This is a genomic window from Tatumella sp. UCD-D_suzukii (genome assembly GCF_000611875.2).
Lineage (GTDB): Bacteria > Pseudomonadota > Gammaproteobacteria > Enterobacterales > Enterobacteriaceae > Tatumella > Tatumella ptyseos.
Map to the genome: position 1 here is coordinate 1 of NZ_JFJX01000056.1, position 55,116 is coordinate 55,116.

The following is a 55,116-nucleotide window of genomic DNA, read 5'->3' on the forward strand; positions in this document are numbered from 1 at the left end:
CATTTCGACCTCCTGGTAAGCTGTAACATCCGAAGCCGGTTAGCATCGTTATCCGGCAGTGAGTAGCGAATAAATCCGACGTTAAATTTCAGTCTCTTCACGCAAAAGCCTCCCCGCCCGGACGGGCCGCTTCATTAACAAATCGCTTGATACGGTCAAGCTGTGATTTAAACAGTGATTTAGCAGCGCCAATGACGCCGCCGATGACGTTGGTTGTCATTAGCGATACTCCGGTGTGATTAGTAGTTGACGTTCAGGTGCGGTATTTCACCGTCTTTAATGGCTTTGAATGCGCGGATAGCCTGTTCACGGCTAAGGCCAACGACACTTTCCAGTGCGCCGACCGATTCAGATCCAATGCGCTTGCGGTGGTTTTCATTTGCTGTGCGCCGGGCCAGTTCATCAGCCTTTCGCTTCTCTTCGGCAATCCGTGCCTGCTCTGCCAGGGCTGCTTTACGGCGTTCAGCTTCGATAGCTTCCTGCTTCTCACGCTCAGCCTTTTCCTGAGCTCTTTTTGCTTTAAGCTCGGCCATGTCACGGGCTTCTTTGGCTTCCCGCTCTGCACGTTCCTGTGCGGCAATGCGCTCCTGCTTTTCCCGTTCGGCTGCGGCCTGTAACTCACGCTCACGGCGCTCAGATTCTTCACGGTCACGCCTGGCCTTTTCCTCGACCTCACGCTTCGCGCGTTCTTCAGCTTCCCGGGCGATGCGCTGCTCATGCTCAATGCGCTGCTGCTCTGCCAGGCGGTCAGCTTCTGCACGGTCACGGTCGAAGTTGTCGTTCATAAGCAAGGCGATTTCATGATCGGACTCAAGCTTTTCAGCCGCGGCTTTATCGAATGCTTCGTTCATCTCCAGCGCTTCGGCGTGGGCGGCGGCCAGTGCTTCCTGCTCTTTAATTCGCTCCTGTTCAGCCTCCCAGTCCGTTAAGGGCTGTCGGGTTTCGTCACGGATGGCGTCGCACGTAGTGACGAACCGGCGCAATTCTGCTTCCACTTCCTTTGGCAGCTCTTTCAGTCGCTTCAGGTAGTCACGACCCGGCTTTTCAATTGCCGTCTTACTGCGGGATACCTGAGCAGCCAGTGATGCCACCCGGGCGCGACCTTTGGCTGTGCTAAGGTCAGGAACTTCATTCACTGACTGGCGAATTTGTTCCAGAAAGGCATCAAGTCCGTTTGGGGCATAAAGGGCAGGGGCCTGTTCAGGCTTAATTTCCAGCAATGCTAAATCTGTTGTTTCCGTCATAATCCTCTCCTGAATGTGGTCATATAACCGCCCACTCAGTGAATGGACGCTGATATGAGGGCGTAAAAAAGGCCTCGCCGTAGCGAAGCCAGATTGAATTAGTACCTGTTTTTACCGGGGCAGGCTCCCGCTTTCTGCTATTCCCCAACAGCAAGAAACTGGCTAATGTATTTACTCCCCAACTTCAGGAGTAAATTTCATTATGAGCGATACTAAGACCTTGAATGTCACCTGTCCGGATTGCGGATGTGATCAAATCCGTAGGCCCGATGACTTCGACTTTGAGAACAATTTTGTTAATGTTTTCTGTAACAATTGTGGTCGCGAAATCGTCAAGGATGATGTTGTTAGTCAAGCCACTGATGCAGCTAAAAAACAAGTCGAGGACATGTTCCGGAATGCTTTCAAAGGGGGAGGGTTCAAGCTTAATTAAAGACATCAAGCCATTTAGCTGATTTATTGCCGATGTCGCGTCCAGCTCGACTTTTAGTGGCGCGACAATTTCGCTTCGCATACTTCACCTCACACTAAAGGAATAGACCGGCCTCTGACCTTCTGACGGCCGGTGCATGTTACCCGGTCACTCTTGGTGCGGTGGCCGGCTGAATAAATCTCTTTCGTGGTATCTGGCACCCGAAAGAAATCTCTGGTTGTGTGCATCATTGCCGTTCTTCCTGAACCCGCCGAGCACCCGACACATGGTTTAGAGACGTGCCGTTCGTCTGTGGGGCTTATAATGTACTATTAGTTCATGCTAGTAAAGTACCAAAGGTACATTTCATAAGTATGGAAAGTTCAAAATAGGATAAATATATGAACTTTAAAGGGATTTATTTTTAAAACGACTGGATCGGCTATCAGGCAGGGTGGGGGGCTGGGGATTTTGGGCACAAAAAACCCGGCGCGGGGGCCGGGTTATTACTATGGATATTACTTGCGTAGTCGCTCGACATCATGATTGTCATGATGGATAGAAGGGTTATCACCCTCTAATTTACTGATCTTTTCCCAAGTAGTTCCAAAAGCATGTAGCGGACTCTTGCCATCGCTATACATCGCATCTACTACACCTTGGGCCAAGGTAGCAAAGTACTCTTCGCTTTTCATATTCATAACAGTACCTCTAAGTCGAGATAAAATCCCGCTGTATCACTGGGCATGCAAGCCCAGCAACCGTATTTTGTAAGTCACTTCTAATAGAAGGTTTAGTATAATCTCACAGTAAAAATTGTGAGACAAGCTCAAAATTCTTAACTGGCTAGGGGTAAAATCATTGCTGGCATACCCTTGTGATAATCCGTTTTGAACGAAAAACCTGATTTAGAATAGTAACTTATTCTGTTTTGTAGTGGATTTGTCAATGCAATGGATGTAGGAGTGATCCCCCTCAGTCTCAATGCAAGTGCATAACCAGTGAATGATTCTAATACTATTGGTAGAAATTGACGGTCCAAGTCTCTGTGAGCATCACGCCGCTTTTCAAGCCAAGAGATTTCAACGGTGTTCGTAGCTGTATTATAGCCCCCCATCGCATAACCTATTGGCTGCTTCCGATAATAAACAATCAGTTTTATTGGGTGACTTTCAGCAAGATCGCACCTTATGAAGAATTTTTCAGATGCATCCCACATCAAAAGCCCTTGTTGCTTTAAAGCTCTAAACTCTTCATTTATGAGAGGATTAGGCGGAGTTAAGCGCAAAGAGTTCTCAGGAAGCCTTAAGGTAATTTTTTTGGCTAATTCCAGAAAGACACCTTCCTGAAATTGTTCCACTTCTATATGACTAAGATCACAACTCATTAAGATCGCCGTTACAGTTCCAATTTAACTTTATGGGGTTCTTCTAACCAAATCGTTTGTAGTCGACCGACTGACGCAGTAGAACTTTAGCCAAAACGTGCAAGTTGGCTTCTTCTTCTGCATCGATATGCCAGTTTTCATAGCGATCATTGTCTGAGATTACAGCCAGCTTATCCTTTTGCATCTGTAAGCGCTTTACGTGCATAGTGCGGCCATAGGTGAAGACATAGACGCCATCACCGTCAAAGTTGTTCACGGATATATCCACAAAGATTTCATCGCCAGGGTTTATTGTCCCCTCCATGCTATCGCCGCGAACTGTGATAACCTTTACGACATCCTGAGAGCGACCGTTGAATAGGCTCCTAGCTTGTTCAGTCGTGTACTCAATTGCTCTGATTTTCTCTATGAAGTCATGTGTCATATAAGTGCCAGATCCTGCGCTGGCCTGAACATCCAGAACGTCAACCCTATAGGTATCTTCCGGGACGTTTAGGTGATCAGATGCAATGCCATCCTCTGCAATATAACCATTGAGATAAGCAGACGTGGTACCTAGGAACTTGGCCAGCCGCTCCATGGGTTCTCGCCGGGGTATAGACTCCCCGTTGAACCATTTGCTCACTGCCTTAGGGGTGAGCTTGAGCCTGCTGGCTATTTCAGCCTGCCTTCCATGAACTGCTAAACCCGCTTTATCACAGGCCAGCGCAAGCCTTTGCGAGAATCTTACACGCTCTTTTTCCTGAACCATGAGTTCAAATATATTATCTATTGACTGTACTTTCAGTTCCGTCATAAAATGTACCCAAGGTTCATCACAGGAGAAACGCATGAACGAACTTACGTTTGGAGACGTCATTAAGACCGTTCGTGTTTCAGTTGTGGCTGAAGTTTGTGGCCTGACTCCGAAAGCCATCTATAAATGGCTGGAGAAAGGGGGGTTACCGCGCACTGAGTTTACTGATGAAACTGATTACGCGAAACGAATCTCCCGAGCATCAGGTGGCAAGTTCTCACCATCACTGATTAAACGCATCGGTAAAGCAGCATAGTCACGCATTAAATGTGTACTTTAAGTACCGAACGGCCCGGGATATGGTCGGGTGCCCGGCGTGGTCAGTGGATGACTGTCAATGGTGCACAAAAAAACACTTTAACGTGACAGCACCTGCTGATCACTCAACTACACACACAAGGATTTAATCAAATGGAAGTAACAACCACACGCAACAACGCTCGCGCAATTGAGAGCAAGTTATTGAACAAAATCGCATTAGTCGGGCTGACCAACGTAGCGAAAGCTGTTGGCGTCGATAAGTCTCAGGTGTCGCGCTGGAAGGCTAATTTCATTCCGAAGATGTCACTGCTACTGGCGGTGCTGGAGTGGGGAGTGGATGACGAACAGATTAACGATCTGGCCCAGCGTCTACGGGTATTGCTCACAAATGAAAGGGCCCCAAAGAACGGCGAATTCTTTGAGGCCTGATAGCGAATTTTTGGACCAATTCACAGGAGGAATTATGCCAGGCATAACTGGATATGTAAACAGTAAGGAGGGCAGCTATGGCAACCGCAGCCCTTTATGATTTTAACTCCGCTCGCAATCTCAGGAGCAATCGGATGGAAAACCAGAAGTCAGGTTTTGTGCCGATGTACCGGAGTATTTTAAAGCAGTCATGGAGGAAGGACGTTTATCTCAGAACGCTGTGGCAGGACCTATTGTTTGCTGCACAGAAAGAGCCACGGAAGGTAAATTTCAGAGGTCATGACTGGCAGCTTAATACCGGACAACTGGTCACAACACTGGACGATTTAGGGGCTAATCTCTGCAACAGGGAGGGGGATCCAACAAGTCGTCATGCAGTGAAAAGAATGCTCACCGTATTCGAAAAAGAAGGGATGATTACTATCCATTCTGAGCACCGAAAAGGGACGGTGATCACCATCCTGAATTACTCAGAATATAACCAAAAAATGGCCGATTTACCCGCGCATAACATCGCGCACTACTCCGCTCCCAACAAACCCAGTAATACCAACGCTTCAGAGGGTGGTGCCGCGCATAGTGCCGCGCACTACCCCGCGCACCATGAACAACAATGTAATAACAATAATAAAAACCTTACGTCCGAGAATTCTGACGAATCCTCTGACAAGCCCGATAAAAATCTTCCTGCTCTCCGTCCAGGGGCTGCAATCCAGAGTGGCAGGAAGTGGGGATCGGACGAAGACCTTCGAGCTGCTGAATGGCTTTTTGGCAAGGTGCAGAAAATATCACCATCGGCAAAGAGGCCAAACTATGCCACCTGGGCTAACGACATTCGGCTGATGCGTGAGCAGGACAACCGAACCCACAAAGAAATCTGCCAGTTGTTCAAGTGGGCCTGTCAGGACAGCTTCTGGCAAGGCAACGTCCTTTGCCCTGGAAAGCTCAGGGAAAAGTGGGACCAACTGGCGATTAAGTGCAGCAAACAACAGGTTAGCGCTCAGGCTGCCATCCAGCAGGACGTACCCCACTGGAACAGCCCTGAATCATGGGAGGAATTTATATGAGTCGATTACTCCAGGCAGTCGCCAACCGTGACGCCGGTACGTTATCGCAGATCGCAGGTAACTATCCTGATAAGCCAACACAGAACGTGGTTAACAGCGAGGCTGAGCAACTGGTCGATGCGCTATTCCGGCAGTTCCGGCAGGTATTCCCGGCGGCCGCAGCGACAAACCTGCGTACTCAGGCAGACGAATCAGCCGCGAAAAAACAGTGGATTGCTGCATTCGCTGAAAACGGGATCACCACCCGTGAGCAACTGGCGGCCGGTATGCGGTGGGCCAGAGCGAAAGATACGCCGTTCATGCCATCCCCGGGCCAGTTCATCGAACAGTGCAAGGCCGGTGCCTGTCATGCCGCAGGGTTGCCGGACGCTGACGAGCTGTACCGCCGGGTGATGAAATACTGCGGGGAGCGGGGATTCTACGAGTGCCCGGAAAACTACCCCTGGGACAACAACGCTGACTACTGGATGATCACCGCCCTGTACAGCCAGATGCAGGCCGGGAACCTGACGGAATCAGAACTTCGTCAGCGGTGCGGTAAGCAGCTCAAATCCATGGCTGACCGGATCACTTCCGGAGAGGATATCCCCGAACCCCGGAAGCAAATCCCGCAGTTGCACATACCGTCAACCACAGAAACAGCAAAATCCCACATCGCCAACATCCGGCAGATGATGAAGCAGTCCCGCCACAACTAATCCGAAGGAAAACCCGATGAAATTTTTCAAGAATGCGGCAATTTACCGTATGACCCGTGACGTCATTAGCCTGGATGACATGGAGAAGATGCTGGCCGCCTGCCGGTTCACGCCGTGCGGCTCACAGGAAATGGCAAAGACCGGATGGGTTCCGCCGATGGGCGAAGCATTCAGCGACCAACTGGCCCATATCGCCGGTGACCACGTTCTGCTGACCGTTCAGCGTGAAGAAAAAATTCTCCCGGCACCGGTTATCAAACAGGCCCTGGAAGAGAAGATCGCCAAGCTGGAAAACGAACAGCAGCGCAAGCTGAAAAAGACCGAGAAAGACAGCCTGAAAGATGAAGTGCTTCACTCTCTGCTGCCCCGGGCATTCAGCCGCTACACGCAGGAACGTATCTGGATTGATACCAAAGCACAGCTGATAGTGGTCGATGCCGCCAGCGCGAAGCGGGCCGAAGATTGTCTGGCCCTCCTGCGTAAATCACTCGGCTCTCTGCCGGTAATCCCGCTGACGATGGACACACCTGTCGAACTGACGATGACCGAATGGGTACGTGACGGCCAGACCCCGGCGGGAATGTCACTGCTGGACGAAGTCGAGCTGAAAGCGGTGCTGGAAGATGGCGGAACAGTTCGCTGCAAAAAACAGGAGCTGGTCAGTGATGAAGTCTCTACTCATATCGAAGCCGGTAAGCGCGTTACCAGCGTAGGCATTGACTGGCAGGAGCGCATGCAGTTCACGCTCACTAATAGCCTGCAACTGAAACGCATCAAGCCAGCAGATATCCTGGTTGAACAGAACGACGATATTGACCGTGCAGATGTGTCCGCACGGTTTGATGCTGATTTCTGCCTGATGGCTGGTGAAATGTCGGCTTTGATTGAGAGCCTGATTGATTCCCTGGGCGATTAATCTATTAATTTCAATGAGATTGTGCATTTTTCAAAATAAATTAGTTATGGTAAAAACCATTTTCTTTTGGGCGCGGAGGGGGTAATGGTCTTTGACCAACTTGATTGCATATGTTGAATGGGTCTTAGCTTGCTTTCATGTGCAACAACTTCGCGACTCAAAAGATCCATGATTATCATCATGGCTTGCTGCATAAATTTTTCTTTTGCACTGAACTCATGGTAAATGGCCATATCTTCAGGAGAAAAATTACGACAAGGAATTTTTTGGATTTTCAAAAAAATTTCATTGTTATCAAAGGTTGCCTCAGTCCATGAATGTGCAAAATTATTCCTTATCTGATTGATTAATAAAATACATTCTTTCTCTTCCTTTGATATCAATCCAAAACCATATGCAAGATCTACACGAGCATACATTTTCCCACCTTTTATAGAGGTTATCTCAGCATCATTGACCATGCAGGCTCTTAGAACTTCTGTCAAAGCTGTCTCTATTAGTGAGGTGCTTATCAATACAATTCCCAGTTCACTTTCGTCTCGAAATGTCGCCCACACTTTCGACACCCTATGTAAATCTTGAATTTGTTTTTTCATTTTATCTTGTTTCTTTTTTTGGGGAGGAAGTACTTTTTTTACCAATTTCGCCATCCTTGGCAATTATTTAAATTCAAATAAATTTCGTAAATTGTTAGGAAGTATTGAAGGGGGAGGCATTGAAATTCGACCTGGTGAAACATCCGGGCGGCGTATTTTCTCCAGCTAACGACATTGACCTCGAACGACTCCAGCGCTTCAAAACCGGCGAAACCTACACAGCCGAAATCAAACTGACCCGTAACCCGTCCTTTCACCGCAAGGTAATGGCCTTTTTTGGCTTTTGCTTCCAGCACTGGTGCGCCAATCGTGCCGGCCTGGAGCATATGGACGAACACAGCCAGTTTGACCGTTTCCGTAAAGACCTGACGATACTGGCCGGCTTCTATGTCCAGACAGTCCGGTTAAACGGTGACGTCCGGACAGAAGCGGAAAGCCTGGCGTTCGCCAGCATGGAGCAGGAGCGTTTCGAGAGGGTGTATAGCGCACTGATTAACGCCGCCATTAAACACGTATTTGCGGGTACCAAAGACCCGAACATATTAAACAGGCTGTATGCCTTTTTCTGAGGAAACAGAATGACTGATAAATCCAACACGTCAGCAGAGCACAAGGATAGCTGGCAGACCCCTCCGGAGGTATTCCGCGCACTCAATGCAGAGTTTCAGTTCCAGCTTGATGCTGCAGCCAGCGCGCACAACGCGCTTTGCCGGAAGTACATCACCGCTGAGCAGGACACGCTCCAGACGGAGTGGGGTGATTATGTTGAGAATGGCTATGCCTGGCTAAACCCACCCTACAGCGCACCGCTTCCGTTTGTCGAAAAAGCGGGGAAGGAAAAAGAACTGAATCACGTCGGGTGCGTGATGCTTCTTCCGGCGGATATATCCGTGGGCTGGTTCAAGGAGGCGGTGAAAACAGCCAGCGAAGTCCGGCTGATAACCGGTGGCCGTCTGGCGTTTATCTCCTCGCAAACCGGAAAGCCGGTCGGTGGCAATAACAAGGGGTCGCTGCTGATTATCTGGCACCCGTGGCCGACGGGTTCATGCCAGTTCAAAACGGTGGATCGGGATCAGCTTATTAACTTCGGCAAGCGACTGATGGAGAGGGCGGCTTAATGAGAACTTGGAAGCATTACAATCAGGACGAACTCGACTACATCGTGCGAGTGGCCGGCAAGGTGCCGATACCGGTTATCTGCAAGTCACTCAAACGCACAGAGAACTCTGTTGTACGTAAAGCACAGGAGATGAAATTAAGCCTCACAGTGCCGAAAAGGGTATTACTCAAGCACTGGCCTGAATATGTGAGAGGTGGTGATGAAGCGTAGCCCGACACAACTAGCCATCGATAACCTGATATTCCGCCCCACAAAACTTTCCCGCAATAAACCCAAGCCGATACCGATAGCCTCAGAGGTCCAAACCTATGATGCCGTCCGGCTATTGCGTAAACGGAAATATGACTGCATGAGGATAAGGCGCATATGACAACAGAAACACCCTGCACAGCCTGCGGATTCCCTTCTACTGATGGGAAGCTCTGTGACTCCTGCGACGAACTGTACAGCGCAAAGAGCCCGAATTTTTATGACCTGGGAGGTGATGATGGTCAGGCAGAAGAAGCCGAAACCGAAAACTTGCCGCCACTGTAAATCGAAATACTTTCCCCGCACCACCACTCAAGTCGTCTGCTCAACCTCCTGCGCAATCCAATACAGCAAGCGCCAATCAGCGAAACAAGCTGAGCGGCAGGCTATTGCCGATCGGAAAGCGCACCGGGAACGAAAAGCAGACCTGAAGCCATTAAGCCACTGGGTGAACATGACTCAGCGGGCTTTTAACGACTTCATTCGGGCTCGGGACGGGGAGGTATGTATCAGTTGCGGCAGCCGGTCGGCGGTCAGCTATCACGCCGGGCACTTCCGGACTACAGCAAAGGCCAGTCAACTCAGATTCAACGAGGATAACTGCCATAGCCAATGTTCATCTTGTAATACCCATCACTCCGGAAATATCGGGCCGTACCGTCTCAACCTGATAGCCAAAATCGGGCCTGAGCGCGTCGAGGCGCTCGAAAACAACAACGAGCCACACCGATACACCAGAGAAGAACTGGAATCGCTCAGAGCGCGTTACAGGAAGCAAACCAGAGAGCTGATTAAACAGCGGGAGCAGCAATGAACCTCGAAAACGCCGTTAAATTTCACAGCCCCAAATCCCCGCAATTCACCGACTCCCCACGGGCAACCGCATCAGAGGCATTAACCGGTACTGATGTTATGGGAGCGTTCGGGATGGTACAGAGTCGCTCTGCACTCGGATTCACAGCTTTCAGCGGCAAAATGGATCTGAGTGAGAGCGACAAGCGGAAGGCAATTCAGTTACTGACACAACACGGATTAAAGCACTGCGATAAGGTGGCCGCCTTACGCAAACTTGAAACCAAGGTTAAGGGAAAAGTGGTGCAAACACTCGCAACTTTCGCCTTTGCTTCATGGTCACGTTCTGCGGCAACGCCCGGGGCCCGATGCAAAGACTGTCACGGAACCGGTCGCGCATGTGATCGGGAAAAGACAGAGGAGAGCGGGGTATTCACTGAAAAGGAATGTAATCGGTGTTCCGGGGAGGGTTACACCCGACTGCCTGCCGTATCAGCTTACAAGGCCATAAAATCCAATATTACTGATAAGCAGTGGCGCTATGAGGTGAAGCGTTATTATGAGTCACTGATATCGGAACTGGATAAATCGGAGAGTCATGCCAATAGCATGTTACGACTGGTAACGACCTCTTTTGACGAAGTTAGCAAACCCCAAACGATTGCAGTTGACTAAATGGCGGAAATTGGGTAAATTTGACACCAATGGTGGGATTTTATGCTTTCCATCCAGTCAAATTCGAAGGGCTCGCTGATTGCGGGCCCTTTTTCGTTTCTACGGCACAATAAATTCAATCCAGGCTCTGCTACGGCAGGGCCTTTTTTATGCCCGAATTTCACCCTCTGCCAATCGACGACCCGTTAAATATCCTCTCTGAACTGAAGCGTTAACGGCAGCGGGTGAATCCCCTACACACAACACCGTTCCGTAATCACGGAGGTGAACCTATGAAGATCACAAACATGCCCGACAAAGTTGCTTCGGCGGCCAGCTATTGCGTCTCGGGTGGGCTGATATGTGGAGGCGGTATTTTGCAATGGTTACAACACCTGAACTGGAACACCATTGCGGTTATCGGTGGCTTCATCATCGGTATCGTTACTTGCCTCACCAATATGTATTTCAAGCTCCGCCAGACCAGATCGTATGAGTCCGCACTACAAAGGGGAATTATTACCCCGCCACAGGAAGACTGACCATGGCCATATCACTTTCACTCAGGAAGAAGCTGATTGCGGCCGCCGGTGGAGGTGTTATTGCCATTGCCTCGGTTCTGGTTAGTAGCCAGGAGGGTATAGAGCACACCCCGTACCGGGACGGCGGCGGAGTCTGGACTGTCTGCAAAGGACACACCGGTCCCGACGTCATCCCCGGACGCACCTACACAGATTCTCAGTGCAATGCCTTCCTGTCTTCTGATATCGCCACAGCTAATCGGTCGGTCACCCGTCTGGTAAAAGTTCCGATGGACGAAATGCAGGAGGCGGCTCTGACCAGTTTCGTGTTTAACGTGGGAGTCGGTAACTTCTCCCGGTCATCATTACTGCGTGAGCTCAATGCTGGCCACTACACACAGGCATGTAATTCACTCACCCGTTGGGTATATATCGGCAAAGAAAAGTCCACGGGTCTGATGAACCGCCGGCAGGTTGAGCGTGAAGTCTGTATGTGGGGTGCTCAATGATTTGGTTATTCAAGAATTGGCGGTATGTGGTCATCACTATCCTTGCTGGCATATCTCTGAGTCTCACAAGTCTTGTAGATCACTACCGATACTCTGCCGAATCATGGAAAGAGAAGTCACAGCAGCAATCCGTGCTGGCAGACTCCCGACTAAAGACCATCACCGCGATGCAGGAACAGCAGAAATCTGTGTCTGACATCGACAACCAGTACCAGACAACTATCAAGGCGAAAGACGATGAAATCAGTTCTCTGCGCAACCGCGTTGACTCTGGTGCTGTCCGGCTGCGCATCAAAGCAGTATGTCCAGTCGGAGTGTCCAAAACCTCCGGCACCGCCAGCCGCTCTAATGCAACCAGCGCCGAACTCAGTCCGGACGCTCGACAAGATTATTACACCCTCCGAAGCCAGTTAAATCAGGCCGCCGCCCAGATTAATGGCCTGCAGGCTTACATCAGGGAAATCACGAAATGAATTTTATCCAGTGGCTGAAAAGCCTTTTTAACCGAGAGAAAGAGAAAATGTCAGATCAATCCGTAGTGCAACCAGAAGCAGCCGCCGCGGTGGCAACTGAAACCCCAGCAGCTACCGAAACGCCAGTATCAACTGATGCCGGTACCGCAGCGACAGAAACCGAAAGCACTGCAACCAGCTCACCACTGGAGCAGGCCAAAGCCAAGTTTGACGCTTTCGTGGAATTTGTTGAGCACGGCCTGGAAGTCCTCGGCGAAGAAGCCGAAGCCGATTTGGTCGCTCTGAAAGATAAGTTCCTGTAATCAGAACAGAGGCCATTACGGTGGCCTCGATTGTGATTACCCGACACCCAAAATCTGGGTATCGACCCCAAGCCCACTTTAACCGGTGGGCTTTTTTATTGGCGCAACGCACGCGCTAAAAACCCAGAACCTTTCAGGATGCACCTTGAGGAACCGGCTGGCTGTCGGAGCTCTCTGGGGGCCGTTTTCCTGTGCGACAAGGTTCATCACTAAAAGGTAATTCCGATATGCAAACACTTATCGTCAAAGAAGCCAACTTCTCAGAAATGGTGATGGCTATTCATGGCAAAGCGCTAACCACGAGCCTAAAAATTGCTGAATACTTTGGCATGAGACACGCCAACGTTCTGAGGAAAATACGGCAAGTTCGTGACGAGTGCCCAACAGAATTCGCCCAACTCAATTTTGAGTCGACTGATTTTATTGATAAAAATGGCGAATCTCAGCCAATGTTCAAGCTAACCAAGGATGGCTACATGCTGGTAGTGATGGGGTTCACTGGTGCGGCGGCTATGCAGATTAAGATTAAGTACATTCAGGCATTCAACTGGATGGCTGAACAAATTACCCGATGGAACGAAATGGGCGAAGAGGCTCAACACCGTCACGCACTGAAAGTTGCTAAGTCCGAAGTTAAAGCGCGGATCGGAAGCAAGCTGATGAACAGCCGGAAGCGCGAAAAGAAAATACTTGCGATGGAATTTGAGCAAATCCTGTCACTGACTCAGCCAAAACTACTCTTTAGCGAGTAACCAACCCGAGAGTCACTTTCACAACGGCTCTCATAACATGGGTATGCTCGATCTTGCCTGAGGAAAATTGATTATCGTTCCCAAAATAAGCCATGTGATATGGTGATATACTGCTCACTTCATAAGACATTAAAACTTGAGGTGAGCATGAAAGAAGGAATTTATAAACTTGTTTTCAGTAGCATAGCGAGTAGTAATGGGCCTTTGGATGGTATAGTTGTTGTCACTGCTAATAAAATAAATGGCGGTGATGACGCCTGCCTTTATAAGGGTGAGATAAAAGGAAATAAAGCCTTTATCAAATTTACACCTCATAACAAACATGACACCACGAACTTCATCGGACATGAACCTTTAGATATTGAAATTAGATTTGAAAATCATATAAGCAACTATCTATTTAAAGGTCATATCAAGGGTGACTCCACTCAAGTCATCCACGGCCAACTAAATTTTTTGAGCTCATTAGCGTAACTATCTCAAGCCGCCTCCGGGCGGTTTTTTTATGTCTGCATCTCAAATCATGTGTAGTCGGGGTTCTTGTGAGAAAAAACACACCTAAAAACCCTTAAATATTCTAAGCTTGAAGATTCTTGACTCATGAGTCAAATATATTTTTGTTTACAATGGCTTAGATAGGTGTTTTCATTGATTCTTACTTTAAAAGGAGATAATCATGACGCAAGATGAGTTAATTGAAATGCTATCAGATTTCGGCTTAGACCTTGAGGGGGATGTTCATGCGGATAATGGCTCTAGCGGTGAAATGACTTACTCTTACTATTTTAATGTTCCCAGCGATGCAGATAAAGAGGCATTGAAAAAGCATGAGATGACTTCAGGCCAGAGAGTTGAAATTCCATTGAATACTTTCGATGGAAATGAAGATATTGATTAGCAAGAAGAATAACTGAGAGCCATTTCAGAGAGGCTCTCAGTTAAGCATTTATCCTGCAGGTTCTTCACCTAAGCTCTGCTTATAGATGCACCCGGTAAGAACAACAGATAAAACTAGTAATAAAATCAACCTCCTAAATTATGATAAAGTATTGCGATTGAGTCATTTGAGAAAAACTATTCTGCCTGGATTTTTTCCCAGTGCGCTATGTATCCGACTTTTTCATTTATACATTTATCGCATAGCAGGCCGCCATAATAATTCTGATTTATGATGGCAGTTTCAAGATCGTCGCCATCAATCAAAGATTCACAACCATTATGATCGCCGCCGGGGTTTGTAACACCATCGCAAGGTTGTGACATAAATGGCTTGAGAACTCGCTGCTGCAATACACTCAAAGTGTCAAAGCCATGATCTACAGCCCTCATGGCAATTCCTGAAACTTTATCATCTTGCCCATGAAAAAAATCGTGGTCGAGCATGGTACTCAAAAGAGATTCATTGGACATATTGACACCATATTTTCAAGTTTAAAGGACCCTAAATATTGATCGTCCATAACCAAAACTAAAGAGAAATTTATGGCAAAACCAGATTGGGAGGCCATCGAATCGGCTTACCGGGCTGGTTCGTTGTCCATCCGGGCAATAGCGGAAAAGCATGGCGTAAGTGACACCGCCATCAGGAAGAAAGCATCACAGCAGAACTGGCAAAGAGACCTTACCAACAAGGTCAAAACAGCCACGCAGGATAAGTTAGTTCGCGCAGAGGTTCGCGCCTCTGGTTCGCAGTCGAAAGTGCGAACTGATGACGAAATCATCGAAGAAGCATCTGATGAAGCTGCAGCAGTTGTTATCGCTCACCGTGAAGGTCTGGCCGCCTGGCGCGGCATCACCAATAAGCTCCGCATATTCCTCGAAGATGCTGAAATCACTGAGGACAACCACGCTGCCATGTCCCGCTCAATCACTGCCGGCGTTGATGCTCAGATTAAAGTCATCAAGGCAGAGCGCGAAGCCTACAACATCGACAGCGGCGAGAAGAACAGCGAGACAGATACACTGTCCGATCTGATGGACTCATTATCTAAGGGGTGACCATGAGGCCGGAACACCTCGCATTACTGAGGGATAAGCTCTGGCGTCTGAATCACCTTTACTGGATTACCAACAAAGAAGGTAAGCCCGTCCGGTTCACGATGACGCCGGAGCAGCTTCAATACTTTGAAGGGATGCATACCCGCAACATCATTCTGAAAGCCCGCCAGTTAGGTTTCACGACTGAAGTCTGCATTATCCAGTTGGACGCCGCACTGTTTGAGGCTGCCAGGTGCGCCCTGATAGCTCACACCCTGAATGATGCAAAACGCCTGTTCAGGGAAAAGATTAAATACGCCTATGACCGTCTGCCTGATGGTATCAAAGCGGCAAACCCGGCCAGTAATGACGCTGCCGGTGAACTGGTGTTCAGTAAAGGCGGGTCGCTCTACATCAGCACGTCATTTCGTGGCGGCACACTGCGTTATCTGCACGTTTCCGAATTCGGGAAGATATGCGCCAAGTTTCCGGACAAAGCCCGGGAGATTGTGACTGGTGCATTTGAAGCAGTATCGACTGACTGTTTCACCACAATCGAAAGCACAGCAGAAGGTCGTGCCGGTTACTTCTTCGATTACTGCCAGACTGCTGAAAAAGCACAGATGCAGGGCAAGCCGCTATCGAATCTCGACTGGAAGTTCTTCTTTTTCTCATGGTGGAAGAATCCTCAGTATGCAATCGACCCCGTAGAGCCAATACCGCAGCGTCTGAGCGACTATTTCGCTGAGATTGAAGCTAAGCATGGTATTACGCTGAACGACCGGCAGAAAGCCTGGTATTACGCCAAAGAGAAAACGCTCGGTGATGATATGAAGCGGGAATACCCAACCATTCCCGCCGAAGCATTCCAGCAGTCTGTTGAGGGTGCGTATTACGCCAAGCAGTTCCGCTGGCTGTACGAGCAGAAGCGCATTGGAACACTGCCTGATAACTCACATCTGCCGGTCCATACCTACTGGGATATTGGTGTCGGTGACTCAACGTCTATCTGGTTCGTCCGGTTTGTCGGTGAGGAATATCACATCGTCGACTACTACGAAAACAGCGGCGAAGGTCTGCGGCATTACATGAAAGTGCTGAAAGACCGCGGTTATGAATACGGTGAACACTGGGGGCCGCACGACATCGACAACCGTGAGTTCGGTAGCGATGCCAAATCCCGTAAAGAGATTGCACGGGAAGGGTATGTAATCGACGGACAGAGATATTCTCTCCGCTTCCAGGTGGTACCGAAAGAATCCATTGACACCGGCATAGAGTCGGCCCGTGAAATCCTGAAGCATTGCGTATTCGACGATGTGAAATGCGCTGACGGCATCCTGGCACTGGAGTCCTACCGTAAAGAGTGGGACGACAAACGCGGATGCTGGAAAGACAAGCCCTATCACGATTGGACTTCACACGGCTCTGACGCCTTTCGCTATTTCGCAGTGACTAAACGTAACCGTAAGCAAATCGGTGCAATCTTCTTCTAAGGAGCCACTCAGTGAGTGAATTAACCAATGGCGAACAATTCCTCGTCAATGCCCTTGCTGAGTCGGTAGGGCGGCAACGAATGCTGTACGCCAGCCAGTTTAACGGCAACACGAAACGCACAAAGCTATGGGATGAATTCGGCTATCCCGATAGCGTCCCGTTTGACCTTCTGTATCGCGCTTACCGGCGCAACTCTGCGGCATACTCCGGTGTTCATAAAACGCTGGATTCGTGCTGGATAGATTTGCCAACCATCATCGAAGGTCCGGAGTCTGACGAGGCGGCACAAAACACTGAATGGGAAGTCATGATTACCCGGGTGATGAAGCGCTTCTGGTCGAAAATTAAGGACGCTGACCGGCGTAATCTCGTTGGCCGGTACTCAGCATTACTGCTGCAGATTAAAGATGGCAATACGTGGGACAAGCCGGTTGACGTGAATGCTGTCAGGCGTCTGGGTGATAAAGCGATTGTCCGGATGATCCCCGCGTGGGAATCGCAGATTAAACCGGTCAGCTACGATATCGACACGCTGTCTGACACCTACGGGCAGCCTACTGAATACCAGTTCAATGAGCAGCCGATTGATGATAACGGTTCATATGGTCCGACGCGCAGCGTTACGGTGCATCCGGATCGGGTAATCATCCTTGCTGAAGGTGCGGAAGACGAAAACATCCTGTCTGGCATTCCGTTGAACGAAGCTGGTTACAACGACCTACTGGATATCGAGAAGACTAAAGGTGGCAGTGCTGAGGTATTCCTGAAGAACGCCAGTCGTCAGCTTGGCATCAGCTTTGATTCCAGTACCGACATGCCAACTATCGCTCAGATGGCAAAAGACGCTGGGTATAAAGACCTCGGCGAGGCCATGAACGATAAGATGATGAAGCTGAATCGCGGCACTGATTCAGCGCTGGTTACTCAGTCCGGCACCACATCGGTCCTGTCAGTGGCTGCTGCCGATCCAACGCCGTCATGGACTGTGTCAGCAAACAGCTACACGTCAACGATTCAGTGCCCGTTCAATATCCTGTTCGGTAAGCAAACCGGTAATCTGGCGTCTACTGAAGACAAATCAGCGTGGGCTGGCCGGTGTAATTCCCGGCGTAATGGATTCCAGACTGACGTTGTGACAGCGGTAATCACCCGGTTGTGGACCATCGGGGCTATCGATGCGCCTGCGAACGATGAAATCACGATCACCTGGTCTGACTTGCTGGCTCCTGGTGATACGGAAAAGCTGGCGAACATGTCTACCATCGCTGATGTGGCTCAGAAATCACAGGCGGCATTAGGGCGTTCATCCATCACTGAAAATGAAATCCGTGCAGCTGGCGGCCTTGAGCCGGTGCCGGAAGTGCCACCGCCGGACCCGAACACTAAACAAACAGGTAAGGACCCGCTGAATGATGACGAAAATGGTTCTCAGGACGCCGGTAATACCACGCAACAAAGCTGACCCGACACAATCATCACGGCAGGTAAGCCGGATGTTTAGCGACATCGAAACGCGCTACCTCGGTATTAAAACGGACCTCAAAACACTATTTGACCTGCAACTAACAGGCTCAGAAGTGCAAGCCAACGCCCGGCAAGGATATCTGGCCTGTAACAATGAATCAGGCCCCGCCACGCTGTTCCAGGTGAATATCGGAAAGTACCTCTACGACATGACCGCCGCGAAGCTGGCCAGTCTGTTACAGAGCGCTCAGGCGATTCTGGATAAATGGCTGTTGCAGGGTGGTGAGCAAAATGTATGGGCGATGGGTTACGTGCAGGATGAATATGAACGTGGCACGCAAATGGCCGTCAGTAATCTTTCGGTACAGTCCGCGCTTTACGAGCAGCAAGTCACGCTGGCCGACCGGTTGTCATCACCTGGTGTGCTGAACCAGATAGCCAGTGCGCAGGTAGCCACATACAGCGACTGGAAAGGTATCAGCGATAAAGCCTGGGCTGATTTATCCAGTGTCATTACTGATGCGGTTGCGCGTGGTATCAATCCGCGTGAAACGGCGCAGATAGTCAGTAAGCGGCTTGATGTGTCAATGAGCAGCGCAAAGAACATCGCTCAGACTGAGCAGGTCGGGGCACTTCGCAATGCTCAGCGAACAGAAACAGTCTGGTCCCGCGATACTCTCGGGCTGAACACCAAAATGCTGCACCTGTCGGCACTCAAACCGACGTCCCGCGCATGGCATGTTGCCCGACATGGTCACACGTATACGCCGGAGGAAATCGAAGAGTGGTATTCGCAAAACGGCAACCGCTATAACTGCTACTGCAGCCAGATCCCGGTAATGCTCGACGATGACGGGGAAATAGTGAATCCCGGCATGGTTGAGCGTCTGGCCAAAGAGCGGGAACAGTGGCAATCGGTTTTACACAAACCCCAAAAGTAACCATCAGTGAGGACACAGTATGTCACGCAACTGCGTAAACGTGCTGTCGGTCATCAACTCCGTTTCAAACATCTCAAGTGAAACCATCAACGGACGCGATCACATCATCGTGCGCGGCATTACGCCTGTTGTTGATGACATTGTGATGAACCGGAAGTTGTACCCGGCAGCAGAAATCAGCAAGGGCTATAAAACGCTCGAACGAAACCCGATGCCGCTCGGCCACCCGAAAATCGATGGCAAGCATATCTCAGCCCGGGATGTGCAGGCCGTTAATCAGTTCCATGTCGGAGCCTGGCTGCAGAACGTTAAGCATTCAGGCGGAAAGGTTACCGGTGATATGTACGTTGACCGCCGCTATGCCGAAGGGTCTGAGCACGGCAAGCGCCTTATTAACCGCCTGGATGAAATGGCCGCGGGTAAAAACACCGACCCGGTTCATATCTCAACCGGCCTGATGTACTCCGGCATTGCCGCAAATGGAGAGTCCAGAGGTAAGAAGTACAACGAGATCGCAACAAACATGGATTTTGACCATGTGGCCGTGCTTCTCGATGAACCAGGTGCCGGCACTCCTGCTGAAGGTGTCGGGATTTTCGTTAACTCAGACGGCACTGAGCAGGAAATCGAGGTGGTGAACCTTGCTGAATCCCAGTTACCTGACGAGCCAACACCTGAAGCACACACATTTTTCCAACAGCTAAAGGCGTTCTTCAGCGCCAACAGCAAACAACCCAACGAGGAAGCAGACCCGATGAAAGAACTCATCACCAACGCGCTGAAAGCTAAAGGTATCGAAACTGAAGGTAAGTCCGATGCTGAGCTGATGGATGCGTACAACAAAGCCATGAAAGAAGAAGGGAAAAAGGACGAAACACCGGAAGAAAAAGCTGCCCGCCTGAAGAAAGAGGCAGACGACAAAGCGGCTGCTGATAAAGCCGCTGGCACTGCTACCAACGCCGAAGAAGTACCTGCCTGGGCTAAATCGCTGTCCGAAAAGGTTGAATCGCTGACTCTGCAGGTTAACGCCGGGCAGGAATCAGAAAAAGCCACAATGCGCACCGCAGTTAAGGCCAAATTCGGCATGACTGACATTGCGGTCAACGCGCTGGACGGTGAGCCTTTGAAAGAGCTGTATGCGCAGTGCGCCACCTCGCACGGCCTGAGTGGTGCTTTCAACCACTCGACCGAAACCAAATCAATCTCAGTAATGCCGGAGTAATGACAAATGGCTAAAGACGGTAAACACGTAATTCACGCTGGCGGCATCTTCGCCAATCCTCTGCTGAACCGTGAAGGTGCGGCAGCGGCGGCAACCCAGCCCGGCACTGTCGGCTATTTCAATGCCGGTAAATTCACTGCATCAGTGGCAGGTGATGAGTCGGCGATTTTGTACGTGGCCAACTTCGATTATCTGCGCTGCAAAACGGTAGATGACACCATTGCGGCGGGCGACCTGGTTGTCGCTATCCAGCCACAGTCTGGCATGTTCCTGAATATTCCTGCAGCGGCAGGCACGTACACTAAAGGGCAGCCAGTGGCTATTGCTAATGGTCAGATTAAGGTTGCTTCTGCAGGAACCCCTGCAAGCGGTGACACACCGGCAGTGGCTGCTGACACTGTGTTCGCTTATGTCGAAGAAGATACCGCACTGACTGCAGTGGCCGGTGATCTGGTTCGCGTAGTATTCAAATAAGGATAACTGAATGTTTGTATTCTCGAAGTCTATTGGCGAAAAGACCAATAACCTGGCTGTTAACAGCTATCAGTTCGCGCAACTGAATCAGGAGCGTCAGGCGGCAATGAACCATCAGGGCATGAACGTGATGGAAGAAATTGCCAGTCGCGTGAATATCGCCTCAAAACTCAATGGTATCAACGCAGTGCGCTCTCCGGCCGACCTGTACAAAACGTTCGATCAGACCGTGCTGGCACAGTTCACCAATCAGGATGAATTCACTCTGCTGAATGACCTGACGCCGCTGTCCCGCTCCGTACGTATCAATGCAACTGTGTACGAATACGCGAAGTCAGGCGGGAAAATGTGGGGTCACACCTCAATGTCCGGCCAGATTGGTGCTGCACTGGATGCCACTGCGTACGATTACGATGGCACCATGGTGCCGGTGCATGATACCGGCTTTAAGTTCAACTGGCGTGATGGTCGCTTGAATAACCCTGATGCATTCGACGTGATTTCTGACGCTCAGGCAGAATCCACCGCTCAGATTCGCCGGACCTTTGTGGATTACATCTTCAATGGCTTCCGCGATAGCGAAGGTGATTACGTTCAGTTCGACGGGAAGACATGGAAGGGGCTGAAAGCTGATGAGCGCGTTGCTCAGGTCACTCTGACTACCAACCTCGCAACGGCAACCGACCCGAAAGCCATTCGAAAGCAGGCTATTACACTGCGTGACGTGGTTCGCGTCACAAACATGCAGTACGGCGCTCAGACCTGGTACGTGTCTCAGGACATCATGTCAAACCTTGAGCAGTATTTCAGTGACAACTACGCGGCACCAACGCTGTACGAAGAACTGCTGAAGCTGTCTGGTATCTCGGCCATTAAGGTTGACGCTCAGCTTACCGGCAACCAGGTTCTGATTGTTCCGCTGCAGTCCGGTGTTATTGCTCCGATTGTCGGCCAGGCATTCGGTACTGTTGCCGATCCGCGTCCGTTTTATAACAGCGACTACGTATGGCGCACCTGGGGCGCTGCCGGCCTGATGGTGAAAACCGACATTCAGGGTCACTTCTCCGTCGTTTACGCAACAGGTAAATAGCCATGACAGCCCAAATCACGCTTGATGACGTAAAACCGATGATGGCTGAGTTGGGCTTCACGGTTCCTGACGCACTGCTCACGCTGCTTCTGGGTCAGGTCAGCGCATCCTCTGCTTGTATGGACGGGGCCGGATATTCAGACAGCACACAAAAGCTCCTGCTTATCTACGCAACACTGCGTCTTGCGGCCCTGTCTGGTGCCAGAAAGATATCATCACAATCAGCACCGTCCGGCGCTTCCCGGTCATTTGCTTATGATGCAGCCGGTACTGATAACCTTCTGAAGCAAATCCGGATATGGGACACTGATGGGTGCCTGTCTGATCTGCCGCTGAGCAGCAATCAGGTCGGCTTCTTTGATGTCGTGGGAGGTTGCTGATGGAGTGGATTGATATCGCTGGCCGGTTACCGAAAATACTCGAACGGGTATGGGTGGAAACTGACACTGGCAGGAAAACCACGGCGTATCTGAAATCGGATGGTGAGTGGTTCCTGTTCTGCCGGAAGATTGCTGAAACCGGCGCCAAGGTCGTGAGGTGGCGCGGATGAGTAATGCAGCAAACTGGTCATACACTGCGCCATGCACTATCTGGCGTAACCTCGGGATAGATGAATACGGTGATCCTAAAGGTTACTCCTCACCTGAAACCATCATGTGTGACTATCAGGGCGGCTTGTCTGCAAAGATTGGCGACATTGGCACAGAACAGGTGGTTAAAAACACGTTCTGGTCCGAATACGCAAGTGCTGAGAAGGGGGATTATATCCTTATTGGCGAATCTGCTGAATCCGACCCGGTTGCTGCTGGTGCAGATGAGGTAATGCAGGTTATCAGGTATGCAGATACTTTCGACCGTCTCGCTGATGACTACGCCATGCTGACGGGAGTCTGATATGGGGATTAAAGTCCGTGGTATACAGGCATCAAAGCAAGGTCTGGACGCGCTTGTGAGTGACATTGAGGGCAGGAGAGCGCCGAGGGCGGTACAGGCAGCCTCAATCGTTATAGGGTCTGAAGCTGCGACTCTTACCCCTATTGATACATCAACGCTCATCAACTCTCAGTTCAGGGAGTTAATGGTTAACGGAACGATGGTTACCGGCCGGGTCGGCTACTCTGCTGACTATGCCGTGTATGTTCACAATGCGCCTGGCAAACTTAAAGGCAAGCCGAGATCCAGCGTGAAGTCGTTTAAAACCAGCTCCGGCAAGGTGGGATTTGCTTCTGATAAAGGTAACTTTTGGGACCCTCACGCAGAGCCGCACTTTCTGACGAAAGGCGCTGAAAATGCGAAAGATGCCGTGATTTCCGTGGTGCATAAGGAGATGTCCAGATGAATCCACCAATGCATAAGCGGGTCCGCAATCTTCTTGTTGATGCAGGCCTGACGACTGGCTATACCATTCAGGCGCTTGTCTGGACTGATACCGGAAAATTAACTGACCGGTTCATTGTGATCCGGCCAAATGGCGGCAGCAACATCGACCGTGATTTAGGTGCTGAGTATTACGTAATGGTTGACGTGATCACTGGAAAGAACGCCGGTGATTATGCCAAATCAGAAACTGATGTTCAGGCCATCATCGACTATGTGCAGCAAAACCCTCTGTCTGACTCCTGTGTGGGGCAGATAACAAATATGGGTGGGATTCCCTCACCGGTTCAGACAGCAGAAGGTCGTCTGGTCTGGCGAATGCAGTTTGTTTGCACCTATGGGGAGTAACCCGAACCAAACCGAACAGGTCGCTATTTAGCGGCCTTTTTTACGCTCAAAAGAGGCTGAAAATGGCTAAATGTAACACCGATAATACAAAACTGTTTGGTCGCGCCGTCATTCTTGAAGTGGCTGACGGTTGCGCCGATACAGTTCCTTCCGAGTCGGAGTTTATGCTCCTGGCGGCCGGCACATCAAAAACCTTCGACATGAACCCAAACTCCAAAAGCTCTTCTGCCGACGACACTAAGGGGTGGGTTGAAAACATAGTCACCTCGAATGATTTGACTCTGAAGTTTGAAGGTGAAGTCCGGGTTAACGATAAATCTGACCAGTACGGCATATACAAATTTATCAAGTACTACGTCAATGAAGTAAACGCATCGCGTCAGCCTACGCTGTGGGTTCGTATGTACTTCGGCCAGATCATGATTCAGGCGTACATGGTAATCACCGCCCTGAGCAATGACGGCGGCACTGACGACATTGTGACGCTCTCTACAGAGTTCAAGGTCGCTGATGGCTCCACTGTCGCTATTGACGATATCAACGACACTGTTGCCGTCACCGGAGTTACTGTTGCGCCAACCGCTGCAAGTATCGCAGTCGCAGCAACTCGCCAGTTAACGGCATCCGTCTCGCCTACCGACGCCGCTAATCAGGCGGTGACCTGGTCAACATCTGATGCAACGGTCGCAACTGTTAGCTCCAGCGGCCTGGTGACCGGCGTGAAAGCCGGTACTGTAACCATTACCGCTACAACCGCTGATGGTAGCTTCACTGCCACCAGTGCAATCACGGTTACAGCAGCGTAACCAATCCAAAGGGTGGTTTCGGCTGCCCTTGATATTGATTATGAGGCTGAAAAATGACACCAATTAAGGAAATCGGGGAGTGCGTTATCTCTGCGGGTGATACGGATTACTTTTTCCGGCCATCATTCGCGAATATGACCAAGATTGGCACTCCGGAGGAAATAGTTTCGACGTTCTATGCACTGCACAATGACAACCTGAGCCAGTTGATAGTCAGGGCGTTGTCAGTGTTCGGCAGACTGCCTGAATGGTTTGTGCGTTACCTCAATAACTCCGCAGAAGGTAAAGCCGCATTTGTGGCCGCGGTGACTGTCATGGATGCCTGCTGTGAAACTGATGCCACACCACTGACCGGCGAGATTGTCCCTTCACGCACCGGTAAGCGCGCATTTATCTGGCGAAAAGGCCGGCTCGATGCCAACGATCTGATAGTGATTGCATCAGAGCTGATAATCCACGGCATTATCGGCAGGGCGAAGGTCCGGCAGTTGCAGCGGCATGAGTCGAAAACAACGGTTAAAGAGTTCCGGGCGGTTGAGTACATAAACGCTGCCAGAAATCACTTTGGCATGGCACGCACTGAAGCTGAAAACCTCACCATGACGGAGTTTATCCTGTTGTTAAACGCCAAATACCCCGAGCAGAAAGGCTTTACCCGTGAAGAGTACGACAAGGTAGTTGATGACTACTTTGTGATGAAAGAGAAGCGGCTGAAATGAGTAGTTGGTCACAGTTGAGGTAACATTGTTAAATGTCATCAATCAAAGATGAACATCACTGTTATAATCTATAGCTTGTTAATATTCTGGGATGTTTATTATGAAGTTATACAAATCACTATTGTTGACAGTATTAATAACAAGCTCCTACAATACTTTTGCATCAGAAACCCTTAACTACACTTGTGATGGTAAGGAAATGAAAGCCTCTTTTCCTGATGAAGAGCATGCTGTGATGTATTTCAATGGTAAATTGACGCTTCTCAAATCTGCAGTATCAGCCAGCGGAGCCAGGTATACTGGTAATGGATGGCAACTATGGTCATCTAAAGATGACATCACTCTCAATAAAATTAGTGCTGAGCAGATCGAAAAAAATGAAATTCCTTCGGGTAAAGGAATTGAGTGTCATGAAGTTGATGATTCAATCACTCCTTAGTTCTTAGTTAAGCCACCTCCGGGTGGCTTTTTGCTTTCTGGGATCAACTGTACCTTCTTGCTTCCCATTGCATAAGTTTCCCTTTAGGATTGGTCTTAACTTTACTAATGGGGATAGGGATGTGAAGAAGGTAATATTACTGTTGATGTTAGCAATGTGCAGCCACGCTGCTATTGCAGGCGAAGACCAGTATCAACTTGAGGCTCAGGGCGCTGTCAGGGAAAAGCTAGCCGCTGTGCAGTTGAAAAGCTCATGTTCATTGCTGGCTTCCATGGCTGAGAGTGATATATCGAAACGGCCATTCGCTATTGCTTCCTGTGACAATGATTTCTCAGTACCTGATGGCTTGTCTTTTTCTGATATGAAAACATATAAGCATGATGGGGACAATTATGTATGTGGTGTCGTCTCAGGTAAGACAGAACTAAGCAGGATAGGGGCAAGGTTTATTTATTCTGCTAGCGACAAGGCTATCACCTTCAAATATTCGAAGTATCCGTTGCTTTATTCTGGTCATGATAAGTTTTACAAAACAGCAGTGGTCATACAGACCAACCAATACCGAATAGAGCATGATCAATACTGCAAATAACTAACGCTAAATTCTAGACCTCGCTCCGGCGGGGTTTTTTTATACCCGGAGAACAGTAATGGCAGACAGTCAGAACGCAGGTTCAATCTATTTTGATGTTGATATCGATACAGCAAAGCTTCTGACCAGCGCTAAACAGGTCGATTCAACGCTGGACAACATGGCTTCAGCGGCGCAATCGACCGGCAAGAGCCTGGATAGCATGAGTAAGGACAGCAATTCTGCCGCTTCATCTCTGACGCAAATCGCTTCATCTACAAAATCAGTGGATGGTTCGATGCAAACGCTGAATACAACAGTCAGCGCAATGGCCCTGGCAATTCAGCAGGCTAATGCATCATCAGCTGCTGCCAGCATGACCCTGGCGCAAATGCAGGGTGCTATGAACTCCCTGATTGGTGCTGCCAACTCAATAGCTGAAGCCATGCGCGGTGCCGGGACAAGTACAGGCACAGCTAGCAGCGAATTCAGTCGAGCAGAATCAATAATCGAAGGGTTAGGTAACCAGTTAACTATTCTCGATGAAGCCCAGGAGAATGGTGCAAGGAGCGCTGCAATTCTAGCAGCTCAGTTGCGTGCCGGATCAGGTGCCACTGATGCCGAAAAGGATAAAATTGGGGAGCTGACCGGCCAGTTGTATGACATGAAAAATGGCACCGATGCAGGCGCTAAAAGTCATGTTAACTGGAAGCACAGTATGCAGCAGGCAGGCTATCAGGTTCAGGACTTTATTGTACAGGTCCAGGGTGGTCAGTCAGCTATATTGGCTTTCAGTGAGCAGGGCTCACAGTTGGCCGGGGCTTTCGGTCCCGGCGGCGCGGTTGTAGGCGCGATTATCGCTCTTGGATCTGTGATAGTTGGCACTCTCGTTAAAAGCATGGGTAACGCTGAAGACACCATGAAAGACCTGGCCACCGCAACCAATGCATTGGATCAGGTTATTACCGTATCTCAAGGCGGCGTGGCAGCCCTGTCAGATAAGTACGCATTGCTGGCGAAAACTAACTCCGAAGCAGCGACGATACTGAGAAATCAGGCCCTCATTGAGTATAACCAGGCGATATCAAAATTGCCGGATGCTATCACGGACGCATCGACCTCTCTTTTTGGTCTTGGGGATTCGGCTAAGGCAGCGTTTTCCGGGGGAATGGTTGGCATCAGTGCATTCAATGACATCCTGCAGGCAGCTAATATCCAGACCAGCAGTGTCAGCGAGGCATTTAGTGAACTTTCATCAAATGCCGGCGTAAGCAGGGGATCAATTGCCACCTTCTCGGCCACTATTGGGGCATTGTCTTCTAGCTTTGGAATCTCAGAGCAGCAGGCATTTGATCTCGCCAAACAACTTGAAAACGTCTCTCAGACAAAATCACCGGAAGCACTCCAGGCGCTTGTATTGCAGCTCCAGTCTATTAAGTCATCCACGACTGACGGTCAGGCGGCGCTAACGACATTTATTGGGAAGTTGGTTGATCTGGTTACCGCATCCGCCAATGCAAAAGCTAACGTTTCAGCGCTAAAAGGCGAAATGGATAACCTGACAGCCGGACAGAAAAACCTGATACAGCAATCTCAGCGTGATCTGGCCCTGTCAAAACTACAGGGTACCGCCCGGGCAAGGTTACAGGCGCTTTATAAATCTGAAGATGCAGGATTTTCTGCTGATAGCCCTCAGGCGCTCCAGATGCAGAATGAGGCAGAGCAGACCTACAAAAATACCCAGGCTGTTAAGGACAACCAGAAAGCAAAAAACAATGCCGCGTCAGAAGGTAAGCGTCTGGCCGCCAGCGAAGCAAGTATCGCTCAGAAGCTGGAGCAGATGCGCCAGCAGTCAGATCTCAATGCAGTATCGTCGCAAAACCTGACTTTGGAGCAGGCTAAACTCCGTGCCGAAATGTCGCTCGGTAAAAATGCCACAGCCGCACAACGGGAGGAGGCAGCCAAATATGCTGAAGCCATCTGGCAGCAATCGGCGGCCCTCAAAGCCAGAAACCTAATCCCTGAAGTGGCTGAAAACGATGATTACACGAATAAATCCGCTCAACTTGAGTTGCTGAAAGGGCAGAAAGACGCCCAGGGAAATCTGATTATCAGCCAGCAACAATATCAGCAGGCGGCTGAAAAGCTGGCCGCAGAACATATCTCCAACCTGGATAAAATTAACAGCCAGAGCGTAGTCACCCCTCAGCAGTCATTGGCCGGACAGGTTGATCCCGTTCAGCAACTCGCGAATGAAAATGCTCAGAAGTTAGCCCTTATTCAGCAGTTCACTCAGCAAAAAGTTCTCACAGAACAGCAGGGCCTCACGCTGATGAATGCGGCAAATACTCAATATGAGCAGCAGAGAACCAGTGCACAATGGGCCTTATTTACTCAGCAATCTCAGGGTTATGAAGCTCTTGGCGCTGCGGTAGATGGCTTTGGCCAGTCTGCTAGCGGCGCAATTGCGGGCGTCATTACTGGCTCTGAAAATATGCAGGATGCCATGCATAGCATAGCGAATACGGTGCTTAACGATGTCATACAGACATTCGTAGATATGGGGATGCAGTGGGTTAAGTCAGCGATTATGGGGGCAACGGCCCAGCAGTCAGCGATTGCAGCAACAACAACTGCTCAGGTGGCAGGGATCGCAACTCAGACAACCGCCAGTACAGCCGCAGCTGTGGCAACTACAACCGCATGGACACCGGCAGCAATTATGTCATCTGTTGCATCGTGGGGTGGCGCCGTAGCGATTGGCCTTGGCGCAATGGCTGGCATTATGGCGCTAAGCGGAAAGCGTAAAAATGGAGGCCCAGTATCAGCTGGAGGGATGTACCAGGTTGGTGAGTCCGGGATGCCTGAAATCTATAAGGCGAGCAACGGCAGCCAGTACATGATCCCCGGTGATAACGGCAGCGTTCTGAGCAACAAAGATATTACCGGAGGCTCATCATCCGCGCAGCCAATAATTAATATCAATAATTACACATCCGCAAAGGTTCAGGCTCAGTCAAGCCAGCAGGCTGGTAGTAACGTGATAGATATATTAATTAGCGATATGGAGAGAGGCGGACCGGTTTCGAATACGATGCAGTCCACATTCGGCCTGTCCCGCAAAGCAACAGGAGATTATTAATGGCAACCGTTCAATACCCTGACAGGCTGCCGTTACCACAACGTGCCAGCCAGAATATGACGCAGGACACCGGCTTTTTAGCAACCCAGCCTGCGGTCGGCCCTGCGATTTTCACCCCGATTACTACCGACCTGAAAGTCACCTGGTCACTGACTTGGTTATTCACACTTCAGCAGGCTCAGGTGTTTAAGTCATGGTTGAGGTCTCCGACATATTGCGACAGTGGCCGTAACTGGTTTGAGATGAGGATAGATCTCGGCGATAACCAGGGACCGCAGGTTCAGACGCTTCACTTTACCGGAATGCCGGTGCAAACCAGTAAGGACGGGATAACCGTTACCTGGACTGCCACGGTTATCTGCAATGGGATGAATGACTTAAACGAACCGATGGACGATTTGATAGTCATGTTTGGTGGGAGTGAAAATATCATCGACATAGCGATAAACAGAGACTGGCCGGGGGCGTAATGACAACACTGAAGGAGTGGAAGGAGCGGCGGCCGGCATCTGATCTCAAAGAAACAGTGACCTTTTACCATCCGTCATTCGGGTATTACAGAACGGTCAACAATCTGTTTTACGCAGCGATATTCGGAGGTGACAGCTATCAGGCCGCCAGATTCAGCGTGACAGAGCCCGCTCAGGATGGAACTGCGACCATATCAATGACGATCACCTTTGTTGCAGGTGCTGAAAACGTCAGGAATACACTTAAAACATGGCGTGGTGCACAGCGCATGAGCGCCATATCATGCACCTACAGCGTGTGGGATAACATCGGTGATTCTGCAGCGCTTAATGCTTATTCGCTTTATGTGAAAGATGTCTCGCTGGATGCAAACAACGTGACCGTTACCGCCAGCCTGACAAACCCTCTGTCATTGGCAAACCCAATCATCTACACCACAAAAGACTATCCCGGACTCCTGAATTTATGACAAATGATGAATTTATACGGCGTGTCGTCGGCAGGCCGTGGGCTAATCGCGCCTGTAATTTTAATCAAATGGATTGCTGGGGACTTGTGGTTCTCTACTACCGGCATGTTCTGGGAAAAGAGCTTCACCATATTCCAGGCTATGAGTCTGACGCAGATTTTATTACCTGTTACACCCAGCAGCGAATGAACTGGCAGGAGGCCAACAGTGCCGGAGTTGGTTGTCTGGCTGTATTTTATCGTGGGGGTAGCCCTTCACATGTCGGAGTAATCGTTTCCCCGGGGAAATGCCTGCACTCCCGCGGCGAGCAAGGATTCGTAAGGGTTGATAGCCCACTGGCGCTGATGAAAATTTATCAAAAGGTGGAGTATCTTAAATATGGCGAAATATGAAATACAACGCTTGCCGGGATCGCCTTTTGAGCGCGGTAAGATTAGCAGAGAGAGTCGGCTGATAGACTGGCTAAACCGGCAAGGCCTGCATAGTAATGTCGTCATCCGGCTAAACGGAAAGATACTCGAGGATAATTTTGATCTGAACTACATACCAAGGCCAGGCGATGTCGTGAGTGTTTTTGACCAGCCGGAAGGCGGGGTCGGAAAAGTTATCACCAGTGTCATAAGTCCTATCACCAAGATTCTTCCCGGAGTAATGAAGCTCTTTGGTATGTCAGGGAAGACGGGCATACCATCAGTATCTACCGGAGAGTCAGCTAACAATGATCTGACGCAGCAGACAAACCGTGCGAGGTTATACAAAGGGCGGCCAAACATTTACGGGCAGGTGAGAGCCTATCCCGATCTCATTCAGGAGTCCATTTTTGAGTACATCGCCAACAAAAAATATGTGACTGAGTGGATGGAGGTGGGTTTCGGGAATTACGAAATATCCTCTGTCAGGTACTCTGAGTCGTCGCTTACTGCTCTGGCGGGTGCCAGCTATCAGATTTATAAGCCGGGTGACGTAATTGGCAGCATGGCTCAGGGATATTCTTTCGATGACGTAGACGGCCAGGCGTTGCCTGGCCTGAATGAAGATGATTCGGAGATTAAGCAACAGGGTACTACCGGTACTCTGCTTGAAGGCACATTCAGCGGAGGTCAGTTCTACGCCAGAATTAACAAAGAAACAGGCTTTGACTCGCTCCACGACTCAGCTAAGCCGGTTTACGTCACAATTGTTGTCAACGTCACCTATAACACAGCAAGCGGCTCAGTTACTAAGGATATTAATGTTCAGGGGACATTATTCAAGTCAACCATTACCGATGACGGGGCGCAGGTTAATCCAGATAAATATTACAATTTCTGGTTCAGTAATTTGTCAGGTTCTGATTACCTTTCCCTGCCTTCCGATACAACAGTAAATCTGACGAAACTGGTAGTCACTGAGTATGTTGGGACCACTGTTGGCCCATTCTTTGCGGCGCTTGAATCACGGCAGCTGTGGATTCATCTCTATGCGAACCTGGCTTCCGGTTATGATGCGCCGGCTAAAATAACTTGGTGGCAGGTAGATGATGAAAATAATCAGATATCAGGCACGCAGGAAAGCTTGAATATAAAGCTCCACAACTCAGGAGGTGATCAGGATTATATTTATGTTACCGAGAAAATAACGCCTTCAGCAGGCGTGGGTAGGTATGCATTCAGCCTTTACCGTACCAATAACTCCCAATCTGACTCAGTGCTTTATATCTCAGCTGCCCACGCTGTCACTATACGGACCGATGTATCTTATCCTGATGATACGCTCGTAAAAGTCACCGTCCAGCAGACAGAAACACCAACCACAACAGAGGAGCGAAAATACAACTGCCTGGCAGAGCGAAAGGTTATCAGCTGGACCTCCGAAGGAGGCATTGATTACACGCTAAGACCATCTCGTTCATTTGCAGATGCGGTCCTTCATGAGTGGGTAATGACCGGAAAGCAGGATGCTGAACGACTGGACATAGCGACTCTGTACGGAATTTTCGGAGGCCTCTCAGATCCAAAACTTGGTTATTTCGATTACACATTCTCAGATGCCGCTCAGCCATTGGGGGAGCGATTGCAGACCATGTGTGATGTGGCCAGAGTGTCAATGAACTGGATTGGCGATACTCTGACTTTTTGGCGCGACGAGGCGGTGGCCTACCCTGAAACAGTGTTCTCCAGGTCAAACATGTTTTGGGATGATTATAAGGTCGCCTATGCAATGTCTCTGCCTGGCGGATATGACGGGGTGACTCTGGATTACACCGACCCGACCAGCAATAAAAAAGCATATGTCTATCTGCAAATTGATGAGAATGGCATTACTGAGGTCGGGGATGCGACAAGTAATGCCAATCAAATCAGCTTATCAGGCTGCAGCAATAGTACACAGGCCTATGACCGCGCCTACCTGGAAGCAAGGAAAATTCTGTATTCCCGCCTCACCATGACCGCTAAGGTACTTGAGCAGACGCAAGTGGTGAGAGGCTCGGTTGTTCAATGTCCGGATATGTACGACAACGCACAGCAAACCGGATACCTGAAGGGCAGGGACGGAGATATTTTCTATACATCAGAGCGGATCACATTCGGTGACGAGCAGTTATATGTAGTAATGACTGACAGTGAAGGTGGTTACCGTGGTCGCTGGGAATGCTCACCGGTTGACGGTAATCCCAGGTCATTCAGCGCAGCAGCAGACACATTTGACCTGAACATTTATGATGGCAATTACATTCAGTCTCCGTCACGTTACTTCATCGCAACAGACTCAGATCTGAATGCGACAATGTGGCGGGTTGATAGTGCTAAATCCAATGGTGATAACACTCAAACCCTTACCCTGACCGAGTACAGCTCTCAGCTATATTCCTGACCACTCGCATAATCACAACAACCAACCCGCTCCGGCGGGTTTTCTCATATATGAGGCTTTAAATGGCGCTTAATAATACTGGAAATTCCGTTCCGTCTACTGCTGTACTTGATTTTCAGGATAACGTCCAGGTACTGGATAGTCTTCTGAATGGTGATGCTATTGAAGTCACTGCCCGCACGGGGAAGGAGCTGAAAAGCATAGCTTATCTTCAGAATGTACTGACATCCCTCGATGTTGGCAGCTTTACCTTCTCGGATACAGCGACAGGAATTTCGGGAACTACTGACGGTCAGTATTTCAGAACCCCACACGATGATTCATTTTTTTATTATAGAAATGACAACGGAACAGCAGTGTATGTTGCCTCAATTGCCAGTTATGAAAGTATTCAATATTTACAAAATGCACTGGCCGGAACTTCAGGGCTTGTTTATAAAGGTGATGGTCCTGTTTACCCGATTGCTATCGACAGGGAAAGTAATGTTATCATCGGGTATAACTCACAAACAGATACAATCGTTGCGCCGGGAATAGATAATCATTTGCGCTTTCTTTCTGAGCATGGTGAAGTTTTATCGTCTCCTGAATTTATTTATCCGCTTCTTATCGATTCTCAGAATAATGTAATCCTGGGCTATGATGCGAAAGCTGACAGCATAATCGGCGCGGGAATAAGAGATTTTTTGAAACTCCTCAGCGCCAATCGGCAGGCTGAATCACTCAGTGATTCAGTTTATCCGCTTCTTATCGATTCTCAGAATAATGTTGTTTTAGGATATGATGCCGAACAGGACAGGGTGATAGGCTCAGGAATTGGTAAAACATCGGAATGGAAAGACGAGCCATTCCCATATTCAATTGCCATGAAAGCAATAAACCAGAACTTCTCTTACGGGCAGTCTCTTTCTATGGGTGCTTATGGTGCTCCGGCACTAAGCCTGACACAGCCTTTTAATAATGTGATGTTTAAAGGCGGCGTACTCGGTACAGACTACTCCGCCTTTGCTCCTTTGGTTGAAGCTACCCAAGAGACTGTTTGTAGCTGTGCGGCTAACTACTTTGACCTCGCATCACAAAAAGAGAACGGCATTGGCGCAGGTAATTTCGTCACACTCACATCAGCCCCTGGCGCACCCGGACAGAGAATAACGCAACTAAACAAAGGCACTGACCGTTACGATAAATATCTCTTGCCACAGATAAAGGGAGGGTACGCACTTAATAACGATCTGCACATTGATACTGTATTCTGGATGCAAGGCGAGGCAGACTCTGGTGACGGTGATTACCATGTAGAAACACTTGAGTCTTATAAGGCGCTTTTTACTGCATTGATCAACGATATTAACGCTGATGTTAAGGCGGCAACATCCCAGGAAAATCCTGTAATATTCCTGACATACCAGCATTCGTCATACACGCAGGAAGGGAACACTCAGGAGGCTTTTCTGCAGATGGAGCAGGAGGACGATCGTGTCTATGTTATATTTCCGACTTATTTCCTGCCGCACATATCAGACAGGCTACATTTAACCAGCGTTGGTTATAAATGGGCTGGGTCATATTTTGGCAGGGCCAGAAAGCAAATCCTGATTGATAAGATAAAACCCAAGAGAATAAGGGCGATCTCAGCGACTCACTACGGAAATAAAATTCATGTGAAGTTTATTGTTCCTAACCCCCCGCTGTCATTTGATACATTACTGATGCCGGAAACAGAGAATTATGGATTCTGTGTTAAATCAGGCGATGATATACTTAGCGTGCAGTCCCTGTCTGTTTCGGGGGGTGACACGGTAATTATCACCATGAGCGAAAATATTGTAGGTGACAATATTCAGGTCAGGTATGCATATGACTACAATGGGGCCAATCAACTGAAAGGCTCATCCGGTAATCTCACTGACTCATGCGAGGATTACGTTATTATTTCTGGAAATAAATACCCCATGCCTTATGTTTGCCCACATTTTAAAATCACATCACTAAGCGAGGCTATTTAATGTTAACTACACGTATTCCTGTCATTTCCCGCAGCGCATCTGTAAATATTCCTGCAACTGATTTAACTGCACTGTTGAATTTCGACCCGAACGCCCAGGCATTCTTTTCTTTAAATGAAAAACGGGTCTATTCCCGAACCGGAACTCATGAACTTATAGCGGGCAAGCCCTCAACCAACCCTATCGCATGGGGGACGAACGGACTTCTTTTTGATTCTGAAGTTCAGGCTGATTTCCATACTGACATTAAAGACACTGATAACGAAAAATTCACGGTTTTTGGCGTGATAAAACCAGCCATTCTCACCATGTCATCTGATTTTAACTATTTCCTGATGGGTAACTATGATGGCGTGACTAATAACGGTAGTGGGTTATGTTTCGTTAACTACAAAAACACTTTAGCCTTTAACGCAGCGGGTATGGTCAATTTTACCCAGACAGGATTAAAGCTAGATGCCTCGTATATGTTTGTTGCAGCATCAGTAGATACGGCAAATAACCTGATATCAGCATACGCAAAACAGATTTCTACTGGCACTGAATACTCACTATCTGACGTAACCGGAAAAGACACTAACGGAGCGGGATATCGCGCCCGCGGGCTGCCGTTCGGGCTCGGTAACCCGTCTTACGGAAGTGAAGTTTATTCTGACAAATCCGAGGCAACGGAATTTTCTCTGTATAACAGTTATATGAACCTGGAGGCCCTCGAGGGTCTTTATATGGACGCTAAAGTCCGGGCTAACGCGTATGGTGTGACCATCTGATCATTGCTGCTCACGAGGAACATGCGCTACCCCTCGTGAGCAATTGATAGTGATTTTATATCTGGTTGCAGTTTTTTTCTATTTTATGACTGAGTGGTGCTGATGTGTTTAAAGTCACTCCCTTGTAAAATCTCAACTCTATATTTTTATACGTTACTTTAGATAAGTAGGCTGATGAAATTATAAGCAAGAAATTGAAAAGCGTACAAAAAATGAAGCTTTCATAAAAATCTTGAGGTAGCTTTTCCGAGGCTTTCATCATGAGGTATAAAATTATTCCGTGAAGGAGGTAAATGCTATAACTAACCTCACCAATTGATACTATTGTTTTGTTTTCAAGTATTCCAAAAATGCTATTTCCTGATGAAATCACAACAAAAAAAACAGTGCATAAACCCAGCATTACTAAGTAGTACCCAGCATAAATACAGGCAAACAGCGATAAGACTACAGAAATTAGTGCAATGGTTGATGCAGCCTTACTTTTTTTCAGGCTTTTGACTGACGAGCTAACCCTGTACGCGAAAAGTCCGGACACAAATCCGAGGACTGGCCTTGGGTCAGTGTATATATGGCCGTGCATTCTTATCTCAGCGGCGGCGGCCATTATCAACAGGATGCTTAAAATGATAAATAAATCTTTCTTTCTGTCACTCATCCCCCTTGTTAGCAAGGATAAAGGTATTATTGAAAGATATAGCATCCACTCTATCTTTAATGACCAATCAACACCTGAGTTTATTATTGATGTATTTATTTCACCTATCGAATAAGTGCCTACAAATGTAGCCCATCTCACTACCCCAAATAACGTGTTTGTCGACATTTCAGGTCTGAATGATAAACACCCAACTGCAATTATTAGGATCATTGAAAACCAATATAAAGGGAGTATTCTTTTTATTCTTTTAATGAAAAGAGATTTTAAGTCAACTTCATCTTTATACACTACCCGATAAAAAAGAAATCCAGATATCATAAAAAATACAAGAACGCCAAGCTTTCCAGATGTGGCGTAAAAGTTATTCAATCCAAATGGAAGCTTAAACTTACCATCGAATATCCACTCATTATTTTTTTCGTACAGATAGTGAGTTGCGTGCGACATCATAACCAGGAGCGCAAGAAAGCACCTGGCTCCGGTTATGCTCACCACCCCTGATTTATTGTAAATGTCTTTTTGATAATTTAGCCGTGATAGCACAAAAATACTTAATGCTATTGAAAGTATTGCTGATAAAACGTACATGTTTTTAACCTTTAGAATATTTTTCAATATGATAAGGTTTCGTTAAGAAAATTTCATCTGTTACATTAGTTACAATAACCTTACAGTAATATGTGTGAATGCTGAGCTTTCGACGGCCTCCACTCCGAGAGGTGAAGAGTCAGCTCAACTTACTGAAGGAAAATGTACGCTACTGGCCGGTTTATTACTGATGGTGGAATTATCGAAGGTGACGCACTGGACGATGCCAGGGTGATCGGAGTGGTGACGTACTTCGTGAAGAGTTTGTGATTAAACCTTTCCGTCAATCCAGTCAGCCCACCACTGCATCATCTCTATACGGGTCCGCATATATTCAGCATGGTTGTACACTCCACGGATGGAGTTCTTATCAGAGTGCGCGAGCTGCTTCTCTATTGCGTCGTGTGGCCACCCGTTCTCGTTCAGTATTGTGCTGAACTGGTGCCGGAAGCCGTGGCCAGACGCCAACCCCTCATAGCCTATCTGCCTGATGACGAGTAACACGGCGTTTTCACTGATGGGCTTCTTCTTATCGTTCCTGCCTGCAAAAACGAAATCAGACACCGGCTGAGTCATTGGCCGGATGGTTTCCAGCAATTGCACCACCTGATCTGACATCGGGACCAGGTGCGTCTTCCTTCCTTTCATGACGCCTTCATCAATGGTGATCACTCTGTTTTCAAAGTCGACGTTTTCCCATTGCATAGAACGGAGTTCTTTTGTTCTCACTGCGGTGTACTGCAAGATCTGTGTAGCGATGCGGGAAACCACGCTTCCGGTATATGTGGACAGGGCTTCATTAAACGCCGGTATCTGGCTGGCCGGCAGGAAAGGGTAGTTCTTTTTCCGGTAACCCTTCATGGCGTCAGCCAGGTCCGGTGCCGGGTTATATTTGGCCCGCCCGGTCACTATGGCATACCGGAAAACTTCACCGCAGCGCCGCCGGGCTTTATTGGCACGCTCCATGGCGCCGCGGCTTTCAAAGTGCCTGATGACAGCCAGGATTTGCATTGGCTCAATGTCGTTGATATCCATCGAGCCGATCATCGGCAGAATGTCGTCGGTAAACATGCGGCCCAGCTCTGAAGCATACCCCTCAGACCATACGTCCTGCTTGTGCTGGTACCACTCTTTATAGATAGAAGAAAATAATTGTGAGTCACTCCCTTCCTTTTTTACCAGTTTCTTAACTTCGGATGGGTCGATGCCGTTGGCAATTTTCAATTTTGCTTCGGCCTGAGCTGCTCTTGCTTCAGCCAGGCTGACTGCAGGGTAGGGACCGATGACCAGAGTCTTCTCTTTTCCTGAGTGACGATACCTGAGCCGCCAGACCTTTTTTCCGGTCGGAGGCACGAACAGAAACAAGCCGCCCGAATCAGGGAGCCTGTAAGATTTCTCTTTTGGCTTGGCGGCATCAATCTGTTTAATCGTCAGCATGTGGGCATAATTCCGTGGGCATAATTCGTTGTGCCCACAATATGCCCGCAAAAGTTCCGTGCAGTCAATACACGTCGGGTAACGTCAGGTAACATTGATTTCATGGGAAGGCTGATTATAAAGGGGTTTTGGTAATGTCAAGTAATGCGAGGTAAGGTATGACTGGTGTCCCCTGCAGGAATCGAACCTGCAACTAGCCCTTAGGAGGGGCTTGTTATATCCGTTTAACTAAGGAGACGTAAAACTGCGGACAGGCAGGATATCGCGCTGTCTTTCTATGTTACCGTAAATGCTCAGGTTTTTACAAGTACAACCTTCTCTCTGGTGGCTTCCTGTTGCCGGGCAGATGAGGGGGGCGGGGACTGCCAGTCCGAAAGTTTTGGCCATAGCAGGTTTCTGCCGCGGGAAGACTGCGGCAGAAACATCGGGGTTGATGCACAACGACCCGGAATTAGTCATGTGTGTCATACTCAGATAATGGCAGTGATTATTGTGCGGGGCAGGCCGGTTTCCGCTAATTGCAGAAGACCAGAGCCTGCAGCCAATCTTGCTATTTATACTGTTTATTCAGCTCACTCATGTCATTACGGATTTGAACATGACTGAGCAGGGCGAAAATGAACGTTCCTCCGGTAATGTTTCCGAGCAGTGTCGGAAGTGCAAATGGCCAGAAAAATTCCGCCCAGGTCATATGACCATTAAAGACCAGATAGAAAGCTTCTACCGACCCCACAACAATATGTGACAGCCCTGCCAGCGACATAATCCAGGTGATCATTATGATCACGAAGACTTTTGCCGATCCCGCGTGCGGGAACATCCATACCATTGTTGCAATCAGCCAGCCCGAGATAAGTGCGCCACAAAACATCTGCAATGCATCATGTCTGACGGCCGTTTCGCTAAGATGCACAAAGGCCTGTTGCAGGGTGTCATCAAAAACCGGCATATGGTTAAAGGCCAGTGCTATCAGCGCAGTACCTATAAAATTACCGACCAGTACAATGCCCCATAGCCGTAGTAGTAACAAAATATTCCCTTTTACCGGCTTGTGCATCACCGGTAGCACGGCCGTGATGGTGTTTTCGGTGAAGAGTTGCTGATGTGCAAGAATGACGATAATAAAGCCCACACAATAACCAAAGTTCTCAAGCAAAAAACTGCCCGGCATACCTTCGGTGTGCACCTGCAATAATCCTTTTACCAGCAGGGATGTCCCCATTGATAATCCGGCGGTAACTGCGGAAAGCAGCAATGCCATACTGTCTCTTTCCAGTTCCTTTTCACCGCTCTGGCGGATCGTTTCATGAATAGCGACCGCAGAGGAGGGTAATTCTTCTTCGGAGGTGGTGATTTCATCCTCATTACTTTTTTCATCACTGTCGACTTCTTTTGCCCGCATACGCGGTGTTTCAGGATTCTGCATTCTGCTCTCCGACGGAAAATTAACGGATCTGTGACGTTTAAGTTTAGTCTTTTTTCTCAATATTTCAGGCGGTCATACGGAGGATTTGCAGGTTAATAGCGTTGTTACTTTCATGTTGGTTTTATGAGGGTGAGATGTAATTTATCAGTTCGGGTAACGGAACCCTGAAAAATGGAATTTCGTTCACAAAGCGTGAACTTTTTTCAAAAACAGCGGTTTTATCGGGCTGATACCGGTAACTGCGGAAGAGATTTTTCAGTAGTAAGCGCAGGCGGTCCTCCAGCCTTAACCTGATGGATAACAAAATAAACGTAACAAAATTTTATCATTGTCTGTTTTTTGGACGAAAAGGTGTCTGTCAGAGCTTTTTTATGGAACCGTAACCATTTTCACCATTCGGCAGCCGATTTCCTTATGCTATAGTTCGGTTTCATTTATGTTAACGCGAATAGATTCTGCATGCTGGAAGCCAAAAACCTGACCTGCGTTCGTGATGAAAGGGTGCTTTTTGAACAGCTCTCGTTCAATGTGGAACGCGGCGATATTGTTCAGATAGAAGGGCCGAATGGGGCAGGTAAAACCTCTTTGTTACGTCTGTTGTCTGGCCTGAGCCGTGCTGAATCCGGAGACATTCTCTGGGAAGGCACCCCGATAGCCGCTCAGCGTGATATCTGGCAGCGGCAGATGATTTATCTGGGCCATCTGCCCGGAATTAAAGGTGTTCTCTCCGCGCTGGAAAATCTGCGTTTTTTTCATCCTGCCTGCAGTAATGAGCAAATATTTCATGCGCTGGAAGAGGTAGAGCTTACGGGTTATGAGGATGCACTGGTCTCCCAGCTCTCCGCAGGGCAACAGCGCAGGGTTGCGCTGGCACGGTTATGGTTAACAGAAGCACCGCTCTGGATCCTCGATGAACCGTTGACGGCGATAGATAAAGCAGGTGTTGAAAAAATAATGTCACAATTTTCAGTACATGCCCGGCAGGGGGGATCCGTTATTCTGACAACGCATCAGGATCTGCCAGCGCGTGCGGTCCCGGTAAGGAAAATACGCTTACTGGCGGAAGGAAACGAGCCATGCTGGTAAGTATTATTCGTCGGGAATTAAAAGTAGCGTTTCGCAACAGTTCGGAACTGATTAATCCGTTATGGTTTTTTCTGATTGTGATCACGCTGTTTCCGTTGGGGATCGGTCCGGAGTCTGCATTACTGGCCAGGATAGCGCCAGGCGTTGTCTGGGTGGCAGCCCTGCTGTCGTCATTACTGGCGCTTGAGCGGTTGTTCCGCGATGACTTCCTGGACGGTTCGCTGGAACAACTGGTGCTATTGCCTGCACCGTTACCTCTGACAGTTTTAGGAAAGGTCATTGCACACTGGCTGGTGACCGGGGTGCCGTTGATCATTCTGTCGCCACTGGCCTCTTTGCTGCTGTCGCTGAGCTTTGCCGGCTGGTGTGGTCTGGCGCTGACGCTATTGCTGGGAACGCCGATCCTGAGTTTCCTCGGTGCCATCGGGGTCGGGCTGACCGTCGGGTTAAGACGAGGCGGGGTCTTATTAAGTTTACTGGTTCTGCCACTGGCGGTTCCGGTACTGATTTTTTCAAGTGCAGCCATTGATGCTGCCAGCCAGGGAGTCTCCATCGGGGGCTACCTGGCCATATTAGGCGCAATGCTAATCGCCAGTATTACTCTGGCACCTTTTGCCACAGCCGCAGCGTTACGGATCAGTCTGCAATAAGCTGCGTGTTGTGCCGCTTTTAGTAACTATCAGTGAGCAATACGAAAATGTGGAAATGGTTACATCAACTGGCAAGGCCTGAAAGGCTTTATCACCTGTGCGGCAGGTTTATTCCCTGGTTTGCGCTGGCGGCAACAATCACTCTGTTACTCGGCTGGGCCTGGGGCTTTGGCTTTGCGCCTGCAGATTATCAGCAGGGTGACAGCTACCGGATTATGTATCTTCATGTGCCGGCAGCCATGTGGTCGATGGGGGTGTATGCTTCCATGGCGATTGCCGCCTTTATCGGTCTGGTCTGGCAGATGAAAATGTCTGATCTGGTCGCTGCAGCGATGGCTCCGGTGGGGGCTGTTTTCACCTTTATTGCGCTGGTCACCGGCTCTGCCTGGGGCAAACCGATGTGGGGAACCTGGTGGATATGGGATGCCCGTCTCACTTCTGAACTGGTCCTGCTCTTTATCTATATGGGGGTGATTACCCTGTATAACGCGTTCGATGACCGCCGTGTAGCCGGACGAGCGGCCGGAATTCTTATTCTGGTTGGGGTTGTTAACCTGCCTATCATCCATTATTCCGTTCAGTGGTGGAATACTCTGCACCAGGGCTCGTCCGGTTTCTTTCAGCAGGATATCGCACGGCCGATGCGTACACCGCTGCAGTGGTCTATCCTCGGGTACCTGCTGGTCTTTATTACACTGACATTAATACGCCTGCGAACGCTTATTCTGTTTACCGAACGCAACCGTCCCTGGGTTTCCGTTATTGCTAACAAGGGGCGTAAATAATGACTCCTGCATTTTCTTCATGGGCCGATTTCTTCCGAATGGGGGGGTATGCCTTTTACGTCTGGTTGTCCGTTTTCTTCACTCTGTTGGCCTTCACTGTGCTTATCATTCACACGCGGGTACAAAGAACGCTTTTATTAAAACAGATAAGGCAGCGTGAATCCCGCGAACGTCGGGTCAGCGCGGCGAAACAAAAGAAAGCTGCAGCTAAAACGGGAGAACCCCTGTGAATATTCGTCGCCGTCGCCGCTTGATGGTCGTCGTGGCAATACTGGTGGGGCTTGGGCTGGCCACCGCATTAGTCATGTACGCACTGCGTTCAAATATTGATCTGTTCTATACCCCGAGTGAAATTCTTTACGGACGGGGGGCTGATCATGCGGATAAACCGCATCCGGGTCAGCAGTTACGCATCGGTGGCATAGTGATGCCGGGCAGTGTTAAACGTGACCCTGACACCCTGGCGGTACAGTTCAAACTCTATGATGCCAATGGCGTGGTCGGGGTGACCTATGTGGGTATTCTTCCCGATCTCTTCCGTGAAGGGCAGGGGATTGTTGCCGAGGGCATACTGGAGGATGGCAATGTCATCAAAGCCCGGCAGGTACTGGCAAAACACGATGCGAAGTATACGCCACCGGAAATTACTAATGCGATGAAAAAGAACCCTGACGATCCGGCTTTGAATATGCAGACCATGCAAGGTGAGCAACAATGATCCCTGAAATAGGCAGTTTTTTGTTATGTCTGGCACTCGGCCTGGCATTACTGTTAAGTATTTACCCGCTATGGGGGGCAGCACGGCTCGATAGCCGCCTGATGGGGATGGCCCGTCCGCTGAGTTACGGGATGTTTGCCTGTATTGCCGGGGCCTTTCTGATTCTGGTACATGCGTTTATTGTTAATGACTTCTCTGTTGCTTATGTGGCAGAAAACTCAAATACCCTGTTACCGGTCTGGTACCGTATTGCAGCCACCTGGGGCGCTCACGAAGGCTCATTGCTGTTGTGGCTGCTGATGCTGAGCGGCTGGACACTGGCCGTCGCGTTACTGAGCCGGGGGATGCCACAGGACGCCATTGCCAGAGTACTTGCCGTGATGGGCATGATTAACCTGGGTTTTCTGCTGTTTATTACCCTGACTTCCAATCCTTTCATTCGTACACTGCCTGACTTCCCGGTCGATGGGAATGACCTCAACCCTATGCTTCAGGATATCGGCCTGATTTTCCATCCGCCGTTATTGTATATGGGCTATGTCGGTTTCTCGGTCGCCTTTGCCTTTGCCATTGCCTCCCTGATGACTGGCCGCCTGGATACCGCATGGGCTCGTTGGTCACGTCCCTGGACCACTGCAGCCTGGGTATTCCTGACCATTGGTATTGTTCTGGGATCCGCCTGGTCCTACTATGTTCTTGGCTGGGGCGGCTGGTGGTTCTGGGATCCGGTAGAAAATGCTTCCCTGATGCCGTGGCTGGCAGGTACGGCATTGATTCATTCCCTGGCGGTGACTGAAAAACGCGGAACTTTTAAATCCTGGACCGTACTGCTGGCGATCACTGCGTTTTCTCTGAGCCTGCTCGGAACATTCCTGGTCAGGTCAGGGGTACTGGTTTCTGTGCACTCCTTCGCGTCCGATCCTTCACGCGGTATTTTCATCCTGATTTTCCTGGTGATTGTCATCGGTAGCTCACTACTGCTCTACGCTCTGCGTGGCGGGCAGGTACGCAGTCGTGTGCAGAACGAAGGCTGGTCACGTGAATCCTTCCTGCTCGGCAATAACGTACTCCTGATTGCTGCCATGCTGGTGGTGTTACTGGGGACGCTGTTACCGCTGGTTCATAAAGAACTGGGGCTGGGGAGTATTTCGATTGGTGCGCCGTTCTTTAATACCATGTTCACCTGGATCATGGCGCCTTTTGCGCTGATGCTGGGGATTGGTCCGCTGGTACGCTGGCGTCGTGATGAGCCGAAAAAGCTCGTTAAGCGACTGCTTGTTGCCGTGGTTGTGACCCTGATTTGTTCAATTGCGTTACCACTCATTCTGCAGGACCGTATTGAAGCGATGGCGGTTGTCGGCTTGCTGATGTCGGTATGGGTGATCCTGCTGACGTTAATGGAGTTGCATGAGCGTGCTACCCACCGTCATCGTTTTTTCCGTGGCTTACTGCATCTTTCCCGCAGTCACTGGGGCATGGTATTGGGGCACCTGGGCGTCGCGGTGACGGTTATCGGTATTGCATTCAGTACTCAATACAGTGTGGAACGCGATGTCCGCATGAAACCTGGTGATAACATCGATATTCATAATTATCATTTTATTTTCCGTGATGTGCAGCGACTGACCGGGCCTAATTACTCGGGCGGGCAGGCCATTATTGACGTCTCGCATCAAGGTAAGCAGGTCGCCGTGCTTCATGCCGAAAAACGCTATTACCCGGTCGCGCAAACCATGATGACCGAAGCGGCCATCAGCGGTGGCTTTGCCTGTGACCTTTATGCCGCACTGGGTGAAGAGATTGGCGATGGGTCCTGGGCGGTACGCCTCTACTATAAACCTTTTGTACGCTGGATCTGGTTCGGGGGTGTCTTTATGGCTGTCGGGGGTGTTCTGTGTCTGCTGGATCCCCGTTACCGTTCCCGTAAAAAACATCAGTCCGGGGAGGAGCAGCACTGATGAAGAGAAAAATTCTGTTTATCCCGCTGGTGTTATTTTTACTGCTGGCCGCCGCATTGCTCTGGCAGTTAAACCGTAATGCCCATGGGGATGATCCTACCCTGCTGGAATCTGCATTAGTGGGTAAACCGATGCCGGTATTTAAACTGGAATCATTGCAAAATCCTGGCAAATTCTATGACCAGACAGCATTACTGAACGGCAAACCTCTGTTGCTAAATGTCTGGGCAACCTGGTGCCCGACCTGCCGTGCCGAACACCAGTACCTGAATACGTTGGCTGAAAAAGGTATCCGTATCGTCGGGCTGAATTATAAAGATGATCGGGTTAAAGCCGTCAATTGGCTGAATACTCTGGGTAATCCGTATTCCCTCAGCCTGTACGATGGCAACGGTATGCTGGGGCTGGATCTGGGGGTGTACGGTGCGCCGGAAACGTTCCTTATCGACGGTCAAGGCATTATCCGTTACCGCCATGCAGGGAATGTGGATGCTCAGGTCTGGCAGCAACAGATCCAGCCGCTGTGGAATAAGTACAGCCAGTTAGCGGAGAAATAATCGATGAAAAGACTCCTGCTTTTCATGGCAGCCATGATGACCAGCTTTAGTCTCTGGGCCGCCATCGATACTTATCAATTTAAGTCGCTGGCTCAGGAAGAGCAGTATCGCTCACTGACAGAGTCCTTGCGTTGTCCGAAATGTCAGAATAACAGCATTGCCGATTCCGGAGCGATGATCGCGGCAGATATGCGACAGAAGGTCTATGAGATGCTGCAACAAGGGCAAAGCCGCCAGCAGATTATCGGTTATATGGTGAGCCGCTACGGTAACTTTGTGACGTATGAGCCGCCGGTCACTCCGTCAACGATCATTCTTTGGGTCGGTCCGGCGTGTTTTATTATTGCAGGTGCTGCGTTGATTATTTTACGTAGCAGAAGAAAGAATATGCGCAGTGAGCTTGATCAGGCTGAACAGCAAAGACTGGCTGCGTTACTGGATAATGACAGGAAGCCGCTATGAGCGCGTTATGGTTAAGTATTTGTATTATCTTGCTGGCGGCATGTGCTCTGGTGCTCACCAGTGGCTGGCGTTCCGGGAAAGACACCAGCACTCAGCGCGATCAGCTTAATAAAACGTTTTACCGTCAGCGTCTGAATGAACTGGATGAAGATGAACAGCAGGGCGTTGTGGCTGAAAAACAGGAGATGATCACCGAATTACAGCAAACGCTGCTGACGGATATTCCTGAACAACAAACGGTTATCCGCCGTAGTTCCGGTCGCTGGGTGCTCTGGCCGGGACTTATTATTCTGGTACTGGTGACTCTGGGCATGTATCTGAAAACCGGAGGGCTGGCTCAGGTGCTGGCATGGGAGCAGATTAACGCTCAATACCCTAAGCTTCGTGCTCAGTTAATGAACCCGCAGGATAAAGCGCTGAATATCCGGGAACTGGAAGAGTTTGAGGTGGGTCTGAGAACTTCACTGCAATCGCATCCTGACAATATAAATGACTGGGCGATGCTGGGACGGTTGGGGATGGTGCTGAATAATACACCGCTTGCCAGCCAGGCGTTCCAGAGAGCCTTAAAACTGTCACCGAATAACAATGAACTCAAACTGGCTTATGCCAGTGTACTGGTTCGTTCTCAGGACCCTCAGGATAATCGTCAGGCTCAGGTGATGCTCAGTAATATGCTGACTGCCGAGCCAAATAGTTTACGCATCTTAAGTTTACTGGCAGCGGTAAACTATACCCAACAAAATTACGATACGGCGATCGGTTATTGGCAAAAAATGCTGCCATTGCTGCCTGCAAATTCCAAAGAGGCGAACGCAGTAGAGCAGGGGATCGAGCTTGCCCGTACGAATGCAGGGCAACAAAGCAGTAAACTCACGCTGAATGTGGCCATTTCGCCTACTGCAGAAAAAATGTTAACCCCGAACGGAATATTGTATATTTCAGTGACCGATGGTGTATCTCCGGTCCCGGTGGCAGTGAAACGCATCCCGCTGAGTCATTTTCCGCTGACTGTTACTCTTGATGACAGCAACGCAATGGTTCAGCAACGTTTACTCTCAGCACAGCACAATATTCAGGTGAGAGTGCGTATTTCTCGTGACGGAAGTGCGGATCCGCAATCGGGCGACTGGTATGGCCAGACGGGGAAATTACCGTATAACGGTCATCAGACGGTCGCTGTGGTGATTAACCAGCAGCAACCCTGATGGTCTTTCAGATCATTGCACAGGGAGATCAGCATGCATTACCGCCTGACCATTCTGGGGGTGGCCAGTTTACTGCTGGTAGGGTGTGCCGGAAGTCATCCGGCCACTGAAAAAAATAACCAGGTGATAAAGCCTGAAGCACAGCAGGTTTCGCAGCCAGTCGCACAGGTGCCTGTTCCGCAGGCGGCATCGGGATCAGCGAATCGCAGTGATCCGCTGGAAAGTTTTAACCGTACCATGTTCAACCTGAACTACAACGTGCTGGATCCGTATATTGTGCGTCCGGTGGCGGTTGCGTGGCGGAACTATGTACCGATACCTGCCCGAAACGGGATCAGTAATGCATTGAGTAACCTCGATGAGCCTTCAAGCATGGTGAACTATCTGCTGGAAGGAGACGTACATCGTGCGGCTATTCACTTTACCCGTTTCTTCCTGAACTCCACGCTGGGGCTGGGCGGGTTGATTGATGTGGCCGGTAAAGCTAATCCGGCACTGGCCCGTGAACATGCACAGGGCTTTGGTACTACACTGGGCCATTACGGGGTAGGTTACGGTCCGTATGTTGAGTTACCGGGCTATGGCAGCTTTACATTACGTCAGGACGGCGGGGATATGGTCGATGCCCTGTATCCGCCACTCAGCTTTCTGACTATCTGGATGTCGGCAGGAAAATGGGTGTTAGAAGGAATTGAGACTCGTGCCGAATTACTGGATTCCGATGGCATGCTGAAACAACAGAGCGATCCTTATGCCTTTATCCGTAATGCTTACTTCCAGCGTTATGATTTCCTCGCCAATGGCGGTAAGTTGAAACCGGAAGTCAACCCGAACGCCCAGGCCATTCAGGGCGACCTGAGCGAGATTGACTCCGATTAATTCGCGATCAACGCAGTAGTGTACAGACGGGTCTGAAATTTCAGGCCCGTTTTTTTTGTGTTATCCCTCTTAATGTTGATGGCTGCCCCCTGGCTGGCAGTGTTGATCCCGGCTTCCGGAAAAAGAGTTAACGCTCCCGGCGGGAGGTGGCAAAGACTGTCCGGCAGAGGGGTTGCGGTGGATCAAAGTTTGTGTGCTCTTTGCCGCGAAATCGGGGTTTCGTATAGCTGAGGGGCTCTTTACGGGCGTACACTGTGTTGAGTGATTATTAACTCTACCGGAGCGCACAATGACTGATGCGATTAAAAAATGCAGTGCGAATGAGACGGCCGCGTGTTGTTGTATGGATGTCGGCACGGTGATGGACAACAGTGACTGCACAGCCGACTGGTCGGCCGTTTATCCCGACAGGGCGGCGGCAGAAGCCGCTCTGGCACAACTCACGTGTAATGCCAGGGCGGTGGAGTCAGACCCTTGTACCATCGAGAGCGAAATCAGTGAGGGGGCCGATGGGGTTCGTTTACAGGCGACGTTTACCTTCAGCTGTCAGGCCGAGAGTATGATCTTCCAGCTCGGCCTGCGTTAGCGGACTGCCCGCCGGTTTTTCTGCAATATTCAATCTTTGTTACGTTTTGGCTGAAAGCCTGAATATTAACCTGTTCTCCGCGCCGTCCTGATACGGGGGGCGCGGAGGGTATTTTGTTTTTGCCGCCGGTATTTCAGACTGAGTGACTGACTGTTGAGAGAATACTTTGCTTCCGCGAGGCTCTGTCTGATGGCCATGGAAGTCACCATAACCAATCAACGCAATGATTTTTAGAGGTTTTATATGCTGCCGGCCCGGTACTGATGTGGTGCTATGCTGATCCGACAGCACACCCATGCAAATATCCTATGCATCCCGTTCACAGACTCTGATAACCTGCAGAACCGGTGTTAACCGGTATTTAATCTCCTTGTTATCCTGTCGGCGGAATTGCGCCGTATCAATTTAACCGGATATTTGTTGTGCATAAAATGGCCATTCAGTTGACTGCAAGCCGGCCTTTAGGTACAACACCTGCTTCATAACGCTATGCAGCATGCTGCAGTTCATGAAACCGTTCTTTTTTCAATTAACAGCGGTGTACTATGCAAGTTTATATCATGCGTCACGGCGAAGCGGCGCTGGAAGCGGACAGCGATGCAGCCAGACCTCTGACTCATTGCGGATGCGATGAGTCAAAACAGATGGCACACTGGCTCGATAATCAGGTCGTGGATATTGAGCGCGTGCTGGTCAGCCCTTACCTTCGGGCCGAACAGACGCTGAAAGTTGTCCGTGAAGGAATGCTTCTGCCGCAGGAAAGCGATGTTTTACCGGAACTGACCCCTTCAGGCGATGCCGGCAGGGTGGCCCGATACATCGAAGCGCTTGCACATGAAGGCGTTAGCTCTGTTCTGGTGCTCTCTCATTTACCGCTGGTCGGCTATCTGGTGTCAGAACTTTGTCCGCAGGAAGCTCCCCCGATGTTCGCGACCTCCGGGATTGCTTTGGTCGACTATGACGAACAAACGGCAACAGGCCAGCTGAAATGGCAGGTCAGCCCGTCCCGATTGGATAAAGCTATCTGATCTGCCCTGAATTACCGCGGCAGGACGCTGCCGGTGATTCAGGGAAGCTCCGGCGGTTGCCACTCTTCTGTTTCTATCAATACCAGGATCGCCGCATCCCCTCCGAACAGTTTTGGAGCCTGATGAAACGCCATCACATAGGGATGCTGTGCCAGCCATAACGGTGTCTGTTGCTTGAGAATATGTTTGCCGTGCCCGTGCATAATGCTGGCACAGAACAGATGTTCTCTCCGGCAGGCTGCCAGTAATGCCCCCAGCTCTTTTTTCGCCTGTTGCTGTGTCAGCCCGTGAAGGTCGAGGAAAATCTCCGGTGTGTAATCGCCCCGGCGTAATTTTTTAAGCTCATAGTGACTGACATCGGCACGAACATACCTTACCGGCCCCTCCTCGGCCAGCAACGGCTGGAATTCGTCGGAAAAATAATGACTGTTATCCGCTTGTTCCGATTGCAGGCGCTTCTGCGGGATGACTCTGCTTTGCGGGCGTACCGGTGCATGCTGCACAGTATCCTGTTTCAGTTTCCGTGTATCAGACATTAACTGCCGGAACAGTAACTGATCCTCCTGGCTAAGTGTTTTCTTCGGGTTCATAAGATAACTGGCTTTATGATGAGGGAGAGTCTCGTATTTTTCCTGGCTTAAAGGGAAAAAGCAAATGCCTTTCTGCTCTTCCGTTGTACATTTTCGTTATCAGGTGTTCAGGCACAGAGTTTTTTATGCGCCAAAAAGACCGTTTTTTCAGGGTCAGGTCTCTCTGCGGATGGATAAGAGATAAAAGCGGGCTTTTTATTAATACAGCGCTGAATTCTGAGTCACTTCATGGCAAACTATCGCCCGTATTCAGATCTCGTCCCCGGAGGACAAAGTGGACAAAATTTTCGTTGATGAAGCAGTAAACGAACTGCACACCATTCAGGATATGCTGCGCTGGGCGGTGAGCCGTTTTTCCGCGGCTGATATCTGGTACGGACACGGTACCGACAATCCCTGGGACGAGGCGGTTCAGCTGGTATTACCGACCCTCTATCTGCCACCTGAATTTCCTGAAGAAATGTATCAGGCACGCCTGACCCGTAGTGAGAAAAACCGGATAGTGGAGCGTGTGATCCGCCGGGTTAATGATCGGATACCTGTCGCCTATCTGACGAATAAAGCCTGGTTTTGCGGGCATGAATTTTATGTGGATGAGCGGGTATTAGTCCCGCGTTCGCCGATTGGCGAGCTTATCAGTCAGCGTTTTGCCGGGCTTATTAATCATACTCCTGAGCGTATTCTGGATATGTGTACCGGGAGTGGTTGTATTGCTATTGCCTGTGCTTATGAATTTCCTGAGGCCGAAGTCGATGCCGCCGATATCTCGCCGGAGGCACTGGCGGTCACCGAGCAGAATATTGAATCGCACGGCCTGATGCATCAGGTCACACCGTTACGTTCAGACCTGTTCCGTGAGATCCCCCCGGTAAAATATGACCTTATCGTCACGAATCCGCCGTATGTGGATGCGGAAGATATGGATGACCTCCCGGGCGAGTACCGCCACGAACCGGAGCTGGGACTGGCTGCGGGCAGCGATGGCCTGGTGCTGGTGCAACGTATTCTGGCGAATGCGGCAGAATATCTGAGTGAAGACGGTGTACTGATCTGTGAAGTGGGTAACAGCATGGTGCATATGATGGAGCAGTATCCGGAGGTGCCCTTTACCTGGCTTGAATTTGAACATGGCGGGGACGGGGTATTTATGCTCGACAGACAGCAATTGGTTGAGGCGCTTCCGTACTTCAGACAATATCAGTTTTAATTCCCGGACGGGCCGCTGCCAGGCGGCCTGTGTTTTTTGATACAAGGAACTACCATGGCCGGAAACAGCATAGGGCAGCTTTTTAAAGTCACCACCTTTGGTGAATCTCATGGGATCGCATTAGGGTGCATCGTCGATGGTGTTCCCCCGGGCATTCCGTTGACAGAAGAAGATATTCAGCAGGATCTGGACCGCCGTCGTCCGGGGACGTCCCGTTATACCACTCAGCGCCGTGAGCCGGATCAGGTACGTATTCTGTCCGGAGTCTTTGAGGGTGTCACCACCGGAACATCTATCGGTCTGCTGATCGAAAATACCGACCAACGTTCGCAGGATTATGGTGCGATAAAAGATCTGTTTCGCCCGGGACATGCTGACTATACCTATGAGCAAAAATACGGGCTGCGTGATTATCGCGGGGGCGGACGCTCTTCTGCCCGTGAAACGGCGATGCGTGTGGCTGCCGGCGCTATCGCAAAAAAATATTTGCAGATGAAACACGGTATCGTGGTTCGCGGGTATCTGGCCCAGATGGGCGAAGTGAAGTGTGAACTTCGCGACTGGCAGCAGGTCGGCCAGAACCCGTTTTTCTCTCCGGATGAAACCACACTGGAAGCCCTGGATGAACTGCTACGCGGTCTGAAGAAAGAAGGGGATTCTATCGGCGCGAAAGTGACCGTGGTGGCGGAAGGCGTGCCTCCGGGACTGGGTGAACCGGTATTTGATCGTCTGGATGCCGACCTGGCCCATGCACTGATGAGCATTAATGCGGTCAAAGGCGTCGAAATCGGTGACGGATTTGCCGTCGTGGAGCAACGCGGCAGCGAACACCGTGATGAAATTCGTCATGAGGGTTTCCTGAGCAACCATGCCGGTGGCGTTCTTGGCGGGATCAGCAGCGGGCAGACCATTCTGGCGAATCTGGCGCTGAAACCGACGTCCAGCATTACGGTGCCGGGTAAAACCATTACCCGGACAGGTGAAGAAGTGGAGATGATCACCAAAGGGCGTCATGACCCTTGTGTCGGGATCCGGGCGGTGCCTATCGCTGAAGCAATGATGGCTATTACTCTGATGGATCACTTGCTGCGTCACCGCGCCCAGTGTGCCGATGTCACCACCGCCATACCACGCTGGTAATACCATGAAAAAATACGCGCTGGCTGTTCTGATGTTACTTCTGAAAACCCCGGCAATGGCGGCGGCAACCCCCTGGCAGAGTATTCAGCATCCTGTCAGTGGTGCTCCGCAATCGATAGGCAGTTTTGCCAATGGTTGCATTATCGGGGCACAGCAACTGCCTCCGGACGCGGCTGATTATCAGGTGATGCGTCCGGATCAGCGGCGCTATTTTGGTCATCCGGATCTGATCCGCTTTATCCAGCGTTTCTCCGCGCGTGTTGCTGCAGAGGATAACGGAGAAGTGTTGATCGGCGATATGGGAATGGCGGCGGGGGGCCGTTTCAGTAGCGGTCATGCCAGCCACCAGACCGGTCTGGATGTGGATATCTGGCTTCAGTTACCTGCCCGTCGCTGGACGGCACAACAACTCCTGCATCCGCAACCTCTTGACCTGGTCAGTGCCGATGGCAAACATATCGTAGCCAGGCACTGGTCACCCGGCGTGATGCAGATGATCAAGCTGGCCGCTGAAGACCCGGAAGTCACCCGGATTTTTGTGAACCCGGCGATTAAACAACAGTTGTGTCTGCAGGCGGGCAGTGACAGGGGCTGGCTGCAGAAAGTACGGCCGTGGTTCGGGCATCGTGCCCATATGCATGTCCGGTTACGTTGTCCGGCAGGCAGCACGCAATGCCAGGATCAGCCCGCACCGCCTGCCGGGGATGGTTGCGGTGCCGAACTTGCCAGCTGGTTCCTGCCAGCGAAGCCTTCTGCCAGCTCTCCGGTGAAGCGGACACCTCCGCTGCCGCCGGCCTGCCAGGCTCTGCTCGATAATCACGTTTTGTAAGGAACGCTATGGAATGGTTTTTAGTCAGCCCCGTTACGGTTGCGGTACTGTTTATTGTGGCGGTGGCGGCGGCCTTTATTGATTCAATTGCCGGGGGCGGGGGATTACTGACGGTACCTGCCTTGCTGGCGGCCGGGCTGTCACCGGCGCAGGCACTGGCGACCAATAAACTGCAGTCTGTCGGCGGTTCTTTTTCGGCCACGCTGTACTTTATCCGGCGCGGAGCGATAAACATTGCTGAACAGCGGCTGAATATCGCCATGACATTTCTCGGTGCGATGTGCGGTGCCATCCTTATTCAGCATATGCAGCCTAATCTGCTGCGCCAGATCCTGCCTGCGTTTCTGATTGGTATCGGCTTATGGTTTTTATTTATGCCGAAGCTTGGTGAAAACGATCGGGCTGCACGGCTAGGGGGCTTACCTTATGCGTTGATTGGCGGCGGCTGCGTAGGCTTTTACGACGGCTTTCTGGGCCCGGGAGCGGGTTCCTTCTACGCCCTGGCGTTTGTCGTGCTGGCTGGTTTTAATCTGGCGAAAGCGACAGCACATGCCAAACTGCTGAACTTCACCTCTAACTTTGCCGGTCTGGTCTTTTTTATGTTCGGCGGCAAAGTTCTGTGGGGGCTGGGGCTGGTGATGCTCCTCGGGGCCTTTTGTGGTGCCAGACTGGGTGCCAGGCTGGTTCTGAGCCGCGGTCAGAAACTGATCCGTCCGATGGTGGTTATTGTCTCTATGACCATGAGCCTGAAACTTTTGTGGGACAGCCACGGTCAGGCCATTATAACGCTGTTATCTCACTGAAACAGCCTTCTGCAGGGGCGTGGCAGCGGAGTTCCGCTGCCACGTTGTCTCGTTTTGAGTAATGAGTAAGTGCATGACAAAGCATCGTTATCAGGATTTAAGGGTCATCTTTGACCAGTGTTTTTATACGGATTTTAATACCCGGCTGGTGAAAGGTGATGATGAGCCTGTCTACCTGCCGGCCGATGCCGATTGTGATCATCATCGGGTTATTTTCGCCCACGGTTATTTCGCCAGCGCTTTACATGAGATCTCACACTGGTGTGTCGCCGGTGAAGCCCGCCGTCAGTTAGTGGATTTCGGTTACTGGTACTGCCCTGACGGTCGTGACAAACAGACACAACAGCAGTTTGAATCTGTCGAGGTGACTCCGCAGGCTCTGGAGTGGATGTTCTCTGTGGCGGCGGGATTTCCCTTTAATGTCAGTTGCGATAACCTGAACGGGGATCATGAGCCTGACAGAATCGCCTTCCAGCGCAAGGTGCATCAGAAAGTCGCCAGTTACCTTCTGCAGGGCATTCCCGAACGTCCGCAGCGTTTCATTGAGGCTCTGAACCGGTTTTATGGGACCCCGCCGCTGACGTTGTCACAGTTTCCCTGGCCGGAAGATCTGTGCTGACAGCCGGTTAATAAAATAAAGTCGTGATGCTCCCCGTGATTTTATAGATATCCGCCATGGGGCATTCGACGTTTATTTCCCGGGC

General features: G+C 49.9%; 69 protein-coding genes and 1 tRNA gene. 57 read left to right on the top strand and 13 right to left on the bottom strand.

Annotation, left to right across the window (positions count from 1 at the left end):
• Positions 1-97 precede the first annotated feature (97 nt).
• The 6 genes from CG67_RS18675 to CG67_RS12290 form a co-directional block, all read right to left on the bottom strand.
• Entirely contained in the window at positions 98-220 is a 123-nt protein-coding gene (locus CG67_RS18675; protein WP_256360140.1) for a hypothetical protein, read from the bottom strand.
• A gap of 19 nt (positions 221-239) precedes the next feature.
• Positions 240-1,244, bottom strand: coding sequence for a hypothetical protein (locus tag CG67_RS12270; protein ID WP_025903237.1), 1,005 nt, complete (start codon positions 1,242-1,244; stop codon positions 240-242).
• 184 nt (positions 1,245-1,428) lie between these two features.
• Positions 1,429-1,758, bottom strand: coding sequence for a hypothetical protein (locus tag CG67_RS12275; RefSeq protein ID WP_025903238.1), 330 nt, complete (start codon positions 1,756-1,758; stop codon positions 1,429-1,431).
• Between the two features lie 416 nt (positions 1,759-2,174).
• Entirely contained in the window at positions 2,175-2,357 is a 183-nt protein-coding gene (locus CG67_RS12280) for a hypothetical protein (protein WP_025903239.1), read from the bottom strand.
• Positions 2,358-2,494: 137 nt separating this feature from the next.
• Positions 2,495-3,043, bottom strand: coding sequence for a hypothetical protein (locus tag CG67_RS12285; protein WP_025903240.1), 549 nt, complete (start codon positions 3,041-3,043; stop codon positions 2,495-2,497).
• A 43-nt stretch (positions 3,044-3,086) separates the two neighbouring features.
• Positions 3,087-3,794 (bottom strand): S24 family peptidase, encoded by a 708-nt coding sequence (locus tag CG67_RS12290; protein ID WP_084764970.1) that lies wholly within the window; start codon positions 3,792-3,794, stop codon positions 3,087-3,089.
• A gap of 79 nt (positions 3,795-3,873) precedes the next feature.
• Here CG67_RS12290 and CG67_RS12295 point away from each other — a divergent pair, with 79 nt between their 5' ends.
• The 5 genes from CG67_RS12295 to rdgC all read left to right on the top strand — a co-directional run bounded on the left by CG67_RS12295 (position 3,874) and on the right by rdgC (position 7,210).
• Positions 3,874-4,095 (top strand): Cro/Cl family transcriptional regulator, encoded by a 222-nt coding sequence (locus CG67_RS12295; protein ID WP_025903242.1) that lies wholly within the window; start codon positions 3,874-3,876, stop codon positions 4,093-4,095.
• Between the two features lie 155 nt (positions 4,096-4,250).
• Entirely contained in the window at positions 4,251-4,529 is a 279-nt protein-coding gene (locus CG67_RS12300) for a CII family transcriptional regulator (RefSeq protein WP_025903243.1), read from the top strand.
• A gap of 77 nt (positions 4,530-4,606) precedes the next feature.
• Positions 4,607-5,596 (top strand): replication protein, encoded by a 990-nt coding sequence (locus CG67_RS12305; RefSeq protein ID WP_074011222.1) that lies wholly within the window; start codon positions 4,607-4,609, stop codon positions 5,594-5,596.
• Positions 5,593-6,294: a replication protein P gene (locus CG67_RS12310; protein ID WP_025903245.1), complete on the top strand. Its 702-nt coding sequence runs from the start codon at positions 5,593-5,595 to the stop codon at positions 6,292-6,294. Before CG67_RS12305 ends, CG67_RS12310 begins: the two co-directional genes overlap by 4 nt.
• A 16-nt stretch (positions 6,295-6,310) precedes the next feature.
• Entirely contained in the window at positions 6,311-7,210 is a 900-nt protein-coding gene (rdgC, locus tag CG67_RS12315; RefSeq protein WP_025903246.1) for a recombination-associated protein RdgC, read from the top strand.
• A gap of 44 nt (positions 7,211-7,254) precedes the next feature.
• On the opposite strand, the gene CG67_RS12320 is transcribed toward rdgC, so the two are convergent.
• Positions 7,255-7,851, bottom strand: a complete 597-nt coding sequence (locus CG67_RS12320) for a hypothetical protein (protein WP_152975062.1) — start codon at positions 7,849-7,851, stop codon at positions 7,255-7,257.
• Positions 7,852-7,925: 74 nt separating this feature from the next.
• Between CG67_RS12320 and CG67_RS12325 the strand changes: the two genes are divergently transcribed.
• The 12 genes from CG67_RS12325 to CG67_RS12380 all read left to right on the top strand — a co-directional run bounded on the left by CG67_RS12325 (position 7,926) and on the right by CG67_RS12380 (position 14,076).
• On the top strand, positions 7,926-8,375 hold the full coding sequence (locus CG67_RS12325) for a DUF1367 family protein (protein WP_025903248.1): 450 nt from the start codon (positions 7,926-7,928) through the stop codon (positions 8,373-8,375).
• A 9-nt stretch (positions 8,376-8,384) separates the two neighbouring features.
• Complete coding sequence (locus tag CG67_RS12330) at positions 8,385-8,924, top strand: phage N-6-adenine-methyltransferase (RefSeq protein ID WP_025903249.1); 540 nt, start codon at positions 8,385-8,387, stop codon at positions 8,922-8,924.
• A gap of 201 nt (positions 8,925-9,125) precedes the next feature.
• Complete coding sequence (locus tag CG67_RS18120) at positions 9,126-9,296, top strand: NinE family protein (protein ID WP_152975063.1); 171 nt, start codon at positions 9,126-9,128, stop codon at positions 9,294-9,296.
• A gap of 99 nt (positions 9,297-9,395) precedes the next feature.
• Positions 9,396-9,989 carry a recombination protein NinG gene (locus CG67_RS12340; RefSeq protein WP_235501136.1) on the top strand — a complete coding sequence of 198 codons (594 nt, stop codon included), beginning with the start codon at positions 9,396-9,398 and terminating at the stop codon, positions 9,987-9,989.
• Complete coding sequence (locus tag CG67_RS12345; protein ID WP_025903252.1) at positions 9,986-10,642, top strand: antitermination protein; 657 nt, start codon at positions 9,986-9,988, stop codon at positions 10,640-10,642. Before CG67_RS12340 ends, CG67_RS12345 begins: the two co-directional genes overlap by 4 nt.
• A gap of 272 nt (positions 10,643-10,914) precedes the next feature.
• Complete coding sequence (locus CG67_RS12350; protein ID WP_197709855.1) at positions 10,915-11,163, top strand: phage holin; 249 nt, start codon at positions 10,915-10,917, stop codon at positions 11,161-11,163.
• Between the two features lie 8 nt (positions 11,164-11,171).
• A complete protein-coding gene (locus CG67_RS12355; RefSeq protein WP_025903253.1) occupies positions 11,172-11,651 on the top strand; it encodes a lysozyme in 480 nt (159 codons plus the stop codon).
• The gene (locus CG67_RS18125) at positions 11,648-12,124 is read left to right on the top strand and encodes a lysis protein (RefSeq protein ID WP_025903254.1); all 477 of its coding nucleotides are present in this window, start codon (positions 11,648-11,650) and stop codon (positions 12,122-12,124) included. Before CG67_RS12355 ends, CG67_RS18125 begins: the two co-directional genes overlap by 4 nt.
• A 47-nt stretch (positions 12,125-12,171) precedes the next feature.
• The gene (locus CG67_RS12365) at positions 12,172-12,426 is read left to right on the top strand and encodes an Ig domain protein group 1 domain protein (protein ID WP_160318972.1); all 255 of its coding nucleotides are present in this window, start codon (positions 12,172-12,174) and stop codon (positions 12,424-12,426) included.
• A 227-nt stretch (positions 12,427-12,653) separates the two neighbouring features.
• The gene (locus CG67_RS12370; protein ID WP_025903256.1) at positions 12,654-13,178 is read left to right on the top strand and encodes a Rha family transcriptional regulator; all 525 of its coding nucleotides are present in this window, start codon (positions 12,654-12,656) and stop codon (positions 13,176-13,178) included.
• Positions 13,179-13,325: 147 nt separating this feature from the next.
• Positions 13,326-13,652 carry a hypothetical protein gene (locus CG67_RS12375; protein WP_025903257.1) on the top strand — a complete coding sequence of 109 codons (327 nt, stop codon included), beginning with the start codon at positions 13,326-13,328 and terminating at the stop codon, positions 13,650-13,652.
• A 202-nt stretch (positions 13,653-13,854) separates the two neighbouring features.
• Positions 13,855-14,076, top strand: coding sequence for a hypothetical protein (locus tag CG67_RS12380; protein ID WP_025903258.1), 222 nt, complete (start codon positions 13,855-13,857; stop codon positions 14,074-14,076).
• Between the two features lie 176 nt (positions 14,077-14,252).
• Here CG67_RS12380 and CG67_RS12385 read toward each other — a convergent pair whose 3' ends face one another.
• Entirely contained in the window at positions 14,253-14,588 is a 336-nt protein-coding gene (locus tag CG67_RS12385; RefSeq protein WP_025903259.1) for a hypothetical protein, read from the bottom strand.
• Positions 14,589-14,660: 72 nt separating this feature from the next.
• On the opposite strand from CG67_RS12385, the gene CG67_RS12390 reads away from it, so the two are divergent.
• The 23 genes from CG67_RS12390 (at position 14,661) to CG67_RS12500 (ending at position 35,814) form a co-directional block, all read left to right on the top strand.
• A complete protein-coding gene (locus CG67_RS12390; protein ID WP_025903260.1) occupies positions 14,661-15,176 on the top strand; it encodes a hypothetical protein in 516 nt (171 codons plus the stop codon).
• 2 nt (positions 15,177-15,178) lie between these two features.
• A complete protein-coding gene (locus CG67_RS12395; protein WP_025903261.1) occupies positions 15,179-16,651 on the top strand; it encodes a hypothetical protein in 1,473 nt (490 codons plus the stop codon).
• Positions 16,652-16,662: 11 nt separating this feature from the next.
• Positions 16,663-18,114 carry a DUF1073 domain-containing protein gene (locus tag CG67_RS12400; protein ID WP_025903262.1) on the top strand — a complete coding sequence of 484 codons (1,452 nt, stop codon included), beginning with the start codon at positions 16,663-16,665 and terminating at the stop codon, positions 18,112-18,114.
• The gene (locus tag CG67_RS12405) at positions 18,062-19,057 is read left to right on the top strand and encodes a phage minor head protein (protein ID WP_074011225.1); all 996 of its coding nucleotides are present in this window, start codon (positions 18,062-18,064) and stop codon (positions 19,055-19,057) included. Before CG67_RS12400 ends, CG67_RS12405 begins: the two co-directional genes overlap by 53 nt.
• 19 nt (positions 19,058-19,076) lie before the next feature.
• The gene (locus CG67_RS12410) at positions 19,077-20,279 is read left to right on the top strand and encodes a hypothetical protein (protein ID WP_025903264.1); all 1,203 of its coding nucleotides are present in this window, start codon (positions 19,077-19,079) and stop codon (positions 20,277-20,279) included.
• A 6-nt stretch (positions 20,280-20,285) separates the two neighbouring features.
• A complete protein-coding gene (locus CG67_RS12415) occupies positions 20,286-20,753 on the top strand; it encodes a hypothetical protein (RefSeq protein ID WP_025903265.1) in 468 nt (155 codons plus the stop codon).
• Positions 20,754-20,763: 10 nt separating this feature from the next.
• On the top strand, positions 20,764-21,843 hold the full coding sequence (locus CG67_RS12420) for a major capsid protein (RefSeq protein WP_025903266.1): 1,080 nt from the start codon (positions 20,764-20,766) through the stop codon (positions 21,841-21,843).
• Positions 21,844-21,845: 2 nt separating this feature from the next.
• Positions 21,846-22,223, top strand: a complete 378-nt coding sequence (locus CG67_RS12425) for a hypothetical protein (protein WP_025903267.1) — start codon at positions 21,846-21,848, stop codon at positions 22,221-22,223.
• Positions 22,223-22,393: a hypothetical protein gene (locus tag CG67_RS12430; protein WP_038024798.1), complete on the top strand. Its 171-nt coding sequence runs from the start codon at positions 22,223-22,225 to the stop codon at positions 22,391-22,393. Before CG67_RS12425 ends, CG67_RS12430 begins: the two co-directional genes overlap by 1 nt.
• Entirely contained in the window at positions 22,390-22,737 is a 348-nt protein-coding gene (locus CG67_RS12435) for a hypothetical protein (RefSeq protein WP_025903268.1), read from the top strand. The genes CG67_RS12430 and CG67_RS12435 overlap by 4 nt, the downstream gene beginning before the upstream one ends.
• A gap of 1 nt (position 22,738) precedes the next feature.
• Positions 22,739-23,182 (top strand): hypothetical protein, encoded by a 444-nt coding sequence (locus CG67_RS12440; RefSeq protein ID WP_025903269.1) that lies wholly within the window; start codon positions 22,739-22,741, stop codon positions 23,180-23,182.
• Positions 23,179-23,568, top strand: a complete 390-nt coding sequence (locus tag CG67_RS12445; RefSeq protein ID WP_025903270.1) for a hypothetical protein — start codon at positions 23,179-23,181, stop codon at positions 23,566-23,568. Before CG67_RS12440 ends, CG67_RS12445 begins: the two co-directional genes overlap by 4 nt.
• Before the next feature lie 62 nt (positions 23,569-23,630).
• Complete coding sequence (locus CG67_RS12450) at positions 23,631-24,374, top strand: Ig-like domain-containing protein (protein WP_025903271.1); 744 nt, start codon at positions 23,631-23,633, stop codon at positions 24,372-24,374.
• Positions 24,375-24,427: 53 nt separating this feature from the next.
• Positions 24,428-25,093, top strand: a complete 666-nt coding sequence (locus tag CG67_RS12455) for a DUF6246 family protein (RefSeq protein WP_025903272.1) — start codon at positions 24,428-24,430, stop codon at positions 25,091-25,093.
• A gap of 100 nt (positions 25,094-25,193) precedes the next feature.
• Positions 25,194-25,532 carry an MliC family protein gene (locus tag CG67_RS12460; protein ID WP_025903273.1) on the top strand — a complete coding sequence of 113 codons (339 nt, stop codon included), beginning with the start codon at positions 25,194-25,196 and terminating at the stop codon, positions 25,530-25,532.
• A gap of 121 nt (positions 25,533-25,653) precedes the next feature.
• A complete protein-coding gene (locus tag CG67_RS12465) occupies positions 25,654-26,124 on the top strand; it encodes a hypothetical protein (RefSeq protein WP_152975064.1) in 471 nt (156 codons plus the stop codon).
• A 58-nt stretch (positions 26,125-26,182) separates the two neighbouring features.
• Positions 26,183-29,245 (top strand): tail protein (tape measure), encoded by a 3,063-nt coding sequence (locus tag CG67_RS12470; RefSeq protein WP_025903275.1) that lies wholly within the window; start codon positions 26,183-26,185, stop codon positions 29,243-29,245.
• The gene (locus CG67_RS12475; protein WP_025903276.1) at positions 29,245-29,715 is read left to right on the top strand and encodes a hypothetical protein; all 471 of its coding nucleotides are present in this window, start codon (positions 29,245-29,247) and stop codon (positions 29,713-29,715) included. The genes CG67_RS12470 and CG67_RS12475 overlap by 1 nt, the downstream gene beginning before the upstream one ends.
• Positions 29,715-30,185, top strand: a complete 471-nt coding sequence (locus tag CG67_RS12480) for a DUF1833 family protein (RefSeq protein WP_038024799.1) — start codon at positions 29,715-29,717, stop codon at positions 30,183-30,185. The genes CG67_RS12475 and CG67_RS12480 overlap by 1 nt, the downstream gene beginning before the upstream one ends.
• Positions 30,182-30,577 carry an NlpC/P60 family protein gene (locus CG67_RS12485; RefSeq protein WP_025903278.1) on the top strand — a complete coding sequence of 132 codons (396 nt, stop codon included), beginning with the start codon at positions 30,182-30,184 and terminating at the stop codon, positions 30,575-30,577. Before CG67_RS12480 ends, CG67_RS12485 begins: the two co-directional genes overlap by 4 nt.
• Positions 30,564-33,038 (top strand): host specificity factor TipJ family phage tail protein, encoded by a 2,475-nt coding sequence (locus CG67_RS12490; protein WP_025903279.1) that lies wholly within the window; start codon positions 30,564-30,566, stop codon positions 33,036-33,038. The genes CG67_RS12485 and CG67_RS12490 overlap by 14 nt, the downstream gene beginning before the upstream one ends.
• 62 nt (positions 33,039-33,100) lie before the next feature.
• Positions 33,101-35,044: a sialate O-acetylesterase gene (locus CG67_RS12495; protein WP_025903280.1), complete on the top strand. Its 1,944-nt coding sequence runs from the start codon at positions 33,101-33,103 to the stop codon at positions 35,042-35,044.
• A complete protein-coding gene (locus tag CG67_RS12500; RefSeq protein WP_025903281.1) occupies positions 35,044-35,814 on the top strand; it encodes a hypothetical protein in 771 nt (256 codons plus the stop codon). Before CG67_RS12495 ends, CG67_RS12500 begins: the two co-directional genes overlap by 1 nt.
• 55 nt (positions 35,815-35,869) lie before the next feature.
• Here the strand turns inward: CG67_RS12500 and CG67_RS12505 are convergent, their stop codons facing one another.
• The 4 genes from CG67_RS12505 to CG67_RS12525 form a co-directional block, all read right to left on the bottom strand.
• Entirely contained in the window at positions 35,870-37,063 is a 1,194-nt protein-coding gene (locus CG67_RS12505; protein ID WP_025903282.1) for an acyltransferase, read from the bottom strand.
• Positions 37,064-37,333: 270 nt separating this feature from the next.
• Positions 37,334-38,500, bottom strand: coding sequence for a tyrosine-type recombinase/integrase (locus CG67_RS12510; RefSeq protein WP_025903283.1), 1,167 nt, complete (start codon positions 38,498-38,500; stop codon positions 37,334-37,336).
• A gap of 163 nt (positions 38,501-38,663) precedes the next feature.
• A tRNA-Arg gene (locus tag CG67_RS12515) sits at positions 38,664-38,738 on the bottom strand.
• A gap of 312 nt (positions 38,739-39,050) precedes the next feature.
• Positions 39,051-39,926, bottom strand: coding sequence for a formate/nitrite transporter family protein (locus CG67_RS12525; RefSeq protein ID WP_025903285.1), 876 nt, complete (start codon positions 39,924-39,926; stop codon positions 39,051-39,053).
• 459 nt (positions 39,927-40,385) lie between these two features.
• Between CG67_RS12525 and ccmA the strand changes: the two genes are divergently transcribed.
• The 12 genes from ccmA to sixA all read left to right on the top strand — a co-directional run bounded on the left by ccmA (position 40,386) and on the right by sixA (position 49,843).
• Positions 40,386-41,012: a cytochrome c biogenesis heme-transporting ATPase CcmA gene (gene ccmA / locus CG67_RS12530; RefSeq protein WP_025903286.1), complete on the top strand. Its 627-nt coding sequence runs from the start codon at positions 40,386-40,388 to the stop codon at positions 41,010-41,012.
• Positions 41,003-41,662 (top strand): heme exporter protein CcmB, encoded by a 660-nt coding sequence (gene ccmB, locus CG67_RS12535; RefSeq protein ID WP_025903287.1) that lies wholly within the window; start codon positions 41,003-41,005, stop codon positions 41,660-41,662. The genes ccmA and ccmB overlap by 10 nt, the downstream gene beginning before the upstream one ends.
• 47 nt (positions 41,663-41,709) lie before the next feature.
• Positions 41,710-42,447: a heme ABC transporter permease gene (locus CG67_RS12540; RefSeq protein ID WP_025903288.1), complete on the top strand. Its 738-nt coding sequence runs from the start codon at positions 41,710-41,712 to the stop codon at positions 42,445-42,447.
• Positions 42,447-42,677: a heme exporter protein CcmD gene (gene ccmD / locus CG67_RS12545; RefSeq protein ID WP_025903289.1), complete on the top strand. Its 231-nt coding sequence runs from the start codon at positions 42,447-42,449 to the stop codon at positions 42,675-42,677. The genes CG67_RS12540 and ccmD overlap by 1 nt, the downstream gene beginning before the upstream one ends.
• Entirely contained in the window at positions 42,674-43,165 is a 492-nt protein-coding gene (gene ccmE, locus CG67_RS12550; protein ID WP_025903290.1) for a cytochrome c maturation protein CcmE, read from the top strand. The genes ccmD and ccmE overlap by 4 nt, the downstream gene beginning before the upstream one ends.
• Positions 43,162-45,123, top strand: coding sequence for a heme lyase CcmF/NrfE family subunit (locus CG67_RS12555; protein ID WP_025903291.1), 1,962 nt, complete (start codon positions 43,162-43,164; stop codon positions 45,121-45,123). Before ccmE ends, CG67_RS12555 begins: the two co-directional genes overlap by 4 nt.
• Positions 45,123-45,680, top strand: a complete 558-nt coding sequence (locus tag CG67_RS12560; protein ID WP_025903292.1) for a DsbE family thiol:disulfide interchange protein — start codon at positions 45,123-45,125, stop codon at positions 45,678-45,680. The genes CG67_RS12555 and CG67_RS12560 overlap by 1 nt, the downstream gene beginning before the upstream one ends.
• A 3-nt stretch (positions 45,681-45,683) precedes the next feature.
• Positions 45,684-46,142, top strand: coding sequence for a cytochrome c-type biogenesis protein (locus tag CG67_RS12565; RefSeq protein WP_025903293.1), 459 nt, complete (start codon positions 45,684-45,686; stop codon positions 46,140-46,142).
• Positions 46,139-47,350 carry a c-type cytochrome biogenesis protein CcmI gene (gene ccmI, locus CG67_RS12570; RefSeq protein WP_025903294.1) on the top strand — a complete coding sequence of 404 codons (1,212 nt, stop codon included), beginning with the start codon at positions 46,139-46,141 and terminating at the stop codon, positions 47,348-47,350. The genes CG67_RS12565 and ccmI overlap by 4 nt, the downstream gene beginning before the upstream one ends.
• A 33-nt stretch (positions 47,351-47,383) precedes the next feature.
• On the top strand, positions 47,384-48,229 hold the full coding sequence (gene mlaA / locus CG67_RS12575) for a phospholipid-binding lipoprotein MlaA (protein WP_025903295.1): 846 nt from the start codon (positions 47,384-47,386) through the stop codon (positions 48,227-48,229).
• Between the two features lie 289 nt (positions 48,230-48,518).
• A complete protein-coding gene (locus tag CG67_RS12580) occupies positions 48,519-48,815 on the top strand; it encodes a YfcZ/YiiS family protein (protein ID WP_074011228.1) in 297 nt (98 codons plus the stop codon).
• Positions 48,816-49,360: 545 nt separating this feature from the next.
• A complete protein-coding gene (gene sixA / locus CG67_RS12585) occupies positions 49,361-49,843 on the top strand; it encodes a phosphohistidine phosphatase SixA (protein ID WP_025903297.1) in 483 nt (160 codons plus the stop codon).
• 38 nt (positions 49,844-49,881) lie between these two features.
• Here the strand turns inward: sixA and smrB are convergent, their stop codons facing one another.
• Entirely contained in the window at positions 49,882-50,433 is a 552-nt protein-coding gene (gene smrB / locus CG67_RS12590; RefSeq protein ID WP_025903298.1) for an endonuclease SmrB, read from the bottom strand.
• A 274-nt stretch (positions 50,434-50,707) separates the two neighbouring features.
• On the opposite strand from smrB, the gene prmB reads away from it, so the two are divergent.
• The 5 genes from prmB (at position 50,708) to CG67_RS12615 (ending at position 55,031) form a co-directional block, all read left to right on the top strand.
• Positions 50,708-51,640: a 50S ribosomal protein L3 N(5)-glutamine methyltransferase gene (gene prmB / locus CG67_RS12595; protein ID WP_025903299.1), complete on the top strand. Its 933-nt coding sequence runs from the start codon at positions 50,708-50,710 to the stop codon at positions 51,638-51,640.
• 54 nt (positions 51,641-51,694) lie between these two features.
• Positions 51,695-52,780, top strand: coding sequence for a chorismate synthase (gene aroC / locus CG67_RS12600; RefSeq protein WP_025903300.1), 1,086 nt, complete (start codon positions 51,695-51,697; stop codon positions 52,778-52,780).
• 4 nt (positions 52,781-52,784) lie between these two features.
• Positions 52,785-53,609 (top strand): penicillin-insensitive murein endopeptidase, encoded by an 825-nt coding sequence (mepA, locus tag CG67_RS12605; protein ID WP_025903301.1) that lies wholly within the window; start codon positions 52,785-52,787, stop codon positions 53,607-53,609.
• An 8-nt stretch (positions 53,610-53,617) separates the two neighbouring features.
• Positions 53,618-54,412, top strand: a complete 795-nt coding sequence (locus CG67_RS12610; RefSeq protein WP_025903302.1) for a sulfite exporter TauE/SafE family protein — start codon at positions 53,618-53,620, stop codon at positions 54,410-54,412.
• A 73-nt stretch (positions 54,413-54,485) separates the two neighbouring features.
• A complete protein-coding gene (locus CG67_RS12615; protein WP_025903303.1) occupies positions 54,486-55,031 on the top strand; it encodes an elongation factor P hydroxylase in 546 nt (181 codons plus the stop codon).
• Positions 55,032-55,116: the final 85 nt, after the last annotated feature.

What these genes read in the sequence shown, in the direction of transcription:
- CG67_RS18675 (WP_256360140.1), bottom strand. Translation starts at nt 220, where the DNA reads ATGACAACCAACGTCATCGGCGGCGTCATTGGCGCTGCTAAATCACTG.
- CG67_RS12270 (WP_025903237.1), bottom strand. Translation starts at nt 1,244, where the DNA reads ATGACGGAAACAACAGATTTAGCATTGCTGGAAATTAAGCCTGAACAG.
- CG67_RS12275 (WP_025903238.1), bottom strand. Translation starts at nt 1,758, where the DNA reads ATGCGAAGCGAAATTGTCGCGCCACTAAAAGTCGAGCTGGACGCGACA.
- CG67_RS12280 (WP_025903239.1), bottom strand. Translation starts at nt 2,357, where the DNA reads ATGAATATGAAAAGCGAAGAGTACTTTGCTACCTTGGCCCAAGGTGTA.
- CG67_RS12285 (WP_025903240.1), bottom strand. Translation starts at nt 3,043, where the DNA reads ATGAGTTGTGATCTTAGTCATATAGAAGTGGAACAATTTCAGGAAGGT.
- CG67_RS12290 (WP_084764970.1), bottom strand. Translation starts at nt 3,794, where the DNA reads ATGGTTCAGGAAAAAGAGCGTGTAAGATTCTCGCAAAGGCTTGCGCTG.
- CG67_RS12295 (WP_025903242.1), top strand. Translation starts at nt 3,874, where the DNA reads ATGAACGAACTTACGTTTGGAGACGTCATTAAGACCGTTCGTGTTTCA.
- CG67_RS12300 (WP_025903243.1), top strand. Translation starts at nt 4,251, where the DNA reads ATGGAAGTAACAACCACACGCAACAACGCTCGCGCAATTGAGAGCAAG.
- CG67_RS12305 (WP_074011222.1), top strand. Translation starts at nt 4,607, where the DNA reads ATGGCAACCGCAGCCCTTTATGATTTTAACTCCGCTCGCAATCTCAGG.
- CG67_RS12310 (WP_025903245.1), top strand. Translation starts at nt 5,593, where the DNA reads ATGAGTCGATTACTCCAGGCAGTCGCCAACCGTGACGCCGGTACGTTA.
- rdgC (WP_025903246.1), top strand. Translation starts at nt 6,311, where the DNA reads ATGAAATTTTTCAAGAATGCGGCAATTTACCGTATGACCCGTGACGTC.
- CG67_RS12330 (WP_025903249.1), top strand. Translation starts at nt 8,385, where the DNA reads ATGACTGATAAATCCAACACGTCAGCAGAGCACAAGGATAGCTGGCAG.
- CG67_RS18120 (WP_152975063.1), top strand. Translation starts at nt 9,126, where the DNA reads ATGAAGCGTAGCCCGACACAACTAGCCATCGATAACCTGATATTCCGC.
- CG67_RS12340 (WP_235501136.1), top strand. Translation starts at nt 9,396, where the DNA reads ATGACCTGGGAGGTGATGATGGTCAGGCAGAAGAAGCCGAAACCGAAA.
- CG67_RS12345 (WP_025903252.1), top strand. Translation starts at nt 9,986, where the DNA reads ATGAACCTCGAAAACGCCGTTAAATTTCACAGCCCCAAATCCCCGCAA.
- CG67_RS12350 (WP_197709855.1), top strand. Translation starts at nt 10,915, where the DNA reads ATGAAGATCACAAACATGCCCGACAAAGTTGCTTCGGCGGCCAGCTAT.
- CG67_RS18125 (WP_025903254.1), top strand. Translation starts at nt 11,648, where the DNA reads ATGATTTGGTTATTCAAGAATTGGCGGTATGTGGTCATCACTATCCTT.
- CG67_RS12365 (WP_160318972.1), top strand. Translation starts at nt 12,172, where the DNA reads ATGTCAGATCAATCCGTAGTGCAACCAGAAGCAGCCGCCGCGGTGGCA.
- CG67_RS12370 (WP_025903256.1), top strand. Translation starts at nt 12,654, where the DNA reads ATGCAAACACTTATCGTCAAAGAAGCCAACTTCTCAGAAATGGTGATG.
- CG67_RS12375 (WP_025903257.1), top strand. Translation starts at nt 13,326, where the DNA reads ATGAAAGAAGGAATTTATAAACTTGTTTTCAGTAGCATAGCGAGTAGT.
- CG67_RS12380 (WP_025903258.1), top strand. Translation starts at nt 13,855, where the DNA reads ATGACGCAAGATGAGTTAATTGAAATGCTATCAGATTTCGGCTTAGAC.
- CG67_RS12385 (WP_025903259.1), bottom strand. Translation starts at nt 14,588, where the DNA reads ATGTCCAATGAATCTCTTTTGAGTACCATGCTCGACCACGATTTTTTT.
- CG67_RS12390 (WP_025903260.1), top strand. Translation starts at nt 14,661, where the DNA reads ATGGCAAAACCAGATTGGGAGGCCATCGAATCGGCTTACCGGGCTGGT.
- CG67_RS12395 (WP_025903261.1), top strand. Translation starts at nt 15,179, where the DNA reads ATGAGGCCGGAACACCTCGCATTACTGAGGGATAAGCTCTGGCGTCTG.
- CG67_RS12405 (WP_074011225.1), top strand. Translation starts at nt 18,062, where the DNA reads ATGATGACGAAAATGGTTCTCAGGACGCCGGTAATACCACGCAACAAA.
- CG67_RS12410 (WP_025903264.1), top strand. Translation starts at nt 19,077, where the DNA reads ATGTCACGCAACTGCGTAAACGTGCTGTCGGTCATCAACTCCGTTTCA.
- CG67_RS12415 (WP_025903265.1), top strand. Translation starts at nt 20,286, where the DNA reads ATGGCTAAAGACGGTAAACACGTAATTCACGCTGGCGGCATCTTCGCC.
- CG67_RS12420 (WP_025903266.1), top strand. Translation starts at nt 20,764, where the DNA reads ATGTTTGTATTCTCGAAGTCTATTGGCGAAAAGACCAATAACCTGGCT.
- CG67_RS12425 (WP_025903267.1), top strand. Translation starts at nt 21,846, where the DNA reads ATGACAGCCCAAATCACGCTTGATGACGTAAAACCGATGATGGCTGAG.
- CG67_RS12430 (WP_038024798.1), top strand. Translation starts at nt 22,223, where the DNA reads ATGGAGTGGATTGATATCGCTGGCCGGTTACCGAAAATACTCGAACGG.
- CG67_RS12435 (WP_025903268.1), top strand. Translation starts at nt 22,390, where the DNA reads ATGAGTAATGCAGCAAACTGGTCATACACTGCGCCATGCACTATCTGG.
- CG67_RS12440 (WP_025903269.1), top strand. Translation starts at nt 22,739, where the DNA reads ATGGGGATTAAAGTCCGTGGTATACAGGCATCAAAGCAAGGTCTGGAC.
- CG67_RS12445 (WP_025903270.1), top strand. Translation starts at nt 23,179, where the DNA reads ATGAATCCACCAATGCATAAGCGGGTCCGCAATCTTCTTGTTGATGCA.
- CG67_RS12450 (WP_025903271.1), top strand. Translation starts at nt 23,631, where the DNA reads ATGGCTAAATGTAACACCGATAATACAAAACTGTTTGGTCGCGCCGTC.
- CG67_RS12455 (WP_025903272.1), top strand. Translation starts at nt 24,428, where the DNA reads ATGACACCAATTAAGGAAATCGGGGAGTGCGTTATCTCTGCGGGTGAT.
- CG67_RS12460 (WP_025903273.1), top strand. Translation starts at nt 25,194, where the DNA reads ATGAAGTTATACAAATCACTATTGTTGACAGTATTAATAACAAGCTCC.
- CG67_RS12470 (WP_025903275.1), top strand. Translation starts at nt 26,183, where the DNA reads ATGGCAGACAGTCAGAACGCAGGTTCAATCTATTTTGATGTTGATATC.
- CG67_RS12475 (WP_025903276.1), top strand. Translation starts at nt 29,245, where the DNA reads ATGGCAACCGTTCAATACCCTGACAGGCTGCCGTTACCACAACGTGCC.
- CG67_RS12480 (WP_038024799.1), top strand. Translation starts at nt 29,715, where the DNA reads ATGACAACACTGAAGGAGTGGAAGGAGCGGCGGCCGGCATCTGATCTC.
- CG67_RS12485 (WP_025903278.1), top strand. Translation starts at nt 30,182, where the DNA reads ATGACAAATGATGAATTTATACGGCGTGTCGTCGGCAGGCCGTGGGCT.
- CG67_RS12490 (WP_025903279.1), top strand. Translation starts at nt 30,564, where the DNA reads ATGGCGAAATATGAAATACAACGCTTGCCGGGATCGCCTTTTGAGCGC.
- CG67_RS12495 (WP_025903280.1), top strand. Translation starts at nt 33,101, where the DNA reads ATGGCGCTTAATAATACTGGAAATTCCGTTCCGTCTACTGCTGTACTT.
- CG67_RS12500 (WP_025903281.1), top strand. Translation starts at nt 35,044, where the DNA reads ATGTTAACTACACGTATTCCTGTCATTTCCCGCAGCGCATCTGTAAAT.
- CG67_RS12505 (WP_025903282.1), bottom strand. Translation starts at nt 37,063, where the DNA reads ATGTACGTTTTATCAGCAATACTTTCAATAGCATTAAGTATTTTTGTG.
- CG67_RS12510 (WP_025903283.1), bottom strand. Translation starts at nt 38,500, where the DNA reads ATGCTGACGATTAAACAGATTGATGCCGCCAAGCCAAAAGAGAAATCT.
- CG67_RS12525 (WP_025903285.1), bottom strand. Translation starts at nt 39,926, where the DNA reads ATGCAGAATCCTGAAACACCGCGTATGCGGGCAAAAGAAGTCGACAGT.
- ccmA (WP_025903286.1), top strand. Translation starts at nt 40,386, where the DNA reads ATGCTGGAAGCCAAAAACCTGACCTGCGTTCGTGATGAAAGGGTGCTT.
- ccmB (WP_025903287.1), top strand. Translation starts at nt 41,003, where the DNA reads ATGCTGGTAAGTATTATTCGTCGGGAATTAAAAGTAGCGTTTCGCAAC.
- CG67_RS12540 (WP_025903288.1), top strand. Translation starts at nt 41,710, where the DNA reads ATGTGGAAATGGTTACATCAACTGGCAAGGCCTGAAAGGCTTTATCAC.
- ccmD (WP_025903289.1), top strand. Translation starts at nt 42,447, where the DNA reads ATGACTCCTGCATTTTCTTCATGGGCCGATTTCTTCCGAATGGGGGGG.
- CG67_RS12555 (WP_025903291.1), top strand. Translation starts at nt 43,162, where the DNA reads ATGATCCCTGAAATAGGCAGTTTTTTGTTATGTCTGGCACTCGGCCTG.
- CG67_RS12560 (WP_025903292.1), top strand. Translation starts at nt 45,123, where the DNA reads ATGAAGAGAAAAATTCTGTTTATCCCGCTGGTGTTATTTTTACTGCTG.
- CG67_RS12565 (WP_025903293.1), top strand. Translation starts at nt 45,684, where the DNA reads ATGAAAAGACTCCTGCTTTTCATGGCAGCCATGATGACCAGCTTTAGT.
- ccmI (WP_025903294.1), top strand. Translation starts at nt 46,139, where the DNA reads ATGAGCGCGTTATGGTTAAGTATTTGTATTATCTTGCTGGCGGCATGT.
- mlaA (WP_025903295.1), top strand. Translation starts at nt 47,384, where the DNA reads ATGCATTACCGCCTGACCATTCTGGGGGTGGCCAGTTTACTGCTGGTA.
- CG67_RS12580 (WP_074011228.1), top strand. Translation starts at nt 48,519, where the DNA reads ATGACTGATGCGATTAAAAAATGCAGTGCGAATGAGACGGCCGCGTGT.
- sixA (WP_025903297.1), top strand. Translation starts at nt 49,361, where the DNA reads ATGCAAGTTTATATCATGCGTCACGGCGAAGCGGCGCTGGAAGCGGAC.
- smrB (WP_025903298.1), bottom strand. Translation starts at nt 50,433, where the DNA reads ATGAACCCGAAGAAAACACTTAGCCAGGAGGATCAGTTACTGTTCCGG.
- aroC (WP_025903300.1), top strand. Translation starts at nt 51,695, where the DNA reads ATGGCCGGAAACAGCATAGGGCAGCTTTTTAAAGTCACCACCTTTGGT.
- mepA (WP_025903301.1), top strand. Translation starts at nt 52,785, where the DNA reads ATGAAAAAATACGCGCTGGCTGTTCTGATGTTACTTCTGAAAACCCCG.
- CG67_RS12610 (WP_025903302.1), top strand. Translation starts at nt 53,618, where the DNA reads ATGGAATGGTTTTTAGTCAGCCCCGTTACGGTTGCGGTACTGTTTATT.
- CG67_RS12615 (WP_025903303.1), top strand. Translation starts at nt 54,486, where the DNA reads ATGACAAAGCATCGTTATCAGGATTTAAGGGTCATCTTTGACCAGTGT.